Below are 56592 nucleotides of genomic sequence, written 5' to 3' on the forward strand. Positions count from 1 at the left end.
ATCGAAGGCCAGACGCTCGTGGCGATCACTTCGGGCGCGAACATGAACTTCGACCGCATGCGCTTCGTGGCCGAGCGCGCCGAGGTGGGCGAAGCACGCGAAGCCGTGTTCGCGGTGACGATTCCCGAGGAGCGCGGCAGCTTCAGGCGCTTCTGCGAACTGGTCGGCACGCGCAGCGTGACGGAGTTCAACTACCGCATCGACGACGCCGAGCGCGCGCACATCTTCGTGGGCGTGCAGATCCGTAACCGTGGCGAGTCGCAGCAGATCGCCAAAACGTTCGTCGATCACGGCTTTCCGACCGTCGATCTCACCGGCGATGAGCTCTCGAAGCAGCACATCCGCTACATGGTGGGCGGCCGCTCGCCGCTCGCGCACGACGAGCGCCTGTTCCGCTTCGAGTTTCCGGAGCGGCCGGGCGCGCTCATGCGCTTCCTCTCGTCGATGGCACCGAACTGGAATATCAGCCTCTTTCACTACCGCAACCAGGGCGCGGACTACAGCTCGATTCTGGTGGGTATCCAGGTGCCCGCAGCGGAAGACGCCGAGTTCCGCCGCTTCCTCGCCACGCTCGGTTATCCGTACTGGGAAGAGACGAGCAACCCGGCGTATCGGTTGTTCCTCGCGTAACGGGCGGCCATCTTGTCCGTGTCGCTCTCCGACAAGCTCGTCGTCGCCATTTCGTCGCGCGCCCTCTTCGACTTCGAAGAGGAAAACCGCATCTACGAAACCGGCGAGCTGCAAGCCTACGAAGCCCTTCAGCGCGACCGCCTGAACGTGCCCGCGCAACCGGGCGTGGCGTTCGCGCTGATCCGCAAGCTGCTTGCGCTCAACAACGGCGCGCATCACGTGGAAGTGGTGATCCTCTCGCGCAGCGATCCCATCAGCGGCCTGCGCGCGTTCAACTCGTGCCGCGAGCACGGGCTCGACATCCAGCGCGGCGTGTTCACGCGCGGGAGCGAGCCCTGGCATTACCTCAAGCCGCTCAACGCTTCGCTGTTCCTTTCCGCGAACCCGGCCGATGTGAAGAGCGCGCTCGACGCCGGTTTCCCCGCCGCGCGCGTCTTCCCGCGCCTTGACCAAAATTCGGCGACAATGGCGGAACGCAACGCGCACGAGATTCGTATCGCGTTCGACGGCGATGCGGTGCTGTTTTCCGACGAAGCCGAGCAGATCTTCCAGAGCGAAGGCCTTTCCGCCTTCGTGAGCCACGAGCGCGACAACCGCGAACTGCCGCTCGCGCACGGGCCGCTCCAACCGCTGCTCGCGGCGCTCAACCGTCTGCAAAAGCTCGCCGACGCGAACGCGCAAATGCACATTCGCACCGCCCTCGTCACCGCGCGCTCCGCGCCGGCGCACGAGCGCGCAATCCGTACGCTGATGGCCTGGAACATCGAAATCGACGAAGCGATGTTCCTTGGCGGACTCGACAAAGGCCCGTTCCTGCGCGAGTTCGAACCCGATTTTTTCTTCGACGACCAGATCCGCCACTGCGAATCCGCGCGCTCGGTCACGGCCACCGGGCATGTGGCCAGTGGCGTGACCAATCTCGCAACCGAAGCCAAAGCATCATGACTCCCGACCAATCCCCGCTCGGCAAGCCTGCCGCCTACACCGAACAGTACGACGCCTCGCTGCTGTTTCCGATTCCGCGCGCCGGCGCGCGCGAGCAGATCGGCATTGGCGCGCAACTGCCCTTCTTCGGCACCGATATCTGGAACGCCTACGAGCTCTCGTGGCTCAACGCGCGCGGCAAGCCGCAGATCGCGATCGCGACGTTCTTCATTCCCGCCGACTCGCCCAACATCATCGAATCGAAGTCGTTCAAGCTCTATCTGGGCTCGTTCGCGCAAACGCCGTTCGAATCCGCCGACGCGGTGCGCGACACCATCCGGCGCGATGTGACGGCCGCGTGCGGCGCATCGGTTTCGGTGCGGCTGGAGCAGCCGGGCGCGTTCGGCAAGATCCCGTTCGAGGAGTTCGACGGGCTTTCGCTCGATCGACTCGATCTCGACACGGAGATCTATCACCCCGAGCCGACGCTCCTGAAGGCGGCGCTGGACGAAGCGCCGGTGGAGGAAACGCTGGTCTCGAACCTGCTCAAGTCGAATTGCCCGGTCACGGGCCAGCCCGACTGGGGCAGCGTGCAGATCCATTACGTCGGGCCGCAGATCGATCAGGCGGGCCTCTTGCGCTACATCATTTCGTACCGCAATCACACGGGCTTTCACGAGCAGTGCGCCGAGCGCATCTTCATGGACATCCTGCGCGAGTGCAAACCGGACCGGCTCGCCGTCTACGCGCGCTACACGCGGCGCGGCGGCCTCGACATCAATCCGTTTCGCACCAACTTCAACATGCCGATGCCGGATAACGCGCGGCTTGCGCGCCAGTAAGCGTCACATCGCACGCCGTTGAAAGCAGAACGCGCCGCAAAAGCGGCGCGTTTTTCGTTGGCGCTCCAGTTGGCTTCAGTGCGCCTCAATGCGGCAGTTCGGCCGCCCCCATGCGCCGCGCGATGACGGCTGTGCGCTGCGCGAGATACGGCGAGTTGCGATGCTCGTCGAAATACTTGGGACGCGGCAGCATCACCGCGAGCCGCGCGGACTGCCAGGGCGTGAGCTTCGCGGCCGTGGTGCGGTAGTAATAGCGCGCGGCGGCCTGCGCGCCGTACACGCCGTTGCCCCACTCCACCGAATTCAGATAGATCTCAAAGATGCGCTCCTTGTCGAGCAGCGCCTCCAGCATCCACGTGATGATGAGCTCCTGGCCCTTGCGGATATAGCTCTGCTCGCGCGAGAGGAACAGATTGCGCGCGAGCTGCTGCGAGATGGTCGAGCCGCCGGCCACGATATGGCCGCGCTTCTTGTTCTTCTCCCACGCTTGCAGGATGGCGTCGGTTTCGTAGCCGTTGTTATTGGCGAAGTTCGCGTCCTCCGACGCGATGATCGCGCGCTTCAGGTTGCGCGAAATCTGGTCGTACGGCACCCACTGATGCTGGATCGAGAGATCGGGGCGGTCGGCGGAAAGGCGCGCGGCGTCGGTGCGCATGAACGCCGTGGTTTGCGGATCGACGAAATTCCAGAGCGCGATTTGCGCAGCGTAGAAGAGTTGCGTGGCGATCCACGCAACCGCGAACACCGCGACCACCCAGGCAAGCCAGCGCAGCGCGCCTGGCCGCTCGTCGCGAAGTGCGTGGCGGCTGCTGCTGCTCGCCGCCGCCACGGATTTCGCTCCAGGGGCCTCCCTGCGCATGGCGTCGTCTCCTCGGGATCGAGAGGCGCCGGTCGCTTACGCGGCCTGCGCGGCGAGCTGCTCGCGCAGCGCCGCCAGCACCGGCGCGCCCTCGGGACGCACGCCGCGCCACACGAAGAACGACTCGGCGGCCTGCTCGACCAGCATGCCGAGACCGTCGGCCGCGCGCGCGCCGAGTGCTTGCGCGTGGCGCATGAACACGGTGGGTTGCGCGCCGTACATCATGTCGTAGGCAAGCGTGCCCGCGCCGAACGCGCGCTCGTCGCACTCGGGCAACGCGGCGTCGAGGCTGCCCGCCGTCGCGTTGACGATCACGTCGTAGGGTTTGGCATCGACCGGGTCGAGATAGATTGCATGCGGACCGCCGCCGTTGAGCAAGCACCCGAACTCGCCCGCCGCGCCTTCGAACTGCGCGAGGAGCGCATGCGCCTTGGGCGCCGTGCGGTTCACGATGGTGATCTCGCGCGGACGGCGCTCGAGCATCGGCAGCACGACGCCGCGCGCCGCGCCACCCGCGCCGAGCAGCAGCACGCGCGCGCCTTCGAGCGAAACGCCCAGGTTCACCTCGATGTCACGCACGAGGCCGAAGCCGTCGGTGTTGTCGCCGTAGATGCCGTCTTCGTCGAAACGCAGCGTGTTCACCGCACCCGCCGCCGCCGCACGCGGCGACAGCTTGTGTGCAAGCGCATGCGCTTCCAGCTTGAACGGCACGGTCACGTTCAGGCCACGGCCGCCTGCGGCGCGAAACGCCTGCACGTGCTCGACGAAGCCGTCGAGCGGCGCGAGCAAGCGGTCGTATTCGACACGCTCGCCGGTTTGCGCCGCGAATTGCGTGTGGATGTACGGCGACTTGCTGTGCGCCACCGGGTTGCCGACCACGGCGTAGCGGTCGGCCTGCTGGCCGGTGCGTGTTTCGCTGGCGCTCATTCGCGCGGCTCCGTTGCGTGCTGTTCGCTCGATTGTTCTTCCGCGGCAGGCGCTTCGCCGGCTTCATCGTCTGCGGCTTCGTCCGCTTCGGCGACGGCTTCCGCTTCGCTTTGTGCGGACTCGTCGGCGGCTTCGATCAGCTCTTCGTCTTCACCCGCGTCTTCTTCGGCTTGCTCGCCGCTCGTCACGACCGGCGCGTCGAGCACGCGCAGCATGCGCACGGAGGCCTCGATGGTCAGCTCGTCGATCGACAGCACGTCCATCATCAGGCGCGTGCCACGCGCGTGCACGCCAAGCGCGGGCACGTGCATGAGCAGCGGCACTTCCTCGAAGCGCACGAGATCGTCCTTCACCACGCTCGCCGGGAATTCACGGCGCGGCTCGCGGCCGTCTTCACCGCGCATTTCCTGCTGGAGCCAGCGCAGGCACCAGAAGTACTCCATGCGGCGCTGGTGATCGGCGTAAGCGGTGTAGGTTTCGTCGAAGCCCTGCACGACGGCGAAGAGATCGGCGTCCTTGGGCTTGAACGGCGCGACGAGCTTGGCGGCCACGCCATGCTCCACGCACGCGAGCAGCTGCCACTGGTTCACGAGGTCCACGTAGCGGCGCAGCGGCGAGGTGCTCCACGCATATTGCGCGACGCCCAGCCCTTCGTGCGGCGCGGCGTTGGTCTGCATGCGCGTGCGCTTGGGGCCCGTGGGCGCGCCGAACGCGCGCTGCGAGCGATAGATGCCCGGCACGCCATGATCGTGCAGGAAGGCGCCCCACGTGGAGTTCGCGAGAATCGCCAGTTCCGCGACGATCAGGTCGAGCGGCGAGCCACGGCGGCGCGGCGAAATGGTGACATGCTCGCCTTCCACGTAGAAGTTGAAGTCGGTGTTGCGCTGGACTTCGCGGCGCAGGCCGTAGCCCGCGCGCGCCTGCTGGCGCTTCTCGAACAGCGCCTGCGCGAACGGCCACAGCACGGCGATGTCGTCCTTGTGCGCATACTCGCCGGTGCCCGCCGCGAGCGTCTCTTCGGTCACGACTTCGTCGAGCGTGTTGTGGCGCAGGTTGCTCTTCACGAACACGCGCTCGGCGCGCGTTTCGGTCGCGACGATCTCCTGCGTCTCGCGGTTCACGATGCAGTAGAGCGAGAGCGCCGGGCGCAGGCCGCCTTCCTTGAGCGTGAACGCGTCGACGAAATCGTCGGGCAGCATCGTGATCTTGTCGCCGGGCATGTAGACCGTCGAAAGGCGCGTGCGCGCGATCGTGTCGGCCGTGTCGCCGCGCTGGATGCCCAGCGCCGGCGCCGCGATGTGAACGCCGATGCGCACGCGGCCGTCGGCCAGGTGCTCGATCGAGAACGCATCGTCGATTTCGGTCGTGGTGACGTCGTCGATCGAGAACGCCTGCACGTGCTCGGCGGCGTCGGGCAGATCCTCGGGCAGCGTACCCACTTCAACGGGCGGGAAGCCCGTGCCGTGCGGGAAGAAGTCCGCGAGAAAGCGCGCTTCGTGCAGCGCGCGCGGCGAAGCGATGCCGCCGCATTCGAGCATGAGGCGCGGCATCGAAATGCCGCGCGCGGCCGCCGCCGCTTCGAGCGCCTTGTATTCGATCGAGTTCTTGTCGGGCTTCGTGAGCAGGCCAAGCGCCTTGCCCTTGAACGCCTCGGGCAGCTTGCCCGCCTTCAGCTCCTCTTCGTAGCCCGCCTGCACGAGCGCCTGCTGACGCTTGCGCTCGAGCGAGGCGAGCGCCATCTTGAGCTGCTCTTCGGGCGCGCGCTGATACTGGCCGCGGCCCTTGCGGCGGAAGTACACGGGCGAACCGTGCAGGCGCAGCACGAGCGCGGCGCGCTCGACGGGGCCGTAGGTTTCGCCGAAGTACTCGCTCGCGAGCGCGGTATAGGCGAACTCGTCGGCGGGCGCGCACTCCCACAGGAAATCGAGATCGATCTCCTGGGCGGCGGCGTCCGCCTGTTCCAGCAATTCGCTCGCAGCCGGCTTCTCGAACTCGATCAACACGTCCTTCGCGCGCACCTTCGCGCGCCGGCCGCCCGGCAGCTCGACCTGAAACGCATCGCCCTGGCGCGACAGCACGCTGCCGGCCTTGAAACTGCCCGATTCCTCAAAGAAAACGTTCACTCAATACTCTCGTTCAGACTTGCTTCGACCGCCGGCGCGGCGCGCAGGCGGTGCTGTATACATATAGGCGTTCGCACGCATCAAGGCGCGTCGCAGAAACGGATCACTTCGTCGACGTAATCTGCAAACTCGCTGATGCCATGATCGCTGCCTTCGATCAGGTGTGTGGACACACCCGGATAGTGCGCGAGCATCTCGCGGTAATCGAGCACTTCGTCGCCGGTCGCGGCGATCAGATAGTAGCGCGCGGGCTGCGTCACCGTCGTCACGGCCAGTGCGCGCAATTCTTCCAGATGACGCGGCTCGACGACGATGCTGCCGCCGCCGTGCCAGAGCGGCTGCTCGCCGAGATACTTCGACAGATCGCGCTCGGGCACCACGGCGGGGTTCAGCAGCGCCGCGCGCCAGCCGTGCTTTTGCGCGAGATGCGTGGCGAAGTAACCGCCGAGCGAGCTGCCGATGAGCGTCACGCGCTCGCCGGGCTTCAGGCGCTCGCCAATCTCGCGTTCGGTAAGCGCGATGGCTTCCTGCGGCGAGACCGGCAGTGTCGGGCAAAGCCATTCGCTGCCGCGGCCCAGTTCGGCGAGGCGCGCGGCCAGCAGGCGCGCCTTGAACGACTGCGGCGACGAGCGAAAACCGTGCAGATAGACGATCACGCTGCGCTCCGTGCCGAAAGGGCATCGAGCAGCTTTTGATGCACGCCGCCAAAGCCGCCGTTGCTCATCACGAGCACCTGGTCGCCGGGGCGCGCGGCCGCGACGACGGCCTTCACGAGCGCTTCGAGATCGTGAAACGCGCGCGCCTTGTCGCCGAGCGGCGCGAGCGCGCCCGCGAGATCCCAACCCAGCGCGTCCTTGCCGCTCGGTGCGCCGTAGCCGAACACGAGGTCGGCGCCGGCGAGACTGGCGGGCAGTTGGGCCTTCATCACGCCGAGCTTCATCGTGTTCGAGCGCGGCTCCAGCACGGCGAGGATGCGGGTGTTTTCGTGACCTACGCGCGTGCGCAATCCGGCGATGGTCGTTTCGATGGCCGTGGGATGGTGCGCAAAGTCGTCGTAGACGGTCACGCCGTCCACGCTGCCGCGCACTTCCATGCGGCGCTTCACGTTGCGGAAGCTGGCGAGCGACTGAGCGGCCTGCGCGGGCGGCACGCCCACGCTGCGCGCGGCGGCGATGGCCGCGAGCGCGTTCAGGCGGTTGTGCTCGCCCTGGATCTGCCAGTCCACCACGCCCACGCGCTCGCTGTTGTGATACACGGCGAAGCGCTCGTCGATCGCCACGCCCTCTTCGGCGGGCAGCGCCTGCCAGCCGCCATCCACGCCGAAGCGCTCGACCTCGCTCCACACGCCGCGCGTGAGCACACGCTCCAGCGCGTCCGAGCGGCCGTTCGTGACGACGCGGCCCACGCCCGGAATCGTGCGCACGAGGTGATGGAACTGCGTTTCGATCGCGGCGAGATCGGGGAAGATGTCGGCGTGATCGAATTCGAGATTGTTGAGCAGCGCCGTGCGCGGACGGTAATGGACGAACTTCGAGCGCTTGTCGAAGAACGCCGTGTCGTATTCGTCGGCTTCGATCACGAAGAAGCTCGAATCGGTGAGACGCGCCGAGATGCCGAAGTTCAGCGGCACGCCGCCGATCAGGAAGCCGGGGTTCAGGCCCGCGTCTTCGAGCAGCCACGCGAGCATCGAGCTCGTGGTGGTCTTGCCGTGCGTGCCCGCCACCGCGAGCACCCACTTGTCGTGCAGCACGTGCTCGCCGAGCCACTGCGGACCCGACGTATACGGCAGGCCGCGATTGAGGATCTCCTCCATCAGCGGATTGCCGCGCGTAACCACGTTGCCGATCACATAGAGGTCGGGATTGAGCTCGACCTGGCTTGCGTCGTAACCCTCGATGAGGCGAATGCCCTGCGCTTCGAGCTGGGTGCTCATCGGCGGATACACGCCCGCGTCGCAGCCGGTCACCGTGTGACCCGCGCTGCGCGCGAGCACGGCGAGTCCGCCCATGAACGTGCCGCAGATGCCGAGGATATGGATGTGCATGAGCCTGTCGCGCCGCGCGGGCGTCGTGAACGGGTTATCGGAATGGGGAAGCCGGGACGGCGGCCTTGTCGCGTGTTGCGAGCGTCCTGCGCCGTCGGAGCAAAGACCGGTATTGTACCCGAGGCCCCGGCCCGGATTGGCTCGCGCCAGGCCCGCCCGGCTCCCGACGCGCGCGAAGCGCGCAGCCGGCGACCGCCGGGTACCCAGGGCGATCTCTAGTATCATGGAAGGATGGTTCGCAGATCACATTTCGATCCTCAGCGCGTGCGCGAGGAAATCGCCATCGCCGCAGCAAGGATGATCGCCGAGGACGGCCTCGATTACGCCACCGCCAAACGCAAGGCAGCCCGGCAGGTGGTGGGGGAAACACGCATCGAAGGCACATGGTTGCCCGATAACGACCAGATCGAGGAAGAGATCCGCGAGTATCAGGCCCTCTTTCAGAGCGACAGCCAGCCCGCGGTGCTGCGCCGCCTGCGCGAAATCGCGCTCGAATGGATGCAGCGGCTCGAAGCGTTCAATCCGTTCCTGACCGGCGCGGTGCTCAACGGGACGGCGGGCGAGCACTCCGATATCCATCTGCAAATTTTTTGCGACAACTCGAAGGATGTCGCGATCTGGCTCCTGAATGCGAACGTGCAGTACGACGTATCGGAAACACGCCATTTCGCGGCGCGCGGCCTCGTGGAGACGCTCAGCTTCATGTGGCGGCCCTCGCGTGCCGAGGAGCCGGTGGGCATACACGTTGCGCTCTACAATACGGACGACTTGCGCGGCGCCGTGCGCGCCGACGGACGTGGGAGGCTCCCACGCGCCAATGCGCAGGCTCTCCAGGCGCTGATCGAGAAGACCGGCGCCACTTCTTCCACAACCTGAAAACGGCAGCGATGAATACGAAGCGGATTCTGGCCGGCGTGGCAGTGGCGGCGATCGCCGCGGGCGGCGGCATACTGGCCGGGCACTGGGCAACCAGCGGAAGCGCCGGCGTGGCCGACGCGGCCTCGGTGAGCGGCAAGCAGAACGCGGTCGGCCAGCTCTGGTCGGCGGCGGTCACGAACCCTGAGGGCAAGCCGCAATCGCTCGCCATCTACAAGGGCCGGCCGATCGTGGTCAACTTCTGGGCCTCCTGGTGCGGCCCGTGCGTGGAAGAAATGCCGGAGTTGTCCGCGCTTCAGCGCGAGTACGCCAAAAAGGGCATTCAGTTCGTCGGCGTGGGCGTCGACTCCACCACGAACATCAAGAATTTCCTGAAGAAAGTCCCCGTCGACTATCCGATCTATATCGCCGGTTTTGGCGGCGCGGACGTCGCGCGCGCGTTCGGCAACACCGCGGGCGGCTTGCCTTACACCGTCGTAATCGACGCGAACGGCGCCGTTCGTGCGACAAAATTAGGACAAATCAAGCCCGACGAGCTGCGACGCACGCTGGACGCGCTTTGACGCAGGGGAACCGCAGTGGAACTTTTGACCCGAGCTTAAGCGCCGTAAGGCACTTTTTGCCGTGAGAATTACGTCTTTTGACTGAAGATCGGACCAGACGCGCGCCGCGAGGCGTAGTCGGGGCCATATCACCTTATCGGAAAACTAGACAAATTTCTCTAATCGGCGCTAAAGTTCGCGCAACTCCACGGAAAAAGAAGCGACCATGACGCGACTGCTGGTTCTGCACGGCCCCAACCTCAATCTTCTCGGCACCCGGGAACCGGAGGTGTATGGGCGCGTGACGCTGCCGCAGATCGATCAGGCGCTCTCGGACCGTGCGGCGGACGCCGGCGTGGAGCTCGCAACGTTCCAGAGCAACCACGAAGGCGCGCTGGTCGACCGCATTCAGGCGGCCCGCACCGAGCAAACCGACTTCATTCTGATCAACCCGGCCGCGTACACGCACACGAGCGTCGCGATCCGGGACGCGCTGGCAGGCGTCGGCATTCCGTTCGTCGAGATTCACCTGTCGAACGTGCATCGCCGTGAGTCCTTCCGGCACCATTCGTATTTTTCCGACCAGGCCGAAGGCGTGATCTGCGGCCTCGGCTGGAAGGGTTATCTCTACGCGCTCGAATACGCGCTCGACCGGCTCGCTGCCCGGTCGGCCGCCTGATTCCGGCGCGGGATGACCGTCAACGCCTAGACAATACCCAACCCGTGCCGGGGACGCGTGCGTCCCGGCACCTCACGTATTCAAAGCATAAGGGGCTGCACCATGGATCTACGTAAGCTGAAGACTCTGATCGACCTCGTCTCCGAATCGGGCATCTCGGAGCTCGAAGTGACCGAGGGTGAAGGCAAGGTGCGCATCGTCAAGAACGCGCCGCCCGTTTACGTGCAGCCGGGCCCCGCGCAATATGCAGCGCCGATGGCCGGTGCCCCGCTCGCCGCGCCCGCCCATGTCGGCGAACCCGCCGCAGCGGCCCCTGCCGCGCCCGCCGCGCCGCAAGGCCACGTCGTGACCTCGCCGATGGTGGGCACGTTCTACCGCGCGCCGTCGCCGGGCGCCGACCCGTTCGTCCAGGTTGGCGACACGGTCAAGGAAGGCCAGACGCTGTGCATCATCGAAGCGATGAAGCTCCTGAACGAGATCGAGTCGGACGTCGCCGGCGTGGTCAAGGAAGTCCTCGTCGAGAACGGTCAGGCGGTCGAATACGGCCAGCCGCTCTACGTGATCGCCTAAGCTTTTCTGCGCGCGGCGGCGGCCTTTCTTTTACTGGCCGAGCCGCGTTTGTCGCGTTTGTAGCGTTTGGCGCCCCATGCTGGCGACGCACGCGACCGATCCTCTGAGGTGTCCGCACAAGCAACTAGCGGCGCCCTTTGATGAGTCGAATACCCACCATGTTTGAAAAAATCCTCATTGCCAATCGTGGCGAAATCGCGCTCCGCATCCAGCGCGCGTGCCGCGAACTCGGCGTCAAGACGGTCGTCGTCTATTCGGAAGCCGACAAGGAAGCCAAGTACGTGAAGCTCGCCGACGAGGCGGTCTGCATCGGCCCGGCGCCTTCGAACCTGAGCTATCTGAATATGCCGGCGCTCATCAGCGCGGCCGAAGTCACCGACGCCGAAGCGATCCACCCCGGCTACGGCTTCCTCTCCGAGAACGCCGACTTCGCCGAACGTGTCGAGCAGTCGGGCTTCACGTTCATTGGCCCGCGCCCGGAAACGATCCGCATGATGGGCGACAAGGTCACGGCGAAGCAGACCATGATCAAGACCGGCGTGCCCTGCGTGCCGGGCTCGGAAGGCGCACTGCCCGACGATCCGAAAGAAATCGTGAAGATCGCGCGCACGATCGGCTACCCCGTCATCATCAAGGCCTCGGGTGGCGGCGGCGGTCGCGGCATGCGCGTCGTGCACACGGAAGCGGCGCTCGTGAACGCGGTGAACATGACCAAGGAAGAAGCGGGCCGCGCGTTCGGCAACCCGCAGGTCTACATGGAGAAGTACCTCGAGAATCCGCGTCACATCGAGATTCAGGTGCTCTCCGACTCGTTCAAGAACGCCGTGTGGCTCGGCGAGCGCGACTGCTCCATGCAGCGCCGCCACCAGAAGGTGATCGAGGAAGCGCCGGCGCCGGGCATCGCGCGCCGCCTGCTCGATCGCATTGGCGACCGTTGTGCCGACGCGTGCAAGAAGATGGGCTACCTCGGCGCGGGCACGTTCGAGTTTCTGTACGAAAACGGCGAGTTCTACTTCATCGAAATGAACACGCGCGTGCAGGTCGAGCACCCGGTCACCGAACTGATCACGGGCATCGACATCGTGCAGGAGCAGATCCGCATCGCCGCGGGCGAAAAGCTCTCGTTCCGCCAGCGCGACATCCAGTTGAAGGGCCACGCGATCGAGTGCCGTATCAACGCGGAAGATCCGTTCAAGTTCACGCCGTCGCCGGGCCGCCTCACGTCGTGGCACATGCCGGGTGGTCCTGGCGTGCGCGTCGACTCGCATGCCTACAATGGCTATTTCGTGCCGCCGAACTATGATTCGATGATCGGCAAGCTGATCACCTACGGCGCCACGCGCGAGCAGGCCATTCAGCGCATGCGCATCGCGCTCTCGGAAATGGTGGTTGAAGGCATTTCGACCAACATCCCGCTGCACCGCGAGCTGATGCTCGACGCGAAGTTTGTCGAGGGCGGCACGAGCATTCACTACCTCGAAAGCCGCCTGGCCGAACGTCAGGCAGTGAAGAAGGACGAAGCGTAATTCATGAGCTACCGGGAACTGATCGTCGAGCTGGACCGCAATCGCGCCGAGGCGCTCTCCGACGCACTGATCGAGCTCGGCGCCCTTTCGGTGTCGGTGGAAGACGCCGACGCCGACACGCCCGACGAGCAACCGCTCTTCGGCGAACCGGGCCTCACGCCCGAGCGCACCGCGTGGCAGCATTCGCGCGTGATTGCGCTGATCGGCGCCGATCAGGATCCCGCCGTGCTGCTCGCGGCCGCTTCGAACGAACTGGCCCTGCCCGAGACGCCGAAGTATTCGCTGCGCGAAGTCGAGGAGCAGGACTGGGTACGCTTGACGCAATCGCAGTTCGACCCGATCCAGATCGGCGAGCGCATCTGGGTCGTGCCTTCGTGGCACGACGCCCCCGACCCGAGCGCGCTCGTGCTCGAACTCGACCCCGGTCTTGCATTCGGCACGGGCAGCCATCCCACCACGCGTTTGTGCATGGAGTGGCTCGAACAGCACGTCAAGCCGGGCAATTCGTTGCTCGACTACGGCTGCGGCTCGGGCATTCTCGCGATTCTTGCGAAGAAGTGCGGTGCGAATCCCGTGATCGGCATCGACATCGATCCGCAGGCCGTCGAATCGGCGCGTCACAACAGTGAGCGCAATCACGCGGAGGTCACCTATGGCCTGCCCGACGATTGCCCCGCCGGCGAGTTCGACATCGTCGTCGCCAACATTCTTTCGAATCCGCTCAAGCTGATGGCCTCGATGCTCTCCTCGCGCGTGAAGCCGGGCGGGCGCATCGCGCTCTCGGGCATCCTCGCGCGCCAGGCCGAGGAAGTGGCGCAGGTCTACGCAAGCTGGATCGATATCTCGGTCTGGCGCGAGCACGAAGGCTGGGTCTGCCTCGCAGGCACGCGCCGCGCGTGATGCCGGGCCGGGCCTGATCGTGCCCCAGCCGGGACGACCGAAGTCGTTGACCGCCGTGGATTGCCAGTAGAATGCGGATATCGCCAACCTACCGGTCTATCCAGATCCTCGGCCCACATGCATCTGGCAACGCGCTGTCCCTTCTGTGAAACCGTATTCCGCATCCAGCCCACGCAGCTTGCCGTGCGGCGCGGCCTCGTGCGTTGCGGACATTGCCAGGAAGCGTTCGATGCGTCGGGCAGTCTTTACGAGGTGCCCGAAGGCGCTGACTTCTCGACCGCCGTACCGGTCGCCGCGGAGATCGCGGCCAGCCTGACCGCGCCTGCGGCAGCGGACTTCGGTTCACAATTTGCAGCACAGCCGGACACGCCGCCCGCGGCTGCCGTACCGCCTCAGGAGCCGCCGCCGGAACTGCGCCCCACGCCCAATTTCGCGAATCGCGCGTGGGACCCGTGGGCACCGCCCGCGAACAGCCAGATCGATCCCCGCCTGAAGTACAGCGCCGACCAACTGCCGGGCGGCGGCCGAGCGCCGGCCGCCACGCCGGGCGTCACGCGCGGCGTCGAGTCGCAAATCATCTTCGACGACGAACCAGCGTTCGCGCGCACGCCGCATGAAGCACCGGGTGCGCCTGCGCTCGCCGTCGATGCAACCGCCACCGCAGCACCGCCGCCCACGCCACCCGCGCCACCCGTGACGCCGGCGGCCCCGCAGCAACCCCAGGCCGCCGAGCCCTTCCCGCCCGCCGAACGCTGGACGCGCGTGGAGCCGGATCTCGGCGCGCCCGCTCACACCGAGCCGCACTTTTCGGCCAACGAAGCAACGGCGGCCCGCGCCAGCGACCCGGAACCCACGTTCGGCCAGCCCGCTCGTGAAGCCGCGCCCGAGCCGGCCTTCAGCGCACTCTCGCCCAACGAAGGCGCCGCACCGTTCGCCGTCACGCGCGAAGCACCGGCCCGCCCGCGCGGCTCGCGCCGCCCTGGCTGGCGCATTCTCGGCACGCTCCTCGCCATCCTGCTGTTCGCACTGCTCATCGTGCAGCTTGCCTGGTGGCAACGCGAAACGGTGATGGTCTACTGGCCCGACTCGCAGTCGCTCTATCAGCAGGCGTGCGAGCAGATCGGCTGCCGCGTGACGCCGCCGCGCGACATCGACGGCCTGCTCGTCGAGCCATCCGACCTGCGCCAGGTCGACAACGAGCCGCATCATCTCGAACTGAAGGTGCCGCTGCGCAACCGCTTCAACGTGGCGCTCGCCTACCCCGCCATCGAGCTCACGCTGCTCGACCGGCAGAACAACATCGTCGTGCGGCGCGTGATGTGGCCGCAGGACTACGTCACACCCGGCACGCCCATCGAAGCCGGTCTGCCCGCACGCACCACGCAGACGATGATCGTGCGGCTCGACACCGGCGACGTCGTGGCATCGAATTTCCGCATCGAAATTTTCTACCCCTGATTCACCGTCTGTTCGCGGGCGCACCGGCGTGCCCCGCGTGTTTCCCGGCGTCCGGCACGGCCGGTCGCGCCATTCACCACAACATGCATTTCCGGAGAGCACATCATGAGTCAAGTCACGCTAGGCGGTAACCCGATCGACGTCGCCGGCACGTTCCCGAGCGTCGGCCAGAAGGCCCCGGCGTTCTCGCTCGTCGGCAAGGATCTCAAGCCGGTCTCGCTCGCCGACTTCGCCGGCAAGCGCAAGGTGCTGAACATCGTGCCGAGCCTCGACACGCCGGTTTGCGCCACGTCCACGCGCAAGTTCAACGAAGCCGCGGCCAAGCTCGACAACACGGCTGTCGTCGTGATCTCGGGCGACCTGCCGTTCGCCGCCGCGCGCTTTTGCACGACCGAAGGCATCGCGAACGTCACGACGGCCTCGACCTTCCGCGGTCATGACTTCGCCCAGGCCTATGGCGTGGACGTCACGAGCGGCCCGCTCACGGGCCTGACCGCACGCGCGGTCGTCGTGCTCGACGCGAACGACAACGTCGTCTACGCCGAGCGCGTCAGCGAGATCAAGAACGAACCGAACTACGACGCCGCACTCGCCGCGCTGAAGTAATCCGGCAGCGGCGCGCGCCCCGCACCTCCGGGGCCGGCGCGCCGCGCCCTCTCCTACCACGCCCTACAGGAATTTCCGCCTTGGCTACGCTGATCTGCGGCTCGCTCGCCTACGACAACATCATGACCTTCGAAGGTCGCTTCCGCGAGCACATCCTGCCCGAGCAGGTGCACATCCTGAACGTGAGCTTCCTCGTGCCGACGATGCGCCGCGAGTTCGGCGGCTGTGCCGGCAATATCGCGTACGCGCTGCACCTGCTCGGCGGCGACGCGCGCATCATGGCAACGCTCGGCGCGGCCGACGCGCAACCGTACATCGATCGTCTCGACACGCTCGGCCTCAACAAGGCGCACGTGCGCGTGCTGCCCGACACGTGGTCCGCGCAGGCGATGATCACGACCGATCTCGAAAACAACCAGATCACCGCGTTCCACCCGGGCGCGATGATGCAATCGCATTTGAACCGCGCCGACGAAGCGCCGGGCGTGAAGCTCGGCATCGTCGCGCCGGACGGCTTCGACGGCATGGTCCAGCACGTCGAGCAATTCGCGAAGGCCGGCATCCCGTTCGTCTTTGATCCGGGTCAGGGTCTGCCGCTCTTCGATGGTGCGTCGCTGCGCCGCGCGATTGAACTTGCGACCTACGTTGCGGTCAACGATTACGAAGCCAACCTTGTGAGCCATCGTACGGGCTGGTCGTTCGAAGAAATTGCCAGCCATGTCGACGCGCTGATCATCACGCGCGGCGAGCACGGCTCGCAGATCTTCCACGGCGGCAAGATCGAGGAGATTCCTCCGGTCAAGGCCGCTCAGGTGCTCGACCCGACCGGCTGCGGCGACGCGTTCCGCGGCGGCCTGCTCTACGGCATCGAGAACGGCCTCGACTGGGCGACCACGGGACGTCTCGCCAGCCTGATGGGCGCGCTCAAGATCGAACAGCAAGGACCGCAGAACTACGCGCCCACGCGGGCGCAGATCAACGAAAGGTTCAAGGAGGCATTCGGTTACGAATTGCCGGCCTGAACGCGGGAGCCGCACACGAGCGGCGCCCATTGGAGCTACGGGAATGAAAATAACAAGTCGTCTGATTGTTGCAGCCGCGATCGCGGGGTCGCTCGCCATGTCGGGCTGTGCCTATAACAGCAGTTCCGCCGATGTGTACACGGCCTCGCAGGCGCAGCGCGAGCAAACCGTGCGCATGGGCACCGTCGAAAGCGTGCGCGCGGTGAAGATCAGCTCGAACAACGGCCAGCCTAGCGGCCTGGGCGCCATCGGCGGCGGCGCGCTCGGCGCCGTGGCCGGCAGTTCGATCGGCGGCGGCACGGGCTCGATCGTCACCGGCATCATCGGCGGCATCGCGGGCGCCGTGGCGGGCAACGCGGTAGAAAACGGCGTGGCCATGCGCGACGGCCTCGAAGTCACCGTGCGCCTCGACAACGGCGACTATCGCGCCATCACTCAAACGGCGACCGGCGAAGTCTTCAACGCCGGCGACCGCGTGCGGCTGCTCTCCAGCGGCGGCGTCACGCGCGTCACGCACTAAAGCTTTCCCCTGTACCGCAGCGGCGCCTGGCGCCGGATGCGGAACCTCAGGCGCATGTGCTCCCCTGTGCATGCGCCTTTTTTCATGCCCGCGCGCTACGGCACACTCGTCGCGCCAACGCGTACGAAGTCCGGACGAAAAAAATCCCGTCGCGGGAAACCCGGCGACGGGATCGGGATCGAGCCTGGCACTCTATGCCGCCCGGCTCGGTCAACGAAGCTCGCCGGCAGACTGGCCGGCGCGCTTCGTCTCGCACTGCTTACGGACGGCTGCCGGTCGGGAACGGCCATGCTGCGGCCGGGTTCAGGGCAGTCTTGACCGTTGCTGCGGGCGCGGACGGTTGCGCAGCAGGGGCAGCAGGTGCGGCAGGGGCAGCCTTCGCAGGTGCCTTCTTGGCAGCCTTCTTCGCAGCAGCCTTCTTCGCAGGCGCAGCCTTCTTGGCAGCGGCCTTCTTCGCAGGCGCCTTCTTGGCAACCTTCTTCGCTGCGACCTTCTTCGCCGCTGCCTTCTTCGCCGGTGCTGCCTTCTTCGCAGCAACCTTCTTCACGGCGACTTTCTTGGCTGCAACCTTCTTCGCTGCGACCTTCTTCGCCGGTGCTGCCTTCTTCGCAGCAACCTTCTTCACAGCGACTTTCTTCGCTGCAACCTTCTTGGCGGCGACCTTCTTCGCTGCGACCTTCTTCGCCGGTGCTGCCTTCTTCGCAGCAACCTTCTTCACGGCGACTTTCTTGGCTGCAACCTTCTTGACCGCGACCTTCTTCGCTGCGACCTTCTTGGCCGGCGCTGCCTTCTTCGCTGCAACCTTCTTCACAGCAGCCTTCTTCGCCGCCGGTTTTTTCTTGGCAGTTACCATTTTTTTCTCCTTCAGGTTCAGATGAGAGTCAGTTCAAACTACACCCTTCGTCAAAACCCGCTTCCCGCGAGCGCTTCTCACGGCGCACACTGCGAAGCGGGCTATTCATCGGCGTACGCTGGTCCCGCGCGCTTACGCTAATGAATGCGGTAAGGCGCGCCGTGTCACGAGACACAGCGCGCCGAGTCATTCCGGCGTCGGCTACCGACACCGGGCAACGTTCGTTGAAGACGCTGGTCGCATCACTCGCGTAGCCAGCGCCCTTTTCCGGGGGGAAGTTTGCCCATCCCACTGAAGGGTTCGCAAAGTGCCTTGCACGTATGTGAGCCACCTGGGCTCCGGGCACGCTTTGCATCAGGCGTTCCTGCTCCTAATCATCATGCCGGTCGAGGCGGCTCGCGCGCCGCCTCCGGCAACCCCTAAAAGATGGCACCAAGGTGCGCCCGGGTTATTCCCAGGACAGCGCACCGCCCGTCTGATATTCGATCACGCGCGTCTCGAAGAAGTTGCGTTCCTTCTTCAAGTCGATCATCTCGCTCATCCACGGGAACGGATTCTCTTCGTTCGGGAACAGCTGGTCGAGACCGATCTGCTGGCAACGGCGGTTGCAGATGAAGCGCAGATAGCTCTTGAACATCGATGCGTTCAGACCCAGCACGCCGCGCGGCATGGTGTCTTCGGCATAGCGGTACTCGAGTTCGACCGCTTGCTTGAACAGATCGGTGATCTCCGCACGGAACGCCGGGGTCCACAATTGCGGGTTCTCGAGCTTGATCTGGTTGATGAGGTCGATGCCGAAGTTGCAGTGCATCGACTCGTCGCGCAGGATGTACTGATACTGCTCCGCGGCGCCGGTCATCTTGTTCTGGCGACCGAGCGCGAGAATTTGCGTGAAGCCCACATAGAAGAACAGGCCTTCCATGATGCAGGCGAACACGATGAGCGACCTGAGCAGCGTCTGGTCGGCTTCGAGCGTGCCGGTCTTGAACGACGGATCAGTCAGCGTCTGGATGAACGGGATCAGGAACTCGTCCTTGTCGCGGATCGACTTGACCTCGTGGTACGCGTTGAAGATCTCGCTTTCGTCCAGGCCCAGCGACTCGACGATGTACTGGTATGCGTGCGTGTGGATCGCCTCTTCGAACGCCTGGCGCAGCAGGAACTGGCGGCATTCGGGCGCCGTGATGTGCCGGTAGGTGCCGAGCACGATGTTGTTCGCGGCGAGCGAGTCGGCGGTCACGAAGAAGCCGAGGTTGCGCTTGACGATGCGGCGCTCGTCCTCGGTCAGACCGTTCGGGTCCTTCCACAGGGCGATGTCGCGGGACATGTTGACTTCCTGCGGCATCCAGTGGTTCGCGCAACCCGCGAGGTACTTCTCCCAGGCCCACTTGTACTTGAACGGCACCAACTGGTTCACGTCGGTCTGGCCGTTGATGATGCGCTTGTCGGCGACATTCACGCGCGCTTCGGTCGAGACCGGCGCTTGCGGCGGCGGTGCGACGGCGAAGTCGCTGGCGAAGATGTTGGTCGCCGATGAAGCCTGAGGAGCGGAACGCAGACCAAACTGCACCTCGGCAGCCTGGACAGCCTGACCCGCGGGGTTGCGCAACGCGTTTTGCTGCGCACCGCTCGACGGAGTTACGGCCGTGATCTCGTCATCCCAGTTGAGCATAAATGTCACCATCAATTTAGATCGGTTTGTACCATCTTTTCGTGAGCGATAAAAGGGTTCGCACACGAAAAATCCTGTTTTCGATTCGCGTTGCGACCTCGATACAACACTTTGTTATCGCATCGTGTCGATTGCATCGCGCAAGCACTGCGTAGAGAGCACTGATTCGTCGTGCTCACATCGCGCGTGCGATGCGCTTCGAAGGTCATCGCGACATCGAGAGCGTGTGTGAAAGACAGCGTGCGCCGCGCGCTTTTCGCTCGCGCCGCGAGTGCGTTTTCACTCGCCGCTCACTGCTTGCCGCGCGCTGCGCTTTTCGCTCGCGCGGCCTGAGTTGGGTCCCTGCGCGAAACTCCAGGGATTCCTTCCTGTTGTCTCTTTCGCGTCGTGCAACGCGCGTGCAGAGCGTTGCCGGGAGAGACGGCGCGCATTGCGCGCGCCTCATTCGTTGTTACATCTCTTCTACTGTTTACTACTGATGCGCTACCGATGCTTCGGTCCTCGCATGATGCGAGCGGCGTTGCACCGCACGCATCATGCGCAGCCCGCTTTACTGGCAAGCCTCGCACTCTTCGAAGCCGGCATCGCCCGGACGCATCATGCACACCGGACCTTCCGCTTCCGGTGCGGCTTCCACCTCGGCTTGCGCTGCGGCCTGCATCGTGGTCGAGCCTGCTGCACCGCCGAACGCGCCACCCGATGCACCACCGAATGCGCCGCCGGCATTGCCGCCGCCGTCACCACCCGTCGGCACAGCGTTGAGCGCGCCGTGCGCGACCGTCGACTTCTCGACGTGCGTGGCCGCCATCGTGCGCAGGTAGTACGTGGTCTTCAGGCCGCGCACCCATGCGAGCTTGTAGATCTCGTCGAGCTTCTTGCCCGATGCGCCCGCCATGAAGATGTTCAGCGACTGCGCCTGGTCGATCCACTTCTGGCGGCGCGACGCCGCTTCGACGAGCCACGTCGGGTCCACTTCGAACGCCGTTGCATACACAGCGCGCAGATCGGCCGGCACGCGGTCGATGCGCGAGAGCATGCCGTCGAAGTACTTGAGGTCGGCGACCATGACTTCGTCCCACAGGCCGCGTGCCTTCAGGTCACGCACGAGGTAGTCGTTCACCACCGTGAATTCGCCCGAGAGGTTCGACTTCACGTACAGGTTCTGGAACGTCGGCTCGATGCAAGGCGACACGCCGATGATGTTCGAAATGGTCGCGGTCGGTGCGATTGCGATGCAGTTCGAATTGCGCATGCCGTGTGCCGCGATGCGCTCGCGCAGCGACGTCCAGTCCATCGACTCGCTCGAGTCGACTTCGACGTAGCCGCCACGCGCTTCGGCGAGCAGCTTGAGCGTGTCCTGCGGGAGGATGCCGCGATCCCACAGCGAGCCGCGGTAGGTCGAGTAGCGGCCGCGCTCGGCTGCCAGCTCCATCGACGCCCAGTACGCGTAGTAGCAGACGGCTTCCATCGAGCGGTCGGCGAACTCCACGGCTTCTTGCGAAGCAAACGGCGTGCGCAGAACGTGCAGGCAGTCCTGGAAGCCCATGATGCCCATGCCCACCGGACGGTGCTTCAGGTTCGAGTTACGCGCCTTCGACACCGCGTAGTAGTTGATGTCGATGACGTTGTCGAGCATGCGCATCGCCACGCTGATGGTGCGCTTGAGCTTCTCGTGGTCGAGTGCGAACGTGCCGTCGGCCTGTTCGACCATGTGCGCGACCAGGTTCACCGAACCCAGGTTACACACGGCGATTTCGCTGTCGCTCGTGTTCAGCGTGATTTCCGTGCACAGGTTCGACGAGTGGACGACGCCCACGTGCTGCTGCGGCGAACGGATGTTGCACGGATCCTTGAACGTGATCCACGGATGGCCGGTCTCGAACAGCATGCCGAGCATCTTGCGCCACAGTTGCGCGGCCGGCAGCTTCTTGAACAGCTTGATCTCGCCGCGCGCGACTTTCTCTTCGTAAGCCGTGTAAGCCTGTTCGAACTCGGCGCCGAACTTGTCGTGCAGGTCCGGGCAGGTCGAGGGCGAGAAGAGCGTCCAGTCACCGCCTTCCATCACGCGCTTCATGAACAGGTCGGGAATCCAGTTCGCCGTGTTCATGTCGTGGGTGCGGCGACGGTCGTCGCCCGTGTTCTTGCGCAGCTCGAGGAATTCTTCGATGTCGAGGTGCCACGATTCCAGGTAGGCGCACACCGCGCCCTTGCGCTTGCCGCCCTGGTTCACGGCCACTGCCGTGTCGTTCACCACCTTCAGGAAGGGAACCACGCCTTGCGACTTGCCGTTGGTGCCCTTGATGTGCGAGCCGAGCGCGCGCACGCGCGTCCAGTCGTTGCCGAGACCACCGGCAAACTTCGAGAGCAGCGCGTTGTCCTTGAGCGCTTCGTAGATGCCGTCGAGGTCGTCAGCAACCGTCGTGAGGTAGCACGACGAGAGCTGCGAGCGGTGCGTGCCCGAGTTGAACAGCGTGGGCGTGGACGACATGAAGTCGAACGACGAGAGCACGTTGTAGAACTCGATCGCGCGCGCTTCACGGTCGATCTCGTTGAGCGAGAGGCCCATCGCGACGCGCATGAAGAATGCCTGCGGCATTTCGATGCGCGTGCCGTGCACGTGCAGGAAGTAGCGGTCGTACAGCGTTTGCAGGCCGAGGTAGCCGAATTGCAGATCGCGGTTCGAGTCGAGCGCGTTACCGAGGCGCTTCAGGTCGAACTGCTGGAGCTTGTCGTCGAGCAGGCCCGCTTCGACGCCGCGCTTGATGAACTGCGGGAAGTAGTCCGCATAACGCATGCCCATTTCGGCTTGCGTGACTTCATCTTCGAGAATTTCGCGACGGATCGTGTGCAGCAGGATGCGAGCCGTGACCTGGCTGTATGCCGGGTCCTTTTCGATCATCGTGCGAGCCGCGAGGATGGCCGAGTCGTAGACCTGGGTCATCGGCACGCCGTCGTACAGGTTCTTCACCGTTTCCGCGACGATCGGGTCGGCGTTGACCGCGTCGCCGAGACCGTCGCAAGCCGAGACGATCAGTGCGCGCAGCGCCTGCATGTCGAGCGGACGCGTCACGCCGTTGTCGGTGACGTTGATGCCGGGCGCGGCGGGCGCTGCCGATTCCGGTGCGTGCGCGCGCTCCTGGTTGCGCTTCTCGCGATACAGCACGTAGGCGCGCGCGACGTTGTGCTCGCCGCCGCGCATCAGCGCGAGTTCGACCTGATCCTGGATGTCTTCGATATGGAACGTGCCGCCGTTCGGACGGCTGCGCACGAGCGCGCGCACGACGTTCTGCGTGAGCTGCTCGACGAGCTCGCGCACGCGCGCCGAAGCCGCGCCCTGGCCGCCGTTCACGGCGAGAAATGCCTTCGTCATCGCGATCGCGACTTTCGAAGGTTCGAACGACACCACGCTACCGTTGCGGCGAATCACCTTGTGGTCGGCGAACTGCTGCGCGCTCGTCTGGCCGTCCTGCGGCTGGCCACCCAGCGTGTGCGCGCCAGGCGCGCCTTCATACCGGGTCGAGACGTTATCGGTCGTTTGCATGTGCAAAGCTCCTGTGGTCCTGGAAAGGTGCGAAGAGTTTTCGCGGATTAGTACGGACGCCGCGCCTGTCGTGCCCCCGTGTGCACGCACAAATCGACATATCAGCGGGCGGAGAGAAAAGACCAGCCTGGCGAGGCTGCCGGATGCGACAAGGCAGATGACACACGAACGGCTGCGGTCTTCATCGTGGATGTCGCGATCATTGGCTGTACCTTCTCTCTCGATTACAGCCGGTGCGCCGGACTTCCTGGCCGGGCGGCACCGTACAAAGTTTCTTTTTTTCCTATGCCGGTAACGCGCGCGGCGCCATGCTCGTGGAGCGGGGCGCCGCGGTACAACACAACATATGGTGTGAAGCCTTGTTTCGAGTACAAAGTATAGTGGAAGATGCGGGGCGGTCAAACGCCTTTTTTTACTGGTCCTATCTTGACAAGACGGTAAGCCAAGCGGCGCGGGCGTTGCCGCCGGATGGCGCTTCCAGTGGTCTGCGAGGCGCGCGTGAACACCCCGCTTGCGAGCGCGGGATGTGCTTGTTTCGTGGGCAGCCGGTGCGCGTTCAACGGCGAATCGAGCGCGTCACGACGCCGCGTCCTGCGCGTCGCGCCCCTGGATATAGGGGAAGCTCGCGTTCGCGAGCTGCGTGTCGTGTTGCAGACGCGCCCAGTCGAAATGCGGGCCGGGGTCGGTCTTGCGGCCAGGGGCGATGTCCGAATGGCCCGCCAGCGCCTCGATCGGATAGCGCGCGACGAGCGCCTTCACGAGCGCCGCGAGCGTGACGTACTGCGCCGCTTCGAAGGCCGTCGTGTCGCTGCCTTCCAGTTCGATGCCGATGGCGAAATCGTTGCAGCGCTCGCGCCCGAAGAAGCTCGACGCGCCCGCGTGCCACGCCCGCTCGTCGCATGAGACGAACTGCTCCAGCGCCCCGTCGCGATGAATCACGAAATGCGCCGAGACGCGCACGCCGCGCAGATGCGCATCGAAATACGGATGCGCGTCGCAGTCGAGTCGATTGAGGAAGAGATCGGCGATCTCGGGGCCGCCGAACACGTTGGGCGGCAGGCTGATGTTGTGCACGACGATGAGCGTCGGCACCGCGCCTTGCGGGCGCGCTTCGAAGTTCGGCGAAGGCAGATGACGTGCGCCGGGCACCCAGCCCCGCGCATCGACCTCACAGGCAGGCGATGCAGGTGCAGCAGCGCTCATCGTGCGGGGCGGTCCTGCGCCGTCGTGCGCGCGTCGTAAGCGCGTGCGTGCTCGGCGCTACAGAACGAGCGCGCGCCCACCGTCACCGACTCGCTGCGCGGCGCATGCACGCCGCACTCGGCGCAGCGCACCATCGGCTCGGGCAGCGCGCCCTTGCCTGCCGCGCTCGCGCCGCCGTTGGCGCCACGCGCGGCACCCTGCCCCGGCGCGCCCTGCCCCGGTTGAGCGCCGGGACGCGTTTGCGTCTGCGCACGGCGCAGCGCCTTGACGAACCACTGTCCGACGACGAACAGCAGCACGAGGAGAAGTATCTGTCTCATCGGAACACGCGACTCACACGACTCAAACCACGGGGCGGTGCAGCAGCACCTCGAAAACGAAACGGCTGCCCACATAGGCGAGCAGCAACGCGACGAACGACGCGATCACCCAGCGCAGCGCGGCGCGGCCGCGCCAGCCGGAGATCTTGCGCGCGGTGAGCAGCGCGCCGAACATGAGCCACGAAAGAATCGCGAACACGGTCTTGTGATCGAGCGAGAGCGGCCGGTCGATCAACTGCTCGCTAAAGAGGATGCCGGAGACGAGCGTGGCCGTGAGCAGCACGAAGCCCGCGCCGATCAGACGGAACAGCAGCTTTTCCATCGTGAGCAGCGGCGGCAGCGTCTCGATCCAGTTCGACAGCCAGCCGCCGCCGCGATGGTTCGCATTGCGCTGGAAGCCGGCGCCCTTGAGCGCATGCAGGCGGCGCTCGACGGCGAGCATGAGCACCGCGTGCAGCGCGGCGATCGCGAAGAGCCCGTAGGCGACGTTCGCGATGACGAAATGCAGCTTGAACATCGGCGCGGCCGCATACGGCAGCACGCGCACGCCGCCGAACACGAGCGGCAGGATCGACGCGAGCGCGGCCAGGGGCAGCAGCAACAGACGCAAGCCGTCGAGGGAGAAGAAAAAGCTCTCGATCCAGTAGATGCCCGCGCCGAGCCAGAACATGGCCGACAACGCGAACGCGAAGCCGAACACCATTTCGTTGGCCGGGAAAATCGTCATGTGCAGCAACACGCCGTGCGCGGCGAGCGCGACGAACAGCAGCGAGCGCGAAAGCGGGCCGAAGGTGCGCGTGCGCAGGGCGTCGTCGCCCGCGCCGACCGTCACCGGCACAGGCGGCACGCTGCCGAGCAGCGGCGCGGCGCCGGCGCGGCGCAGCGCGCGCCAGTCGGCGGCGCACAATCCGCCGTACAGGAGCACGGTGAGGGCATACAGTACAATATCCATGTTCGAAGTTTACTATAGGCCCCCTGGCCGCGCGGGATCGCGACGCAATGCTGCGCCTTCCTGTTTCGCGTGCGCGGGCCGGGCCGCACTGCTCACCGCCTCCCCATGCTCGATAATCTCACTCAACGGATGGCGCGCGTCGTCAAGACGCTGCGCGGCGAAGCCCGGCTGACCGAAGCCAATACCCAGGAAATGCTCCGAGAGGTGCGTCTCGCGCTGCTCGAAGCCGACGTGGCGCTGCCCGTCGTGCGCGAATTCATCGCCAAGGTGAAGGAAAAGGCGCTCGGCGAGGAAGTGATCGCCAGCCTCTCGCCCGGCCAGGCGCTCGTCGGCGTGGTGCAGCGCGAGCTGACCGCCGTGATCGGCGGCGACTACGAAGGCAAGGCCGCCGAGCTCGATCTCGCCGTCACGCCGCCCGCGGTCATCCTGATGGCGGGTCTGCAAGGCGCGGGTAAAACCACCACCACCGGCAAGCTCGCCAAGCTCCTGCGCGAGAAATACAAGAAGAAGGTCCTCACCGTTTCGTGTGACGTCTACCGCCCCGCCGCTATCGCGCAGCTGAAGACGGTGACGGAACAGGTCGGCGCCGACTTCTTCCCCTCGCAGCCCGACCAGAAGCCGGTCGAGATTGCCGCCGCGGCCGTGGACTGGGCCAAGCGCCACTACCACGACGTGCTGCTCGTCGACACGGCCGGCCGCCTCGGTATCGACGAGGCGATGATGAACGAGATCACCGCGCTGCACGCCACGCTCAAACCCGCCGAAACGCTGTTCGTGGTCGACGCGATGCTCGGCCAGGACGCGGTCAACACGGCCAAGGCGTTCAACGACGCCCTGCCGCTCACCGGCGTCGTGCTCACCAAGCTCGACGGCGATTCGCGCGGCGGCGCGGCGCTCTCCGTGCGCCACATCACGGGCAAGCCGATCAAGTTCGTCGGCGTCGCAGAAAAGCTCGACGGCCTCGAGGTGTTCTACCCCGAGCGCATGGCCAACCGTATTCTCGGCATGGGCGACATTCTCGCGCTCGTCGAGGAAGCGCAGCGCGGCGTGGACGTTCAGGCCGCGCAAAAGCTCGCCGACAAGGTCAAGAAAGGCGGCGACTTCGACCTCAACGATTTCCGCGCGCAACTGTCGCAGATGAAGAAAATGGGCGGCCTGTCGTCGCTCATGGACAAGCTGCCCGCGCAGTTCCAGCAAGCCGCCTCGGGCGCCGACATGGGCCAGGCCGAAAAGCAGATGCGCCGCATGGAAGGCATCATCAACTCGATGACGGCCCAGGAGCGCGCCAAGCCCGATCTCATCAAGGCCACGCGCAAGCGCCGCATCGCGGCGGGCGCGGGCGTGCAGGTGCAGGAGGTCAACCGCCTGCTGAACCAGTACGATCAGATGCGCACCATGATGAAGAAGCTGAAGGGCGGCAACCTGCAAAAGATGATGCGCGGCATGAAGGGCATGATGCCCGGCATGCGCTAACGCACCTTGCGGGCCGCGTGTCGCGTCATGCGCACCCGGCCCCACACGACGCGGCGCGTGATGGAACAAACGCGCGGGTATATGCTGTAGCGCGCGCCGCCGTTATTTTCCACACTTCAATAGCTACAGCCACCGCCCGCCAGAGTCATGAATCGCGAAGAAGCCCTGCACATTTTCCGCCACTCCGAAGAGATCGTTTCGGAGGGCGACGTCAATGCGTCGATCGGCAGCATGGCCGACGCCATCCGCGCCGAGATCAGCGAGGACTTCCCGCTCGTGCTGTCGGTGATGGGCGGCGCGGCGGTGTTCACCGGCATGCTGCTGCCGCACCTCGACTTCCCGCTGGAGTTCGATTACATCCACCTCACGCGCTACCGCAACGCCATCAAGGGCAGCGCGGAGATGCAATGGCGCGTCGCGCCGCGCGAGTCGGTGAAGGACCGCGTGGTGCTCGTGCTCGACGACATCCTCGATGAGGGTGAAACCATGGCCGCGATCCGCGACCGCATCATGGACATGGGCGCGAAGCGTTTCCTCTCGGCCGTGCTGTGCGAAAAGACGCTCACGAAGGCCAAGCCGCTGCATCCCGACTACTGCGGCTTTTCGGTGCCGGACCGCTATGTGTTCGGCTGCGGCATGGACGCGAAGGGTTACTGGCGCAATCTGCCGACCATCCGTGCGCTGACCGAAGGCGCTTGAATCGAGCATGCGGCGTGCTCGCGGGTCAACCGCGGCGCCATGAAAAAAAGCAGCCCTCGGGCTGCTTTTTTATTGCCTGCGACGCCTGCCGCGCGCGATGTCAGAGGTGATGCACGAAGTTGGCGATGCCCGCGAGGATCATCTCCACGGAAATCGCCACGAGCACGAGCCCCATCAGCCGCTCGAAGGCCGTCACCACGCGCTCGCCGAGCCATTGCTGAATGCGCTCGGCCATCACCAGCACGGCCGCGCAGATCACCATCGTGACGACGAGCGCCGCCACCCACTCATAGAGCTTGCCGGGCGCCTGCGAGGTGAGCAGCATGACCGTGGCGAGCGCCGAAGGCCCCGCCAGCGCGGGAATGGCGAGCGGCACGATGAGCGGCTCGCCGCCCTTGTCGCCCCCGCCAAACGGTCCGCCCGGATGCGGAAAGATCATGCGCAGCGCGATGAGGAACAGCACGATGCCGCCGCCGATGCGCAGCGACGTGTCGGTGAGCCCCATCATGCGCAGGAAGCTGTTGCCCGCCACCATGAAGATGAGCAGGATGAAAAACGCGATCGCGACCTCGCGCAGGATCACGATCGCGCGGCGTTGCTGGGCAACGCCGCGCAGGCAGCTAATGAAGAGCGGGATATTGCCGAGCGGGTCGGTAATGAGGAGCAGCAGAACCGTAGCGGACAGAAAACTGTACTCCACGCTAGCTGCGCTCCTTTAGCCGAGGTTGCCGCAATGGGCGATTGAACTGCGGGGCGATCGAACCGCGCTTACACCGCGAGCGCGGCGCGGATCTTCTGCGCCACTGCCTGCGCGGCCTCGTCGGCCGGGAGCAGCGTCGCTTCCGTCTCGCGGCGGCCCTGGTACTCGATCTTGCCTTCCTTCAGGCCACGATCGCCGATCACGAGACGATGCGGCACGCCGATCAGCTCCCAGTCGGCGAACATCACGCCCGGGCGCTCGCCGCGGTCGTCGAGAATCACGTCCACGCCCGCTTCGAGCAGTTCGTTGTACACACGCTCGGCGTGCTCGCGCACGAGCTCGCTGCGGTCCATGCCCATCGGGCACACGACGACCTGGAACGGCGCGATCGACTCAGGCCAGATAATGCCCTTCTCGTCGAAGTTCTGCTCGATGGCTGCACCGAGAATACGCGTGACGCCAATACCGTAGCAGCCCATCTGCATCGGCGCGGGCTTGCCGTTCTCGGCGAGGTACGTGGCGTTCATCGCTTCCGAGTACTTCGTGCCGAGCTGGAACACGTGGCCCACTTCGATGCCGCGGCAGATGTCGATCACACCCTTGCCGTCCGGCGAGGGGTCGCCCTTCTTCACGTTGCGGATGTCGGCGACGACCGGCTCCGGCAGGTCGCGGCCCCAGTTCACACCCGTGGTGTGGAAGTCCACTTCGTTCGAGCCCACCACGAAGTCGCTCATGTTCGCGACCGTGCGATCGGCGATCACCTTGACCGGCTTCTTCGTGTTGAGCGGACCGAGGTAGCCCGGCGGCGTGCCGAACCACTCGACGATTTCCGCTTCGGTCGCGAAGCGGAAGCCGCCCAGGCCTTCGAGCTTGCCGGCCTTGATCTCGTTCAGATCGTGGTCGCCGCGCAGCATGAGCAACCAGATGGTCGGCTCGGCGCCTTCGTTGTCGGTGGCGAGAATGATCGACTTGATCGTGCTTTCGAGCGCAATGCCGAGCAACTCCGCCACGGCCTCGCACTTGGCCGCGCCAGGCGTGGGCGTTTTCGTGAGCGCTTGCGTGGGCGCGCCGCGCTGCGCGATGAGCGGCAGCGCATCGGCGGCTTCGACGTTGGCCGCGAAGTCCGACGTCGGGCAGTAGGCGATATCGTCCTCGCCCGTTTCCGCGATCACGTGGAATTCGTGCGAACCGCTGCCGCCGATCGAGCCGTTGTCGGCCGCGACCGCGCGGAACTCGAGACCGAGACGCGTGAAGATGCGCGTGTAGGCGTCGTACATCTTCTGGTACGAGACCTTGAGACCTTCGACGTCCTTATCGAACGAGTACGCGTCCTTCATGATGAACTCGCGGCCGCGCATCACACCGAAACGGGGACGGATTTCATCGCGAAACTTCGTCTGCACCTGGTAGAAGTTCACCGGCAGCTGGCGATAGCTCTTGATCTGGCCGCGCGCGATGTCGGTGACGACTTCTTCGTGCGTCGGGCCCATCACGAAGTCGCTCTGCTTGCGATCCTTGAAGCGCAGCAGTTCCGGCCCGTATTGTTCCCAGCGTCCCGATTCCTGCCACAGCTCCGCCGGTTGCACGGCCGGCATCAGCAACTCGATGGCGCCGGCGCGGTTCATTTCCTCGCGCACGATCTGTTCGACCTTGCGGATCGAGCGCAGGCCGATCGGCAGATAGTTGTAGATGCCGCCGGCGACGCGACGGATCATGCCCGCGCGAACCATCAACTTGTGGCTGACGATTTCCGCGTCAGAGGGCGCTTCCTTCAGGGTGCCGATAAAGAAACGGGAGGCTTTCATTCAAATTATCCAAAAGCGGCGGCCCGGTGCAGACCGCCCGAAGAGATGACCAACGGAGGAGTTCACGAACCCGCCATTATGACAACACGCCGTGCGCTGCGCCGGAGACCGGCGATGACCGCGGTTGGCCTGAGCCAGGATGGCCGCCGGATGCGAAGCCGATCCCGCCCCGAGCGCGTTGTTGCGCGGCAGCGGTAAATCGTTCCAACTTTCCGGCCGCCGGGTGCGTGAGGTCCGTTATCTGTTTATAATCAAAGCAATTTTAAAGGATTCGAAGGTGGTTGTATGCTGGATCGTGAGGGGTTTCGCCCGAACGTCGGCATCATCCTCTTGAACGCGCGAAACGAGGTGTTTTGGGGCAAACGGGTTCGCGAACATTCCTGGCAGTTTCCGCAAGGGGGCATCAAGTACGGTGAGACCCCCATGCAGGCAATGTTTAGGGAGTTGCACGAAGAAACCGGTCTGCATCCGGAGCATGTCAAGATCGTCGGTCGCACGCGCGACTGGTTGCGTTATGAGGTGCCGGACAAGTTCATCAAGCGCGAAGTGCGCGGCCATTATCGCGGTCAGAAACAGATCTGGTTTCTGCTGCGCATGGTCGGGCGCGACTGCGATATCTGCCTGAGGGCAACGGAGCATCCCGAGTTCGATGCGTGGCGCTGGAACGAATACTGGGTGCCGCTCGAAGCGGTCATCGAGTTCAAGCGCGACGTCTATCAGCTTGCGCTCACCGAGCTCTCGCGTTTCCTGCGCCGGCCCGCGCCGCGCCAGGAGCGTTTGGGTGTGCAGGCTCACGAGGTGCGCTACCCGCGCATCGTGACGTCGGCGCATGCCGACGCCGTGCACGCCCTGCCGTACGCGAGCATGCCGGACGACGTGCCGCAGCTTGCGCCGATCGAGAGCGATTGCGCTTCGGCGCAGAGTATCATCGAGCCTGCGCAGGACGAGCACGACCAAGGGGCTTGAGCCAACGCAAAGAACGCCCGAACCGGCGAGACCGGCGCACCACGCGCCGGGCCTCGCGGTTCGCATTCGCGGCGCTGCACGTTCGTGAGCACGGCGCCGGTGCTTCGAGGAAAACCAATTTGAAACGATTTGCTCTTGCTGCGACTTGCGTCGCAGGCGGTGTGCTGCTTTTGACCGGGCTGGCCGGGTGTTCCAGTTCCGGTCCCACCAACAAGGACGACAGCGCGTTCACCTATTTGCTGGACCGCCAGGGCACCTGGCAGGAGAACAAGGTCGAAAGCCTGCCGGCGCTGCCGCAAGCGGGCGCGACGCTGCTGCCGTTCGACGTCTCGAATAATTCGCCGCTCAAGTTCGCCATCGACCCCGACTCGCTCACGGTCGGCACCGACGGCGTCGTGCGCTACACGGTCGTCATCACGAGCCCGACGGGCGCGCGCAACGTGAACTACGAAGGGATTCGCTGCGACACCTACGAGTGGCGCCTCTATGCGAGCCTCGACGCCGATCACAACGGCTGGGACCAGACCGTCGCGAACAACTGGTCGCGCATCGAGAACGGCACGCTCAACGCGTATCAGTCGCGGCTTTATCAAGACTACTTCTGCGCGAACAAGATGCCGCTCGCGAAAGCGCCGGCCATTGTCCAGAATCTGCGCTACGGGCGCACGCAGTCGATGCTGGTGCGCTAACGCGCCGTCATTGCCCGTTGTCACGGGCATGAAAAAAGCCGCTGCGGCCTTGGGGCCGCAGCGGCTTTTTTACGCGTTCGCGCTGATGCGCGCGCTCAAACGAGCACGAGATTGTCGCGGTGAATCAGCTCCGGCTCGAGCATGTAGCCGAGGATGCCTTCGATCTCGCCGCTCGCATGCCGCTGGATCAGTTTCGTCTCGGCGCTGCTGTAGTTGGTGAGCCCGCGCGCCACTTCCACGCCCGCGCCGTTCAGGCACGCGATCACCTCGCCGCGCGCGAAGGCGCCCTGCACGCCCGTCACGCCGATCGGCAGCAGGCTCTTGCCGTCGTCCGTCACCTTCTGCACGGCGCCGTCGTCGATCACCACATGGCCGCGCACCTGGAGATGGTCGGCCATCCACTGCTTGCGCGCGGCCATGCGTGCCGTGCGCGCGATGAGTTGCGTGCCGATCGCCTCGCCCGAAGCGAGCCGCACCAGCACCTCGGCCTCGCGGCCGCTCGCGATCACGGTGTTCGCGCCGCTGTGCGCGGCACGCTTGGCCGCGAGAATCTTGGTGAGCATGCCGCCGCGGCCGATGCTCGACCCCGCGCCGCCCGCCATCGCTTCCAGTTCCGGCTTGCCCGCGTCGGCTTCCTGCACGAGCGTCGCCGTGGGATCCTTGCGCGGATCGGCCGTGTAGAGCCCGCTCTGGTCGGTGAGGATGACGAGCGCGTCGCCTTCGATCAGGTTCGCGACGAGCGCGCCGAGCGTGTCGTTGTCGCCGAACTTGATTTCGTCGGTGACGACGGTATCGTTCTCGTTGATGATCGGCACGACGCCGAGGCGCAGCAGCGTGAGCAGCGTGGAGCGCGCATTGAGATAGCGTTCGCGATCGGCCAGGTCCGCGTGCGTGAGCAGGATTTGCGCCGTGCGAATGTCATGTTCGGCAAAGCGGCTCTCGTACACCTGCGCGAGGCCCATCTGCCCGACCGCTGCGGCGGCCTGAAGCTCGTCGATCTCGCGCGGCCGCTTCGTCCAGCCAAGGCGCTGCATGCCTTCGGCAATGGCGCCCGAACTCACGAGCACGACTTCCTTGCCCTGCGCGCGCAGCGCCGCGATCTGCGCGGCCCAGCGGCCGATTGCCGCATGATCGAGGCCGCGCCCGTCGTTGGTGACGAGGCTCGAACCGACTTTCACTACCAGACGCCGCGAATCGGCGATGACGGAACGCATGCTGCGCGGTCTCCCAAATGACTGATGACGCGTGACGTTTCCAAGGAGCGGCCGGCGCGGCTCGCGCGCCGGCATGCGCCGGATTACTCTTGCGGCTGCCCGGCGTTCCCGCCCTGTCCTTCACGGAAGCGCACGTCGGAGGCGAGGTCTTCGGCTTCCGCCGCGCGGCGCGCGTCCGAATGCGCCGAGACGTAGTCGTACACCGCGTAGCACAGGTTCTCGCAGCCCTGCCCCGTGAGCGCCGAAATCTCGAACACCGGGCCGTCCCACTCGAAGCGCTTCACGAAGTCGGCAATGCGCTCGACGCGCTCGTCTTCCGGCACCATGTCGAGCTTGTTGAGCACGAGCCAGCGCGGCTTCTCGAAGAGCGTCTCGTCGTACTTGCGCAGCTCGCCGACGATCGCCCTGGCTTCCGCCACGGGATCGACGCTTTCGTCGAACGGCGCGAGATCGACCAGATGCAGCAGCAGGTTCGTGCGCTGGAGGTGACGCAGGAACTGGTGACCGAGGCCCGCGCCTTCCGCTGCGCCTTCGATCAGGCCCGGAATGTCGGCGATCACGAAGCTCTTGCTCGGCCCCACGCGCACCACGCCCAGGTTCGGCGCGAGCGTCGTGAAGGGGTAGTCGGCGATCTTCGGCTTGGCGTTGGACACCGAGGAGATGAATGTGGACTTGCCCGCGTTCGGCATGCCGAGCAGGCCGACGTCGGCCAGCACCTTCAGCTCCAGCTTGAGCATGCGGCGCTCGCCGGGCTTGCCGTCGGTTTTCTGGCGCGGCGCGCGGTTCGTGGACGACTTGAAATGCAGGTTGCCGAGGCCGCCCGCCCCGCCCTGGGCGACCAGCACGCGCTGGTCGTGCTCGGTCAGGTCGGCGATCAGTTCGCCCGTGTCCTGGTCGGTGATGGCGGTGCCCACCGGCATGCGCAGCGTGATGTCGTCGCCGCCCTTGCCATAGCAGTCCGAGCCGCGGCCGTTTTCGCCGTTGCGCGCCTGGTGCTTCTTCGTGTAGCGGTAATCGATAAGGGTGTTGATGTTGCGGTCAGCCACAGCGTAGACGCTGCCGCCACGCCCGCCGTCGCCGCCGTCCGGCCCGCCGAACGGGACGAACTTCTCGCGTCGCATCGACGCGCTGCCATCGCCCCCATCGCCGGCGATGACTTCGATCTTCGCTTCGTCAATGAACTTCATGCGTTACTCCGTCCCGTGAATGTCGGTATTTTGCCCGCCGCGGCCGAAACTGGCCAATCTGGCCGAATGGCCAGCGACGCTGCGTTTATCCGCCGCTTCAATTCGATGCGACCCCGGAAGGTCGCGGATAAACAAAAAGGCCCCGCAAACTTCGCGGGGCCTTCTTTGCGTCGCGTGTAGCCCGCTCGCGAGCGGTCTAAAGCTTAGGCCGCTGCCGGGACGACGTTGACCAGTTGCTTGTTGGCTGCGCCCTTGATCGCGAACGAGACGTGGCCGTCGACCAGCGCGTAGAGCGTGTGGTCCTTGCCGATGCCGACGTTCAGGCCCGGGTGCATACGCGTACCGCGCTGGCGAACGATGATGCCGCCTGCGAGGATAGCCTGGCCGCCGAACACCTTCACGCCAAGTCGTTTCGACTCTGAGTCGCGGCCGTTACGTGACGACCCGCCTGCCTTTTTGTGTGCCATTTGTTTGCTCCTTTACCTGCGTGCGCTTACGCGTTGATCGCGTCGATGCGCAGTTCGGTGTAGTTCTGGCGGTGGCCGCCATGCTTCTGGTAGTGCTTCCGGCGACGCATCTTGAAGATGGTCACTTTGGCGTGTCGGCCTTGCGACACAACGGTGGCCTTGACGGAAGCCCCACTGACCAGCGGCGTACCGAACTTAATCGATTCGCCTTCGCCCACTGCGAGAACCTGGTCGAGCGTGATTTCTGCGTCAATGTCAGCCGGTATCTGTTCTACTTTAAGTTTTTCGCCAACGGCAACTTTGTACTGCTTGCCGCCGGTTTTTATGACCGCGTACATTGAGAACCTCACTCTAAAATATCTTTTCAGACGCACTGCGCGCCCGAAACCTTAGATTATACATAGAGTTAGCTACGCGGTCAAAGACAATGCGCGCCCGTCGCGCGAGCGCCTCAGGCCCCGCCGGGCGGCCCTGGCAGCCAGCCGCACGACGCAGCGCCAGCATCCAGGCACCATCTCGGGCAAGGCTGAAATAGAGGGAACCATCGGCCGGACGGCATGGGAGCGTCCGGCAGGAAGCCGATTCGCCTTATAATCCGCGGCACTACCCATATTTGCCATCATGTCGTCCACCGCCACCCCATCCCCCAGCGCAGCCACCCTGCTCGCCCCCATCGCCAGTGACATGGAGCAGGTGAATCGTGTCATCCGGCAGAGCCTGGCGTCCGAGGTGATGCTGATCAATCAGATCTCCGAGTACATCATCGGTGCGGGCGGCAAGCGGCTGCGCCCGGCGCTCCTGCTGCTCGTGGCCGGCGCGCTCGGCGACCGCGGCACGCATCGCCATGTGCTCGCAGCGGTCGTCGAATTCATTCACACGGCCACGCTGCTGCACGACGACGTCGTCGACGAGTCCGACCTGCGGCGCGGCCGCCAGACGGCCAACGCGCTGTTCGGCAACGCCGCCAGCGTGCTGGTTGGCGACTATCTGTACTCGCGCTCGTTCGAGATGATGGTGGGTGTGGGCAAGATGCGCGTGATGGAGATTCTTTCGGCGGCCACGACGATCATCTCCGAAGGCGAAGTCCTGCAACTCCTGAACATGCACGACGCCGACGTGGACACCGACCGCTACATGCAGGTGATCCGCTACAAGACCGCCAAGCTGTTCGAAGCCGCGGCGCAGCTCGGCGCGGTGCTTTCGGGTGCGGATGCGCGCGCCGAGGAAGCGGCGGCCGAGTACGGCCGGCGCATCGGCACGGCGTTCCAGATCATGGACGACTGGCTCGACTACACCGGCACGCCGGAATCGATGGGCAAGAACGCCGGCGACGACCTGCGCGAAGGCAAGCCCACGCTGCCGCTCATCTGGCTGATCGAGCACGGCACGGCGGCGGAAGCCGCACTGGCGCGCGAAGCGATCGAGCAAGGCGGCACGACGCGCTTCGACGAAATCTTCGCGGCGATCACGCGTTCGGGCGCGCTCGAACACACGCTGCAATGCGCGCGTGCCGAGGCCCAGGCCGCCGCCGATGCAATTTCAGCGTTCCCCCCTTCCATTTACAAAGATAGCCTGCTAGAATTATGTTCTTACTCGACGACGCGCCAGTCTTGAAACAGACGAAGCGGGTTGTGGAGTCCAGCAGTAAATTCGGGGTGTAGCTTAGCCTGGTAGAGCGCTACGTTCGGGACGTAGAGGCCGGAGGTTCGAATCCTCTCACCCCGACCAGAATTTCAAAAAAAACCGCGCATGCACTGCGCGGTTTTTTTTCGTCCGTACATTACGCCCTGTGTGCGCAGGCGGTGCACGTTGCGCGACGCCTTGTCCGTTCGGCCAATTGCCGAGGACTGGCCAGGACTGCGGCCCCGGAACCCCGGCACCCCTCTGTTATAGTTTCCCCATCCGCCCCCTCACTGTCTCGACGCGTGGACCACCTCCCCTTATGGGCGCAGATTTGCGCCGTCTTCGTCCTGCTCATCTGCTCCAGCTTCTTCTCCATCTCCGAAACGGCGATGATGGCGCTCAATCGCCATCGGCTCAAATATCTTGCGAACCACGGCGCGCTCGGTGCGAAAACCACGCAGAAGCTGCTCGCGCGCACCGACCTGCTGCTGTCGGTCATCCTGATCGGCAACAATCTCTTCAACACGATCATCCCGGTCCTCACGACCTCGATCGCGCTGCACACGTTCGGCCACGACAATCTCGTGCTTTCGGTCGCCACGGGCATCGTCGCGTTTCTCATCATCGTGTTCGCTGAAATCACGCCGAAGATTGTGGGCGCAACGTTTCCCGAGAAAATCGCGCTGCCGGCGAGCCTGCTGATCGCGCCGCTCATGCGCGTGACCAAGCCGCTGATCTGGTTCGTCAACATGTTCGCAAACGCGATCCTGCGCGTGCTGCACATCAACACGCACAAGGCGCGTGACCAGCGGCTCTCAACGGAAGAGCTGCGCACCATCGTGCTCGAGTCGGGCAGCTTCATGCCCACCAAGCACCGCAGCATTCTGCTGAACCTGTTCGATCTGGAGAACATCACGGTCGACGACGTGATGATCCCGCGCCGGCGCATCGAGGCGCTCGACTTCGAAGCGCCGCTCGAAGAGATCCTGCATCAGCTCGAAACCTGCTATCACAACAAGTTGATCGTCTATCAGGGCGACATCGACCGCGTGCTCGGCGTGCTCCACGTGCGCAAGACGCTCGCCGCCCTGCACAACCAGGATTTCGAGCGCGAAACGCTGCGCGAACTGCTCACCGAGCCGTATTTCGTGCCCACCGGCACGCCCGTGTTCCAGCAACTTCAGTACTTCCAGGAAAGCCGTCATCGCATCGCGCTTGTCGTCAACGAATACGGCGAGATGGAAGGGCTCGTCACGCCCGAAGACATCATCGAGGAACTGATCGGCGAATTCACGACGACGATGCCGCGCAGCGGCACCGGGCGCGGCGGCTGGAACGACGATGGCGAATGCATCGTGCCGGGCAGCATGCCCCTGCGCGAGCTCAATCGCTGGCTCCAGATCAAGCTGCCCACCGACGGCCCGAAAACGCTCAACGGTCTGATTCTCGAAGTGCTCGAAGAGATTCCCGAAGGCGACGTGTGCTTGCAGATCGGCGACGTGAAACTCGAAGTGCTGCGCAGCGACGATCAGGCGGTGCGCACCGTCAAGCTGTTCAAGCCCGGCGCGAAACAGCGCACGGGCACGCTGCAAAAAGCGAAGAAGTTGTTGCCGGGACGTTAGCCGTTCGGCCAGGTGCCGGTGTCACGCCCCACGCGCGATGATGAAGTCGTCATCTGTTCGAGGCGGCTTCGCGCCGGCATGCCATGCTTTCCACTCCTTATCGTCACGCGCGCCCCGCCTTCGCCGCGCTTTCCGAAGCCGGCATGAGCGGCGGCGGCGCGGCTCGCGCACCCGCCCCGGCTTCGCCACCACCGCTCGACGACGCCCCCGCCGTACGCCTGCTCGCCGAAACGCTGCGCGAAGCCGCGCGGCGCAATGCCTCCGACCTGCATGTCGAGCCGATGGAGCACGGCTGGCGCGTGCGTCTGCGCATCGACGGCGTGCTGCACGAAATGGCGCGGCCGCCCGTGCATTTGCGTGACGCGTTCGCCACGCGCATCAAGGTGCTCGCGCGCATGGACATCGCCGAGCGGCGCGTGCCGCAGGACGGCAGGCTGCGCCTCGCGCCTGTCGCTGCGTCGCAGGCCGCCGAGGACTACCGCGTGAATTCACTGCCCACGCTGCACGGCGAGAAGCTCGTGCTGCGCCGCCTCGAAGCGTTGCCCGCCGACCTGTCTCTTGCCGAACTCGGGCTCGATGAAGCACAACAACGCACGGTAGCCGCAGCCATTGGCGCGCCGCACGGTCTCGTGCTCGTCACCGGCCCCACCGGCAGCGGCAAGACGCTCTCGCTCTACTGCTTTCTGCAAATGCTCAACGGCGCCGCGCGCAATCTCTGTTCGGTGGAAGACCCGGCCGAAATCCAGCTCGCGGGCATCAACCAGGTCAACGTGCGCGAGAAGGCCGGGCTCACCTTCGCGGTGGCGTTGCGCGCCTTGCTGCGTCAGGATCCCGACGTCATCATGATCGGCGAAATCCGCGACGAGGAAACCGCGAGCGTCGCCGTGAAGGCCGCGCAAACCGGCCATCTCGTGCTCTCCACCGTGCACACGAACGACGCGAGCGCGGCGTGCGCGCGCCTGATCGACATCGGCGTCGAGCCCTACAACCTGGCGGGCGCGCTGCGGCTCGTGACCGCGCAACGGCTCGTGCGGCGCGTGTGTCCGCACTGTCGCGTGCGAGGTGATGAGTCGGAAGCGGCGCTGAGCGCAGCGGGCTTCGACCTAAGCGACGGCGAGATCCCACAGCCCTACATTGCGCGCGGCTGCGAGGCTTGCCACGGCATCGGCTATCGCGGGCGCGTGGGCATACACGAAGTGATGCCGGTATCGGCGGCCATTCGCGACCTGATCGTTAGCGGGCGCAGCGCGCTCGAGATTGCGCACGAAGCACGCAAGCAAGGAGTCGCGACCTTGCGCGACGCGGCGCTCGCGCGTGTGCGCGACGGCACCACCAGCCTCGCGGAAGCGCTCGCTGCAACGGAAGCGCCATGAACGCCGCGCACACCTACGACAACGCATCGGAGTGGCGCTACACGTGGCGCGGCCTCGACGCAACGGGCGCAACGAAACGCGGCACCCTGATTGCGTTCGACGCCGCCTCGGTGCGCATCGCGCTCAAGCGCGAGCGCATCACCGTTCTTTCGGTCGAGCGGCAAGGAAGCGCGCCATCGCCAAAGGCAAGCCACGCAGACGTCACGCGTTTCACACGCCAGCTTGCGAGCCTCCTGCGCGCGGGCCTGCCGCTCGCGGGCGCGCTCGATCTGCTCGCGCAATCGCCGGGGCCGCACGGCATGCCGCGCATCGCCGCCGCGCTTGCGCGCGAAATCACCGCCGGCCTGCGCTTTGCCGACTCGCTCGCGCGCCATCCGGCACGCTTCAACGCGCTCTATTGCCAGCTTGTTTCGGTGGGCGAAGCATCGGGTGCGCTCGCCGCCGTGCTCGCCCGCCTCGCCGACGACCGCGAACGCGCCGCCGCGCAACGCGCCAAGGTGCGCGCCGCGCTCACCTATCCCGTTGCGGTGTTGCTGCTCGCCTTCGTCATTACCGCGGCGCTGCTGGTGTGGGTCGTGCCCACGTTCAAACAGATCTTCGACGGATTCGGCGCCGCGCTGCCCGCGCCCACGCAGTTCGTGCTGATGCTCTCGGCGGCCGCGGCACGTTTGAGCGTTCCGGCCGCACTCGCTATCGCAGCCTGCACGCTGGCCGTTCGCGCCGGCTTGCGCCGTTCGGAAGCGGCGCGCATCGCATTCGGACGCCTGCTGCTGAAGCTCCCGCTATGCGGCGCGCTCCTCACCACGCTCTGCGCGGCGCGCTGGAGCCGCGCGCTCGGCACGCTGCTCGCCGCCGGCACGCCGCTCGCCGACGCCTTCGATTCACTCGCGCATGCGAGCGGCAATGCCTGCTTCGATCGCGCGAGCGCGGGCATCAGCGCGCGTCTGCGCCACGGCGAACGGCTTGCCGCCGCCATGCGCGCGGCGGGCTGCTTCCCGGCCGACGTGGTCCAGCCCGTGGCCGTTGCGGAGGAGTCGGGCGCGCTCGACGCCATGCTGCTCGATGTGGCCTCGCTCGCCGACCGTCAGGTCGACGAAAAGATCGCGCTCGTGTCGAGCCTTTGCGAACCGCTCGTGATCGTCGTGCTCGGCGCGCTGGTCGGCGGGCTCGTCGTCGCGATGTATCTTCCCATCATTCAACTGGGCAACGTGGTGTAGCATCGCTGCCAGATTACGGTTCCCACTCATGCCCGTTCATTTTCTGTCCGCGCCCGACCCGGCCGCCGCCGCAACACCGTTCGAAGCCGCTCTCGGCGCCCTGCCTTTCGGCGTGCTGATCGGCTTCGCCATCGTGCTCGGGCTCGTCATCGGCAGTTTTCTCAATGTCGTCGTGCATCGCCTGCCGGTCATGCTCGAGCGCGCCTGGCGCGCCGATGTGGCCGAAGCGGCGGGCACCTCCGGCCCGCTCTTCGAAGACGACGGGCTGCCCGCGCGCTACAACCTGTGGCTGCCGCGCAGCGCCTGCCCGCACTGCGGCCACGTGCTGCGCGCATGGGAGAACATCCCGGTGTTCAGCTGGATCGCGCTGCGCGGGCGCTGCTCGCATTGCCACGTGCGCGTGAGCGTGCGCTACCCGCTCATCGAACTGGCAAGCGCCGCCTGCGCCCTTGCCGCGCTGCTGGCATTCGGGCCATCGGGCAAGGCGCTTGCGGCCTTCGGGCTGTGCGCCGTGCTCATCGCCGCAAGCGCAATCGACCTCGAACACCAGATGCTGTACGACGAGATCACGCAGCCGCTGCTGTGGGCGGGTCTCATCATCAACTTCGCGGGCACGTTCGCCGGGCTGCGCGAAGCGGTGATCGGTGCGATCGCCGGCTACCTGGCGCTCTGGTCCGTCTACTGGGTCTTCAAGTTGCTGCGCGGCGTGGAGGGCATGGGCCACGGCGACTTCAAGCTGCTTGCGGCGCTCGGCGCGTGGCTCGGCTGGAGCGCGCTGCCGCAGATCGTCGTGATCGCCGCCGTGGCCGGTGCGCTCGTGGGCATCGCGGCGACCCTGAGCGGGCGCATGCGCTTCGAGGAGCCGTTGCCCTTCGGACCTTATCTCGCCGCGGGCGCGCTCATCACGCTGTTCGCGGGTACACCGCTTTATGGCGTTTTTGCGTGGGGGAACTGATCAATGTTCGTGATCGGATTGACGGGTGGCATCGGTAGCGGCAAATCCACCGTCGCAGATCTCTTCGCGGCGCGCGGCGTGCCGATCGTCGACACCGATCTCATCGCGCATCGCATCACCGCGCCGCACGGCGTCGCGATGGCGCAGATCGCCCAAGCGTTCGGCGCTGAATTCGTCGCGCCCGACGGCTCGATGGACCGCGCGCGCATGCGCACGCTCGTGTTCGGCGACGAGTCCGCGCGCAAGCGGCTCGAGGCCATCACTCATCCCCTGATCCGTTCGGAGACCGAACGCGAAACACGTGAGGCCAACGGCCCATACGTGATCGTGGTCGTACCCTTGCTCGTGGAGTCGGGCACGTGGAAAACGCGCGTCGATCGCGTGCTCACCGTCGATTGCAGCGTCGAGACGCAAATCGCGCGCGTCATGCGCCGCAACGCCTTCACGCGAGAGCAGGTGCTCGCCATCATCGCGCGTCAAGCCACACGTGAGGCGCGTCTCGCGGCCGCCGACGATGTAGTGGTCAACGACAACGGCGCGACGCTCGAAACGCTTGGGCATGACGTCGAGGCCTTGCATCAGACGTTTCTGACACTCGCCGCAAAAAGAGCCGACAAAGCCTAGAACACTCACAGAAAAGCGCACACACCCGGCCTTCACGCGAGAACTCGCAAGCGTCCTGCCAGTCGAAACGCATCGCAAGGCCACGGGTCCGGACTCGCAGGCGAAAATCGCGGGACACATCGGCAAAACGCCGTGCCGGCGCGATTGCGACCGTAGTCCCACGGCATTAGAATGTCCTGCAACCCGTCACCTACCACGCCCGAGGCGAGCGCGCTTGATTCTTTACGAGTATCCCTTCAACGAGCGAATCCGGACGCTGCTGCGCCTCGAGGACCTGTTCGAGCGCTTCACGTTTTTCCTGACCCAGGAGGATCCGAGGGAACATCACGTCGCGCTCACGACGCTCTTCGAAATCGCCGAAGTCGCAGGCCGTGCCGACTTGAAGTCGGACCTCATGAAGGAGCTCGAAAGGCAGCGGCAAACGCTCGCGCCGTTTCGCGGCAATCCCGGCATCGAGCAAAATGCGCTCGAAACCGTGCTGGGCGAAATCGAGCAGACGCTCACCGGCCTCACGCAGATGCAAGGCAAGACCGGCCAGCATCTGATGGACAACGAGTGGCTCACGAGCATTCGCAGCCGCGCGATCATTCCGGGCGGCACGTGCAAGTTCGACCTGCCGTCGTATTACGCCTGGCAGCAGCTGCATCCGGATCAACGCCGTCAGGACATCGCGAAGTGGGTCACGCCGCTCCTGCCGCTGCGCGACGCCGCCGCCATCGTGCTGCGCCTCGCGCGCGAATCGGGTCAGGCGTCCAAGGTGATGGCGATGCAGGGCAGCTATCAGCAAATGTTGTCGGGCCGCGCCTATCAGCTCATGCAGGTGCGTGTGGCGCCGGAAATGCACGTGATTCCGGAGGCGAGCGCCAACAAGTACATGTTGTGGGTGCGCTTCACCGTGCAGGACGGCGATCTGCGACCGCGCTCCGTCGATCAGGACGTGCCGTTCCAGCTCACGCTTTGCAGCCTGTGAAGCGGGCCGCATCGCTACACCAGACTCAACGCAACCCAAGTTCTATCGCATGACCACTGTCGTCAAATGCCCCACCTGCGGCAAGGATGTCAAATGGGTGCCGGAAAACCGCTTCCGCCCTTTCTGCTCCGAGCGCTGCAAGCAAATGGATCTCGGCGCGTGGGCGGCCGAAAAGTACCGCATCGGTGGCGCCGACGACGAGACGCCGCCTGAAGACGCACCGCCCACGGATACGCGTCAATAGCGCCAACCCATAAAAAAGGCCGCTGTGCATCGTGCACAGCGGCCTTTTTGCATCGCCTCGCTCCACTCGCAACCGTCACTCGGCGGCGAGCCACTCCAGCACGGGTATCGTCGCGGGCAGCAGCGGCTCGACGCTCGCGGGCAGCGACTGCCACACGAACGCCTGACCTTCGCGGCCATGCGGCTCACCGGTCCACTCGGTCACCTTGCAGAAGTAGAGCCGCACATAGGCGTGCGGGTAATCGTGCTCCAGCGTATGCCAGCGGTGGCATGCCTTCACGTCGATGCCCAGTTCCTCGTGCAACTCGCGCGCGAGCGCGGCCTCGACCGTCTCGCCCGCTTCCAGCTTGCCGCCCGGAAACTCCCAGTAGCCGGCGTACGGCTTGCCCTCGGGGCGCTGCGCGAGCAGATAGCGGCCATCGGGCTGCACCAGCACGCCCACGGCGACTTCCGTCACCGGGCGAACGCTGGCTGTCGCGTCCTTCGCCGCGCTCGTGTCGGCGCTCATGCCTCTTGCGCCTTCTTGCCCGACCAGTCGCGCGAGAACTGCCACGCCACGCGACCCGAGCGCGAACCACGCTCCAACGCCCAGACGAGTGCGTCGCCGCGCGCCGATTCGACTTCGGCGTCGTCACAGCCGAAGTGATGCAGCCAGTGGCCGACGATCGTCAGATAGTCGTCCTGCTTGAACGGATAGAAGCTCACCCAAAGGCCGAAGCGCTCGGACAGCGAGATCTTTTCTTCCACCACTTCGCCCGGATGAATCTCGCCGTCAGGCATGTGCTTGTACGTCTCGTTGTCGCTCATGTACTCGGGCAGCAGATGGCGGCGGTTCGAGGTCGCGTAGATCAGCACGTTGTCCGACTGCGCGGCGACCGACCCGTCCAGCGCCACCTTCAGCGCCTTGTAGCCCGACTCGCCTTCCTCGAACGAGAGGTCGTCGCAGAACACGATGAAGCGCTCGGGGCGCGTCGAGATGAGATCGACGATATCGCCGAGGTCATGCAGATCGTCCTTGTCGACTTCGATCAAACGCAGACCGTCCTTCGCGTACGCGTTCAGGCAGGCCTTGATGAGCGACGACTTGCCGGTGCCGCGCGCACCGGTGAGCAGCACGTTGTTCGCGGGCTTTTTCTGCACGAACTGGCGCGTGTTGCGGTCGATGAGATCTTTCTGGCGGTCGATGTTCTGCAAGTCGTCGAGCGAAATCAGCGAGATCGCAGGCACCGGTTGCAGGAAGCCGCGCCCCTGGCGCTTGCGCCAGCGAAACGCGACAGCCGCGTTCCAGTCGACATCGGGTGCCGACGGCGGCAGCACGGCTTCAAGACGGCCGAGCAGCGCTTCGGCACGGGTCAGAAACTGTTCGAGCTTATCCATGTGATGAAAGGTGCGAATCAGGAACGAGTCAGGAACAAATCAGGAACGGTAGTCGGCGTTGATGCTCACGTAGTCGTGCGAGAGATCGCAGGTCCAGATCGTGGCCTGCGCATCGCCACGGCCAAGCAGCACGCGAATCAGGATCTCGCTCTTCTTCATGACGCGCTGACCGTCTTCTTCGCGGTACGCCGGGTTGCGGCCGCCCGCCTTGGCGACGAGCACGTCGTCGAGATAGAGGTCGATCTTGTCGACGTCGAGGTCGGTCACGCCCGCATAGCCGATCGCGGCGAGGATACGGCCGAGGTTGGGGTCCGAGGCGTAGAACGCCGTCTTCACGAGCGGCGAGTGGCCGATCGCGTAGGCGATCTGGCGGCACTCGGCCACGTCCTTGCCGCCTTCCACCTGCACGGTCATGAACTTGGTCGCGCCTTCGCCATCGCGCACGATCAGTTGCGAGAGTTCCTGGGCGACGGCCGTCACCGCGTCGCGCAGCGCGGCATACGCGGGCGAGTCCGTCGAGGTGATCGCGGGCAGGCTGGCCTTGCCCGAGGCGATCATGATGAACGAGTCGTTGGTCGAGGTATCGCCGTCGATGGTCACGCAGTTGAACGAGCGATCGGCCACGTACTTCACGAGTTCGTCGAGCACGGGCTGCGCGACGTTCGCGTCGAAGGCGAGGAAGCCGAGCATGGTCGCCATGTTCGGCTTGATCATGCCCGCGCCCTTGCTGATGCCCGTGAACGTGATCGTGTGGCCGTCGACCGTCACCTGGCGCGACACGGCCTTCGGCAGCGTGTCGGTCGTCATGATGGCCTGCGCGGCGTCGTACCAGTTCGCGGCCTTGCGGTTTTCCAGCGCGGCGGGCAGGCCCGCCTTCAAACGGTCGATCGGCAGCGGCTCGAGAATCACGCCCGTCGAGAACGGCAGCACCTGCGAAGGCTCGAGGCCCGCGAGGCGCGCGAGTTCGTCGCAGGTCTCGCGTGCGTGCTTCATGCCCGGCTCGCCGGTGCCGGCATTCGCGTTGCCGGTATTCACCACCAACGCGCGGATACCCTTGCCACCCGCGCGCACCTTCGCGAGGTGCTCGCGGCACACCGTCACCGGCGCGGCGCAGAAGCGGTTCAGCGTGAATACGCCGGCCACGCTCGCGCCTTCGTCGACGGAAATCACCAGCACGTCCTTGCGATTGGGCTTGCGGATATTGGCTTCCGCCCAGCCGAGCGTCACGCCGGCGACCGGATGAAGTTGAGCGGGATCAATCGAGGGGAAATTGACAGCCATGGGGCGACCTGTCGAAAAGGCGATGCCGGCCAAGGCGCTCAAGGCCTGGCCGGCATCGGGATTCAAAACGCAAGGCCCGCCATGAAAAGCGGGCCACCGGAATCTACGTTCAAGCCTGCGTCACGCGATCTTGCCGTGGCACTGCTTGTACTTCTTGCCGCTGCCGCACGGGCACGGATCGTTGCGGCCGACCTTCGGCAGGTCGCTGCCCACCGGCGGCGTATGGCTCATGGCCGCGCCCACCATGGCAGCGGCTGCGTCGGCGGCCACGGGTGCGGCAGCCGCGGGAGCCGGCGCCGCGTCGGCTTCGGCGAACTCGGCATGGCGGAACTCGACGTTCTCGACATGATGGCCCTGCTCTTCGATCTGCTCGGCCGCCTGTTCGAGTTGCTCCGGCGACTGGATCTGCACGTTCATCACGATACGCGTGACTTCGAGCTTCACGGCTTCGAGCATCGCGGCGAACAGTTCGAACGCCTCGCGCTTGTACTCCTGCTTCGGGTTCTTCTGCGCATAGCCGCGCAGGTGAATGCCCTGACGCAGGTGGTCGAGCGCAGCCAGGTGTTCGCGCCAGCTACGGTCGAGCGTTTGCAGCATGACCGAGCGCTCGAACGCGCTGAACGATTCGCGACCCACCAGCGCGACCTTCTGGTCGTACGCTTCGTCGGCGGCGGCGAGCACGGCTTCGAGAATTTCATCGGAGTCGATCGACGACGACTCGTTGATCATCTCCTGGATCGCGAGGTCGAGCTGCCACTCGTTGCGCAGCACTTCTTCGAGCTCGGGCACGTCCCACTGCTCTTCGATACTGCCGTGCGGCACATATTGACGCACGATATCCGTGACCACACCATGACGCATCGCGCCGATGGTTTCGGTGATGTCATGCGCTTCGAGCAGTTCGTTGCGCTGCTGGTAGATCACCTTGCGCTGGTCGTTCGACACGTCGTCGTATTCGAGCAGCTGCTTGCGGATGTCGAAGTTGCGCGCTTCGACCTTGCGCTGCGCCGACTCGATCGAACGCGTGACGATGCCCGCCTCGATCGCCTCGCCTTCCGGCATCTTCAGGCGGTCCATGATCGCGCGCACGCGGTCGCCCGCGAAAATGCGCAGCAGCGGGTCTTCGAGCGAGAGATAGAAGCGCGACGAACCCGGGTCACCCTGACGGCCCGCACGGCCGCGCAGCTGGTTGTCGATCCGGCGCGATTCGTGACGCTCGGTGCCGATGATGTGCAGGCCGCCCGCAGCCTTCACGCGATCGTGCAGCGTCTGCCATTCGTCATGCAATTGCTGGATGCGGCGCGCCTTTTCGTCGGCGGGAATCGCATCGTCGGCTTCGATGAACGCGGCCTGCTTTTCCGCATTGCCGCCCAGCACGATGTCGGTACCGCGGCCCGCCATGTTGGTGGCGATGGTGACGCGTTGCGGACGGCCCGCTTCGGCGACGATCGCGGCTTCACGCGCGTGCTGCTTCGCGTTGAGCACTTCGTGCGGCAAACCGGCCTTCGTGAGCAGGTCCGAGAGCAGTTCCGAGTTCTCGATCGATGTCGTGCCGACCAGCACCGGCTGACCACGCTCGTAGCAGTCGCGGATGTCGCGAATCACGGCGTCGTAGCGTTCCTTCGCCGTCTTGTAGATCTGATCCTGCTTGTCGATCCGCTTGGGCGTGCGGTTCGTCGGGACCACCACCGTTTCGAGGCCGTAGATCTCGTTGAATTCGTACGCTTCGGTGTCGGCCGTACCCGTCATGCCCGAGAGCTTCGCGTACATGCGGAAGTAGTTCTGGAACGTGATCGAAGCGAGCGTCTGGTTCTCGCTCTGGATCTTCACGTGCTCCTTCGCTTCCACGGCCTGGTGCAGGCCGTCCGACCAGCGGCGGCCGGCCATCAGACGGCCGGTGAATTCATCGACGATGATGACTTCGCCGTTCTGCACCACGTAGTGCTGGTCCTTGTGGAACAGCGTGTGGGCGCGCAGCGCCGCGTACACGTGGTGCATCAGCGTGATGTTCTGCGGCGCGTAGAGGCTCTCGCCCTGGCCGATCAGGCCCCACTCGGCGAGCATGCGCTCGGCCTTCTCGTGGCCCGACTCCGTGAGGAACACCTGGCGCGCCTTTTCGTCGAGCGTGTAGTCGCCCGGCTTTTCCACGCCCGTGCCGTCGGCCTTCTCTTCGCCGATCTGCTGCTCGAGCAGCGGCGGCAGCGCGTTCATGCGCACGTAGAGTTCGGTGTGGTCTTCGGCCTGGCCCGAGATGATGAGCGGCGTACGCGCTTCGTCGATCAGGATCGAGTCCACCTCGTCGACCACGGCGAAGTTCAGCGCACGCTGCACGCGCGCCTCGGTCTCGTAGACCATGTTGTCGCGCAGGTAGTCGAAGCCGAACTCGTTGTTCGTGCCATAGGTGATGTCCGACGCGTAAGCCTGCTGCTTCGTCGCGTGATCCATCTGCGACAGGTTGATGCCGACGGACAGACCGAGGAAGTTGTACAGACGCGCCATCCACTCGGCGTCGCGCTGGGCGAGGTAGTCGTTCACCGTGACCACGTGCACGCCACGCCCCGAGAGCGCGTTCAGGTACACGGGCAACGTGGCGACGAGCGTCTTGCCTTCGCCGGTGCGCATTTCAGCGATCTTGCCGTAATGCAGCACCATGCCGCCGATCAGCTGCACGTCGAAGTGGCGCATCTTCAACACGCGCTTGCTCGCTTCGCGGCAAACGGCGAACGCCTCGGGCAGCAGGTCGTCGAGCGAAGTGCCGTTGGCCACGCGCTCGCGGAACTCGACCGTTTTCGCGCGCAGCTGCTCGTCGGTGTACTGCTCGATCTTCGGTTCGAGCGCGTTGATCGCCGCGACCGTCTTCTGATATTGCTTGATCAGGCGCTGATTGCGGCTGCCAAAGATTTTCTGTAAGAAACCGGTGGTCATCGGATCGGTGTCTGCGTCGCGGCTTCGGCCGGGATTCCTGGCGGGAGGGTTCAGCTGGTCGTGCGGCGCCTGCTACGGCACCCGCACACTGCGCACCCGGACCGGAAGGACCTCGGCGGCTTAAGCCCCAAAATGGTGGATTCGAATCGGGCATTTTAGCACGCGCCCTCACACCCGCCCGTGTCAGCGGAAAGACGGCGCAGGCTTGCGCGATGCCCGCACGGACGGCCTTCCCGCCGTGCGGCGAAGGGCCGCGATGCGGACTTGGCCGAATGGCGCGAAGGCGCGGTAAAAGCTCGCAAAAGCGAGATGGGGTGCGCCGCGCGGGCTACAATGGCCGCATCGATGCATCCACGGCGGCGCCGCTTGCGCGCTTGCCCCTCTCTTCGCCACATGAGCCGTTTCTCGCCGTTTTCAAGGTCCAGGGGACCACGCGCCCCGCAGCCGCTCGCCGAAGTGCTGAGCCGCACGGACGCGTTCGCGCCGCTGCGCGCCGGCGTCGAGCAGATCGCGGCGATCCAGCGCGACCTCAATGCGCTGCTGCCCGACTATCTCGCCGCGAGCGTGGAGCCGGGCTTCATCAAGGACGGCACGCTGGCCCTCTTTGCCGCGCACAACGCGCTCGCGGCGCGGCTGCGGCATCTGGAGCCGCGGCTCGTGGCCGACTTGCAGGCGCGCGGCTGGCCGCTGAACAGCGTGCGCATCCGTGTGCGTCCCCAAACCGTGAAAGACCCCGCGCCGCCCAAGCAGGCCCGCATGACGCCCACCGGCGCCGCCGCGCTCATGGCGCTCAGCGAGTCGCTGGAGCCCTCGCCCTTGCAGGCCGCGCTCGCGAAAATGGCGGCGCGCCACATCAAGTCGCGCTGAACCCCGGCGCAACGCTTGCGAATCGTGCAAAAGTAAAAAGGGCGGCATAAAGCCGCCCTTTTTTACTGGCCAATTCCGCAAGACTCAGGCAAACGCGGTCTGCGCCTCGTAGCCGAAACCGCGCGGCGCCTTCTGCGGATCGTCGAACGTGACGATCTCGTAGGCGTCTTCGTTCGCGAGCAGCTCGCGCAGCAACTGGTTGTTCAGGCCGTGGCCCGACTTGTACGCGTCGTAAGCCGCCAGCAGCGGATGGCCGACCACGTAAAGGTCGCCGATCGCGTCCAGCATCTTGTGCTTCACGAACTCGTCGTCGTAGCGCAGGCCGTCGTTGTTCAGGATGCGGTACTCGTCCAGCACGATCGCGTTGTCCATGCTGCCGCCGCGCGCGAGACCGAGCTCGCGCATCATTTCGACTTCGTGTGCGAAGCCGAACGTGCGCGCGCGCGCGATTTCACGCACGTACGAGGTATTCGCGAAGTCCACTTCGAGCGCCTGGCCCGTTTTATCGACGGCCGGGTGACGGAAGTCGATCGTGAACTTGAGCTTGAAGCCGAAATAGGGATCGAGGCGTGCGAACTTGTCGCCGTCACGGATCTCGACCGGCTTCTTGACCTTGATGAACTTCTTCGGTGCGTTCTGTTCTTCAATGCCCGCCGACTGGATCAGGAACACGAACGAAGCCGCGCTGCCGTCCATGATCGGGATTTCCTCGGCGGTGACGTCCACATAGAGGTTGTCGATGCCGAGACCCGCGCAGGCCGACATGAGGTGCTCGATCGTCGAGACACGTGCGCCGTCCTTCTGCAACACCGAGGCGAGGCGCGTGTCGCCAATCGCCTTCGCCGATGCGGGGATATCCACCGGCGTCGGCAAATCCACGCGCGAAAACACGATGCCCGTGTTCGGCGCAGCCGGACGGAGCGTCAGGTCGACTTTGCGGCCCGAGTGCAGGCCGATGCCGACTGTCTTCACGATCGATTTGATGGTTCGCTGCTTCAACATGGTTTTCTGCTCATTGAAAATCCCAATCGGGACTTTTTAACTCATAGCTCGAATTATACTCCAGTTGCGGCAAGTCCGTCGTCCTCACGGGCGTGACAAACTGTTTCCCCTTGTTACCCAGTCGGGATGAAGGGCGGGCCGATGCCCGGAACGGAGGCGTTCCCGGGGTAATCGGCCCGCTGGGCGCACGTAATCGCCTGTCACATTTGCGTCGCATTTCACGTTGCAACGGGGCAACGCAAAGCCGCGAACGCGTTCATGCGCGGGTCAACGTGGCAAGTATGCTCGCGGCATCGCTCACTTCGAACTTGCCGGGTGCCTCGACGTGCAGCGTCTTGACCACGCCGTCGTCGATCACCATCGCATAGCGCTGGGAGCGGATTCCCATGCCACGCGCCGACAAATCCTGCTCCAGTCCGAGTGCACGAGTCAACGCCGCGCTGCCGTCGGCCATCATGCGTACCTTGCCCGAGGTACGCTGATCGCGCCCCCACGCGCCCATCACGAACGCGTCGTTGACGGACACGCACCAGATTTCGTCGACACCGGCCGCGCGCAGCGCGTCGTAGTGCTCGACGTAACCCGGCACGTGCTTCGCGGAGCACGTGGGCGTGAACGCGCCCGGCAATCCGAAGATCACCACGCGCTTGCCTGCTGCTTCCTTTCGCACGTCGAAGCTGTTGGGCCCCAGCGTGCAGCCCTCGCGTGCGTCTTCGATGAACTCGAAGAGGGTCGCTTCGGGCAGCGTTTCACCCTGTTTGATCATGACTCGTCCTTTGCAGCGATGCGCAAGCGTGTCGCGCCGGCGTCCCGCAATGTTGGGCAACGATGTACTCCAAGGTTACACAGAAACGACTGGCGACACCGCGCCTGTCCCCCACGCTCAACGCGTGGCGGGCAACCGTCCCTGCCGCGCATCCTCGCGGATGCGGCCTCGCTGGTCTTGCTCGCCTTCATTGCGACGCCGCGCGTCATCTGTCTGCGGGCGAGGGCGATGCGTGCTTTCGCGCCCTGCCGCAGTCAGATCGGCTCGCGTGTCAGTCCGCCTGCTTGCGCAGGAACGCCGGAATGTCGTACGTGTCGACGCCCTTTTCCTGAAGCGCCTGCACGTGCGAAGCCGCGGTGTCGCGCGACGTGCGCCACACAGCCGGCGTGTCGAGCGCGCCGTAGTCGGCCGTGTTGCCGTGGCCGCTGTGCTGAGGTGCGTACGAACCTGCCGGAGCCGGGATCGGATGGTTGTCCGTGCCCGTGCGCAGCAGTTGCATCGGCGCGGCTTGCTGCTTCTTCGCAGCGCGGCCAAGGCCCGTTGCCACCACCGTCACGCGCAGCGCGTCGCCCATCGCGTCGTCGTACACCGCACCGAAGATCACCGTCGCATCTTCCGCAGCGTAGCTCTTGATGGTGTTCATCACTTCGCGCGTTTCCGACAGGCGCAGCGAACGGCTCGACGTGATGTTGACCAGCACGCCACGCGCGCCCGACAGATCGACGCCTTCGAGCAGCGGGCTCGCCACGGCCTGTTCCGCCGCGAGGCGCGCGCGATCGACACCGGCCACCGTCGCCGTGCCCATCATCGCCTTGCCCTGCTCGCCCATCACCGTCTTCACGTCTTCAAAGTCGACGTTCACGAGGCCGTCGACATTGATGATTTCGGCGATGCCGGCCACTGCGTTGTTCAGAACGTCGTCCGCGCACTGGAAGCACTTGTCCATCTCGGCGTCATCGCCCATCACGTCGAACAGCTTGTCGTTCAGAACGACGATCAGCGAGTCGACGTGATCCTCCAGTTGCTGCGAGCCGGCTTCCGCCACGCGCATGCGCTTGCCGCCTTCGAACTCGAACGGCTTGCTCACCACGCCAACGGTGAGAATGCCCATTTCCTTGGCGATCTGCGCGACCACGGGTGCCGCACCCGTACCCGTGCCGCCGCCCATGCCGGCGGTGATGAACACCATGTGCGCGCCGCGCAGCGAATCGGCGATACGCTCACGGGCTTCTTCCGCTGCCGCGCGACCCATCTCCGGCTTGGCTCCTGCACCCAGGCCCGTGTTGCCGAGCTGGATCACGGCCGATGCACGCGAGCGCGAAAGCGCCTGTGCGTCCGTGTTCATCACGATGAAATCGACGCCTTGCACGCCGCGGTTGATCATGTGCTGCACGGCATTGCCGCCAGCACCACCAACGCCTACCACCTTGATGATGGTGCCGTTGGTTTCCGTTTCCAGCATCTGGAATTCCATGTTGCCTCCGTCAAGAAAAAGATTCCGCTCCTCGGCCGTTATCCAGTGGAAGATCGGGCAACCCTCCACTGCGCGCCAGCCGCCGTCACCGGCGCGGTTTTCGAAGCTTGTACTTCGCCTTCTGTCCTGCGACTTCTGCTCTTAGAAGTTGCCGAGGAACCAGTCCTTCATGCGAGTGAAGACCTGACCCATCGACCCCGACTGCACTGCAACCTTGCGCCCGCGCATGCGCTGCGAGCGGCCTTCGACGAGCAGGCCCATCGCCGTCGAGTAGCGCGGATTGCGCACCACGTCGGCAAGCCCGCCCGCGTATTCCGGCACGCCAATGCGCACCGGCTTGAGGAAAATGTCCTCGCCCAGCTCGACCATGCCCGGCATCATCGCGGCGCCGCCCGTGAGCACGACGCCCGAGCTCAGCAATTCTTCGTAGCCCGACTCGCGCACCACCTGCTGCACGAGCGAGAAAAGCTCTTCCACGCGCGGCTCGATCACGGCCGCGAGCGCCTGGCGCGACAGCGTGCGCGGACCGCGCTCGCCCAGACCCGGCACTTCGATCATCTCGTCCGGGTCGGCCAAGGCCTGCTTCGCGATGCCGTAGCTCACCTTGATGTCTTCCGCGTCGGGCGTCGGCGTGCGCAGCGCCATGGCGATGTCGCTCGTCACCTGGTCGCCCGCGATCGGAATCACTGCGGTATGGCGAATCGCGCCTTCGCTGAAGATCGCGATATCGGTCGTGCCGCCGCCTACGTCGACGAGCACCACGCCCAGCTCCTTCTCGTCCTCGGTCAGCACCGCCAGCGACGAAGCGAGCGGTTGCAGGATGAGGTCGTTCACTTCGAGGCCGCAGCGGCGCACGCACTTCACGATGTTCTGCGCGGCGCTCACCGCACCCGTCACGATATGCACCTTCACTTCGAGGCGAATGCCGCTCATGCCGATCGGCTCGCGCACATCTTCCTGACCGTCGATGATGAATTCCTGCGTGAGGATATGCAGCACCTGTTGATCGGTCGGGATGTTGATCGCCTTCGCCGTTTCGATCACGCGCGCGACGTCCGCCTGCGTGACTTCCTTCTCCTTGATGGCGACCATGCCGCTCGAGTTGAAGCTGCGAATGTGGCTGCCCGCAATGCCGGTGAATACGTTAGTGATCTTGCAGTCGGCCATGAGTTCCGCTTCTTCGAGCGCTCGCTGGATAGACTGCACCGTGGCCTCGATGTTCACCACCACGCCCTTCTTGAGACCTTTCGATTCGCTCTGGCCGAGGCCGATCACTTCGTAGTGGCCATCGCCCTTCATTTCGGCGACGACGGCCACCACCTTCGACGTCCCGATGTCGAGGCTGACCAGCAGATCCTTATAGTCTTTACTCATATCGTGCTCGTTGCGTGTGATGTCCTGTTACTTCTTGCCCGGAGCGGGCGTGTCGCTGATGAAGCGCATGCCGGCCGCCCTTATCGCAAACCCGTTCGGATAACGCAGGTCCGCATATTCGATCTCTTTGCCCCAACGCTGCGTGACCGCCGTCCACGCCGCGATGAGCCGATGCGAGCGCTCGCCCAGCGTGTCGGCGTTGCGCTCGCGGCCCAGCTCCACCTGCGTGCCGTTCGAGAGCTTCACCGTCCACGCGTAGCGCGGCGAGAGCGTCACTTCGTCGGGCGTGAGCCCGAGCGGCGCGAACCACTTCTCGAAGTCGTGATAACGCGCGACCACTTCGGGCGCGGTGCCGTCCGGGCCGTCGAACGCGGGCAGGTCCTCGTCGAGTTCGCCCTGGTTCGCGGTGAACAGCTCGCCATCGGTGCTCACGAGCTGATCGCTGCCCCACGTGCCCAACGGTTTGTACTCTTCGAGCGTGACAGCCAGCGCATTGGGCCACACGCGGCGCACGCTCGCGTGGCGCACCCACGGCATCTGCTCGAACGCGGTGCGCGCCGTGTCGAGATCGACGGTGAAGAAGTTGCCCTTCAGGCGGCCGACCACGCTCGCGCGCACCGTGGGCGAGTTGATGTGCTCGGTGTCGCCTTCGATGCGGATTTCGCGCAGCGCGAAGTTGGGCCGCTGCACGAGCCAGTAGCAGCCGGCCGCCAGCAGCGCGAGCGCGAGCATCGCGTGCAACGCGTTGGCGGCAAGGTTGAGCTGGCGTACGTTATTCCACATGTCGAGATTGTCGGTTCAGTGCAGGTTCGGCAATTCGTCGGTCAGAGATTAATCAGGGCCTCAATTGTTCAACGTAAGCGCGAGCACGCGCACCACGAGGTCGCGATACTCGATGCCCACCGCGCGCGCGGCCTTCGGCGGCAGCGAGTGATCGGTCATGCCGGGCGCCGTGTTCACTTCGAGGAAATACGCGTTGCCCGCGCCGTCCATCATGAAGTCGGCGCGGCCCCAGTCGGTGCAACCAAGCACGTCGAACGCGCGGCGCGCGAGCTTCTTCAGTTCCGCTTCCTTCTCGGGCGCGACGCCGCAGGGAATCAGATACTGCGTCGTGTCGAGGATGTACTTCGCGTCGTAGTCGTAGAACTCGCCCGCCGGCACGATCTTGATGATCGGCAGATCGAGGTCGCCCGCGATGCACGCGGTGTACTCGCCGCCGCCTTCGATGCTCTTTTCCACCAGCACGATCTTGTCGAACTTCGCAGCTTCCACGAGCGCCGGCACGAGTTCGGCTTCGGCCTTCACCTTGATGACCGCGACGCTCGACCCTTCGCTCGCCGGCTTCACGAACAGCGGCAGGCCGAGCTTCGCGACGATCTGCGGCGCGCGCGCCGCGTAGTCGTCGCCGCGCAGCACGGTTTCGAACGGCGGCGTCGGAATGCCGAGCTGTTGCCACACGAGCTTGCTGCGGAACTTGTCGAGCCCGAGCGCCGAGCCGAGCACGCCCGTGCCCGTATAGCGGATGCCGTAGAAGTCGAGCGCGCCCTGGATCTGGCCGTTCTCGCCATAACCGCCATGCAGCGCGTTGAACGCGCGCACGAAGCCTTCGTCCTTCAACGCCGAAAGCGGACGCTCCGAGGGGTCGAACGCATGCGCGTCGATACCGGCGCTTTGCAGCGCCTGAAGCACCAGCGAGCCCGACTTGAGCGACACCTCGCGCTCGGCGGACACGCCGCCGAGCAATACCGCCACCTTGCCAAATTGTTTCGCGTCGATACTGCTCATGTCACTCACGCCTTTTGTTCCTGTGCGGCGATCCGGCCCGGCACACCGCCGATCGAACCCGCGCCCATCGTAATCACCACATCGCCGTCGCGCACCACCGCGGCCAGCGCGTCCGGCATCTCATCCACCGTTTCGATAAACACCGGCTCGACCTTGCCCGCCACGCGAATCGCGCGGGCGAGCGCACGGCCGTCGGCCGCGACGATCGGCGCTTCGCCGGCCGCGTAGACATCGGTTAGCACGAGCGCGTCGACGGTCGAGAGCACGCGCACGAAATCTTCGAAGCAGTCGCGCGTGCGCGTATAGCGGTGCGGCTGGAACGCCA

Annotated in this window: 55 protein-coding genes and 1 tRNA gene (1 of these 56 only partly in view); 27 read left to right on the top strand and 29 right to left on the bottom strand. The window is 65.2% G+C overall.

The window, feature by feature from the left end:
• The 3 genes from C7401_RS39465 to queF all read left to right on the top strand — a co-directional run.
• Positions 1–630, top strand: a 630-nt coding sequence (locus C7401_RS39465; RefSeq protein WP_507763445.1) for a threonine ammonia-lyase, incomplete at its 5' end; no start/stop codon positions are given.
• A 12-nt stretch (positions 631–642) separates the two neighbouring features.
• The gene (locus C7401_RS39470; protein ID WP_112177479.1) at positions 643–1575 is read left to right on the top strand and encodes a 5'-nucleotidase; all 933 of its coding nucleotides are present in this window, start codon (positions 643–645) and stop codon (positions 1573–1575) included.
• Entirely contained in the window at positions 1572–2396 is an 825-nt protein-coding gene (gene queF / locus C7401_RS39475; RefSeq protein ID WP_112177480.1) for an NADPH-dependent 7-cyano-7-deazaguanine reductase QueF, read from the top strand. Before C7401_RS39470 ends, queF begins: the two co-directional genes overlap by 4 nt.
• Positions 2397–2481: 85 nt before the next feature.
• On the opposite strand, the gene mtgA is transcribed toward queF, so the two are convergent.
• The 5 genes from mtgA to mpl all read right to left on the bottom strand — a co-directional run bounded on the left by mtgA (position 2482) and on the right by mpl (position 8499).
• A complete protein-coding gene (gene mtgA, locus C7401_RS39480) occupies positions 2482–3225 on the bottom strand; it encodes a monofunctional biosynthetic peptidoglycan transglycosylase (protein WP_373864484.1) in 744 nt (247 codons plus the stop codon).
• 66 nt (positions 3226–3291) lie between these two features.
• Positions 3292–4182: a shikimate dehydrogenase gene (gene aroE, locus C7401_RS39485; protein WP_112177482.1), complete on the bottom strand. Its 891-nt coding sequence runs from the start codon at positions 4180–4182 to the stop codon at positions 3292–3294.
• The gene (locus C7401_RS39490) at positions 4179–6305 is read right to left on the bottom strand and encodes a ribonuclease catalytic domain-containing protein (protein WP_112177483.1); all 2127 of its coding nucleotides are present in this window, start codon (positions 6303–6305) and stop codon (positions 4179–4181) included. Before C7401_RS39490 ends, aroE begins: the two co-directional genes overlap by 4 nt.
• 80 nt (positions 6306–6385) lie before the next feature.
• The gene (locus C7401_RS39495; RefSeq protein WP_112177484.1) at positions 6386–6961 is read right to left on the bottom strand and encodes a YqiA/YcfP family alpha/beta fold hydrolase; all 576 of its coding nucleotides are present in this window, start codon (positions 6959–6961) and stop codon (positions 6386–6388) included.
• A complete protein-coding gene (mpl, locus tag C7401_RS39500; protein ID WP_373864485.1) occupies positions 6958–8499 on the bottom strand; it encodes a UDP-N-acetylmuramate:L-alanyl-gamma-D-glutamyl-meso-diaminopimelate ligase in 1542 nt (513 codons plus the stop codon). The genes C7401_RS39495 and mpl overlap by 4 nt, the downstream gene beginning before the upstream one ends.
• A gap of 81 nt (positions 8500–8580) precedes the next feature.
• On the opposite strand from mpl, the gene C7401_RS39505 reads away from it, so the two are divergent.
• The 10 genes from C7401_RS39505 to C7401_RS39550 all read left to right on the top strand — a co-directional run bounded on the left by C7401_RS39505 (position 8581) and on the right by C7401_RS39550 (position 17048).
• Positions 8581–9225: a UDP-N-acetylmuramate--alanine ligase gene (locus C7401_RS39505; RefSeq protein ID WP_112177486.1), complete on the top strand. Its 645-nt coding sequence runs from the start codon at positions 8581–8583 to the stop codon at positions 9223–9225.
• A gap of 11 nt (positions 9226–9236) precedes the next feature.
• On the top strand, positions 9237–9788 hold the full coding sequence (locus tag C7401_RS39510) for a TlpA family protein disulfide reductase (RefSeq protein ID WP_112177487.1): 552 nt from the start codon (positions 9237–9239) through the stop codon (positions 9786–9788).
• 205 nt (positions 9789–9993) lie between these two features.
• Positions 9994–10446, top strand: coding sequence for a type II 3-dehydroquinate dehydratase (gene aroQ, locus C7401_RS39515; protein ID WP_112177488.1), 453 nt, complete (start codon positions 9994–9996; stop codon positions 10444–10446).
• Between the two features lie 102 nt (positions 10447–10548).
• Positions 10549–11016: an acetyl-CoA carboxylase biotin carboxyl carrier protein gene (accB, locus tag C7401_RS39520; protein ID WP_112177489.1), complete on the top strand. Its 468-nt coding sequence runs from the start codon at positions 10549–10551 to the stop codon at positions 11014–11016.
• Positions 11017–11174: 158 nt separating this feature from the next.
• Positions 11175–12542 carry an acetyl-CoA carboxylase biotin carboxylase subunit gene (accC, locus tag C7401_RS39525; protein WP_027794362.1) on the top strand — a complete coding sequence of 456 codons (1368 nt, stop codon included), beginning with the start codon at positions 11175–11177 and terminating at the stop codon, positions 12540–12542.
• Between the two features lie 3 nt (positions 12543–12545).
• Positions 12546–13442, top strand: coding sequence for a 50S ribosomal protein L11 methyltransferase (prmA, locus tag C7401_RS39530; RefSeq protein WP_112177490.1), 897 nt, complete (start codon positions 12546–12548; stop codon positions 13440–13442).
• 117 nt (positions 13443–13559) lie between these two features.
• A complete protein-coding gene (locus C7401_RS39535; RefSeq protein WP_112177491.1) occupies positions 13560–14900 on the top strand; it encodes a zinc-ribbon and DUF3426 domain-containing protein in 1341 nt (446 codons plus the stop codon).
• 105 nt (positions 14901–15005) lie between these two features.
• Positions 15006–15506 carry a thiol peroxidase gene (gene tpx / locus C7401_RS39540; protein ID WP_112177492.1) on the top strand — a complete coding sequence of 167 codons (501 nt, stop codon included), beginning with the start codon at positions 15006–15008 and terminating at the stop codon, positions 15504–15506.
• An 80-nt stretch (positions 15507–15586) separates the two neighbouring features.
• Positions 15587–16528 carry a carbohydrate kinase family protein gene (locus C7401_RS39545; protein WP_112177493.1) on the top strand — a complete coding sequence of 314 codons (942 nt, stop codon included), beginning with the start codon at positions 15587–15589 and terminating at the stop codon, positions 16526–16528.
• Between the two features lie 43 nt (positions 16529–16571).
• Positions 16572–17048: an outer membrane lipoprotein gene (locus C7401_RS39550; protein ID WP_112177494.1), complete on the top strand. Its 477-nt coding sequence runs from the start codon at positions 16572–16574 to the stop codon at positions 17046–17048.
• A 259-nt stretch (positions 17049–17307) separates the two neighbouring features.
• Here C7401_RS39550 and C7401_RS39555 read toward each other — a convergent pair whose 3' ends face one another.
• The 7 genes from C7401_RS39555 to C7401_RS39585 form a co-directional block, all read right to left on the bottom strand.
• On the bottom strand, positions 17308–17901 hold the full coding sequence (locus C7401_RS39555; protein WP_112177495.1) for a histone H1-like DNA-binding protein: 594 nt from the start codon (positions 17899–17901) through the stop codon (positions 17308–17310).
• A gap of 28 nt (positions 17902–17929) precedes the next feature.
• A complete protein-coding gene (locus C7401_RS45835; RefSeq protein ID WP_112177496.1) occupies positions 17930–18256 on the bottom strand; it encodes a hypothetical protein in 327 nt (108 codons plus the stop codon).
• 93 nt (positions 18257–18349) lie between these two features.
• Entirely contained in the window at positions 18350–19573 is a 1224-nt protein-coding gene (locus C7401_RS39565; RefSeq protein ID WP_112177544.1) for a ribonucleotide-diphosphate reductase subunit beta, read from the bottom strand.
• A 550-nt stretch (positions 19574–20123) separates the two neighbouring features.
• On the bottom strand, positions 20124–23114 hold the full coding sequence (locus C7401_RS39570) for a ribonucleoside-diphosphate reductase subunit alpha (protein ID WP_112177497.1): 2991 nt from the start codon (positions 23112–23114) through the stop codon (positions 20124–20126).
• Between the two features lie 576 nt (positions 23115–23690).
• Positions 23691–24317, bottom strand: coding sequence for a 1,6-anhydro-N-acetylmuramyl-L-alanine amidase AmpD (gene ampD, locus C7401_RS39575; RefSeq protein WP_112177498.1), 627 nt, complete (start codon positions 24315–24317; stop codon positions 23691–23693).
• Positions 24314–24637, bottom strand: a complete 324-nt coding sequence (locus C7401_RS39580) for a PP0621 family protein (protein ID WP_112177499.1) — start codon at positions 24635–24637, stop codon at positions 24314–24316. Before C7401_RS39580 ends, ampD begins: the two co-directional genes overlap by 4 nt.
• A 22-nt stretch (positions 24638–24659) precedes the next feature.
• The gene (locus C7401_RS39585) at positions 24660–25589 is read right to left on the bottom strand and encodes a cytochrome C assembly family protein (RefSeq protein ID WP_112177500.1); all 930 of its coding nucleotides are present in this window, start codon (positions 25587–25589) and stop codon (positions 24660–24662) included.
• Between the two features lie 105 nt (positions 25590–25694).
• Between C7401_RS39585 and ffh the strand changes: the two genes are divergently transcribed.
• Together ffh and C7401_RS39595 are read left to right on the top strand one after the other, a co-directional pair.
• Positions 25695–27062 carry a signal recognition particle protein gene (gene ffh, locus C7401_RS39590; RefSeq protein ID WP_112177501.1) on the top strand — a complete coding sequence of 456 codons (1368 nt, stop codon included), beginning with the start codon at positions 25695–25697 and terminating at the stop codon, positions 27060–27062.
• Positions 27063–27209: 147 nt separating this feature from the next.
• Positions 27210–27761, top strand: coding sequence for a hypoxanthine-guanine phosphoribosyltransferase (locus C7401_RS39595; protein WP_112177502.1), 552 nt, complete (start codon positions 27210–27212; stop codon positions 27759–27761).
• Between the two features lie 100 nt (positions 27762–27861).
• On the opposite strand, the gene C7401_RS39600 is transcribed toward C7401_RS39595, so the two are convergent.
• On the bottom strand, positions 27862–28461 hold the full coding sequence (locus C7401_RS39600) for a MarC family protein (RefSeq protein WP_112177503.1): 600 nt from the start codon (positions 28459–28461) through the stop codon (positions 27862–27864).
• Positions 28462–28529: 68 nt separating this feature from the next.
• Complete coding sequence (locus C7401_RS39605; protein ID WP_112177504.1) at positions 28530–30266, bottom strand: proline--tRNA ligase; 1737 nt, start codon at positions 30264–30266, stop codon at positions 28530–28532.
• A 285-nt stretch (positions 30267–30551) separates the two neighbouring features.
• On the opposite strand from C7401_RS39605, the gene C7401_RS39615 reads away from it, so the two are divergent.
• Both C7401_RS39615 and C7401_RS39620 read left to right on the top strand, forming a co-directional pair.
• Positions 30552–31232, top strand: a complete 681-nt coding sequence (locus C7401_RS39615) for an RNA pyrophosphohydrolase (protein ID WP_112177506.1) — start codon at positions 30552–30554, stop codon at positions 31230–31232.
• Between the two features lie 119 nt (positions 31233–31351).
• Positions 31352–31921 carry a CNP1-like family protein gene (locus C7401_RS39620; RefSeq protein ID WP_112177507.1) on the top strand — a complete coding sequence of 190 codons (570 nt, stop codon included), beginning with the start codon at positions 31352–31354 and terminating at the stop codon, positions 31919–31921.
• A 95-nt stretch (positions 31922–32016) separates the two neighbouring features.
• Here C7401_RS39620 and proB read toward each other — a convergent pair whose 3' ends face one another.
• From proB to rplU, 4 genes are all read right to left on the bottom strand, one after another.
• A complete protein-coding gene (proB, locus tag C7401_RS39625; protein WP_112177508.1) occupies positions 32017–33135 on the bottom strand; it encodes a glutamate 5-kinase in 1119 nt (372 codons plus the stop codon).
• 83 nt (positions 33136–33218) lie between these two features.
• The gene (gene cgtA / locus C7401_RS39630; RefSeq protein WP_112177509.1) at positions 33219–34322 is read right to left on the bottom strand and encodes an Obg family GTPase CgtA; all 1104 of its coding nucleotides are present in this window, start codon (positions 34320–34322) and stop codon (positions 33219–33221) included.
• 203 nt (positions 34323–34525) lie between these two features.
• A complete protein-coding gene (gene rpmA / locus C7401_RS39635; RefSeq protein WP_112177510.1) occupies positions 34526–34789 on the bottom strand; it encodes a 50S ribosomal protein L27 in 264 nt (87 codons plus the stop codon).
• 26 nt (positions 34790–34815) lie between these two features.
• The gene (gene rplU, locus C7401_RS39640) at positions 34816–35127 is read right to left on the bottom strand and encodes a 50S ribosomal protein L21 (RefSeq protein ID WP_007180329.1); all 312 of its coding nucleotides are present in this window, start codon (positions 35125–35127) and stop codon (positions 34816–34818) included.
• Between the two features lie 283 nt (positions 35128–35410).
• Here rplU and C7401_RS39645 point away from each other — a divergent pair, with 283 nt between their 5' ends.
• The 9 genes from C7401_RS39645 to C7401_RS39685 all read left to right on the top strand — a co-directional run bounded on the left by C7401_RS39645 (position 35411) and on the right by C7401_RS39685 (position 43417).
• Entirely contained in the window at positions 35411–36403 is a 993-nt protein-coding gene (locus C7401_RS39645) for a polyprenyl synthetase family protein (protein ID WP_112177511.1), read from the top strand.
• 37 nt (positions 36404–36440) lie between these two features.
• Positions 36441–36517, top strand: a tRNA-Pro gene (locus C7401_RS39650).
• A 197-nt stretch (positions 36518–36714) separates the two neighbouring features.
• Complete coding sequence (locus C7401_RS39655; protein WP_112177512.1) at positions 36715–38034, top strand: HlyC/CorC family transporter; 1320 nt, start codon at positions 36715–36717, stop codon at positions 38032–38034.
• A gap of 143 nt (positions 38035–38177) precedes the next feature.
• The gene (locus C7401_RS39660) at positions 38178–39407 is read left to right on the top strand and encodes a GspE/PulE family protein (RefSeq protein ID WP_258397405.1); all 1230 of its coding nucleotides are present in this window, start codon (positions 38178–38180) and stop codon (positions 39405–39407) included.
• The gene (locus C7401_RS39665; RefSeq protein ID WP_112177514.1) at positions 39404–40624 is read left to right on the top strand and encodes a type II secretion system F family protein; all 1221 of its coding nucleotides are present in this window, start codon (positions 39404–39406) and stop codon (positions 40622–40624) included. The genes C7401_RS39660 and C7401_RS39665 overlap by 4 nt, the downstream gene beginning before the upstream one ends.
• 28 nt (positions 40625–40652) lie before the next feature.
• Positions 40653–41579, top strand: coding sequence for a prepilin peptidase (locus tag C7401_RS39670; protein WP_112177515.1), 927 nt, complete (start codon positions 40653–40655; stop codon positions 41577–41579).
• A gap of 3 nt (positions 41580–41582) precedes the next feature.
• On the top strand, positions 41583–42203 hold the full coding sequence (gene coaE, locus C7401_RS39675) for a dephospho-CoA kinase (RefSeq protein WP_112177516.1): 621 nt from the start codon (positions 41583–41585) through the stop codon (positions 42201–42203).
• Positions 42204–42417: 214 nt separating this feature from the next.
• Positions 42418–43173 carry a cell division protein ZapD gene (gene zapD, locus C7401_RS39680; RefSeq protein ID WP_112177517.1) on the top strand — a complete coding sequence of 252 codons (756 nt, stop codon included), beginning with the start codon at positions 42418–42420 and terminating at the stop codon, positions 43171–43173.
• A gap of 49 nt (positions 43174–43222) precedes the next feature.
• The gene (locus C7401_RS39685; RefSeq protein ID WP_112177518.1) at positions 43223–43417 is read left to right on the top strand and encodes a DNA gyrase inhibitor YacG; all 195 of its coding nucleotides are present in this window, start codon (positions 43223–43225) and stop codon (positions 43415–43417) included.
• 75 nt (positions 43418–43492) lie between these two features.
• Here C7401_RS39685 and mutT read toward each other — a convergent pair whose 3' ends face one another.
• From mutT to secA, 4 genes are all read right to left on the bottom strand, one after another.
• Complete coding sequence (gene mutT, locus C7401_RS39690; RefSeq protein ID WP_112177519.1) at positions 43493–43924, bottom strand: 8-oxo-dGTP diphosphatase MutT; 432 nt, start codon at positions 43922–43924, stop codon at positions 43493–43495.
• The gene (locus C7401_RS39695; RefSeq protein ID WP_112177520.1) at positions 43921–44793 is read right to left on the bottom strand and encodes an ATP-binding protein; all 873 of its coding nucleotides are present in this window, start codon (positions 44791–44793) and stop codon (positions 43921–43923) included. Before C7401_RS39695 ends, mutT begins: the two co-directional genes overlap by 4 nt.
• Before the next feature lie 39 nt (positions 44794–44832).
• Complete coding sequence (gene argJ / locus C7401_RS39700) at positions 44833–46074, bottom strand: bifunctional glutamate N-acetyltransferase/amino-acid acetyltransferase ArgJ (protein WP_112177545.1); 1242 nt, start codon at positions 46072–46074, stop codon at positions 44833–44835.
• A 120-nt stretch (positions 46075–46194) separates the two neighbouring features.
• On the bottom strand, positions 46195–48999 hold the full coding sequence (gene secA / locus C7401_RS39705; protein WP_112177521.1) for a preprotein translocase subunit SecA: 2805 nt from the start codon (positions 48997–48999) through the stop codon (positions 46195–46197).
• Positions 49000–49392: 393 nt separating this feature from the next.
• Here secA and C7401_RS39710 point away from each other — a divergent pair, with 393 nt between their 5' ends.
• Complete coding sequence (locus tag C7401_RS39710; RefSeq protein WP_112177522.1) at positions 49393–49866, top strand: DciA family protein; 474 nt, start codon at positions 49393–49395, stop codon at positions 49864–49866.
• 84 nt (positions 49867–49950) lie between these two features.
• On the opposite strand, the gene lpxC is transcribed toward C7401_RS39710, so the two are convergent.
• From lpxC to murC, 7 genes are all read right to left on the bottom strand, one after another.
• The gene (gene lpxC / locus C7401_RS39715; RefSeq protein WP_112177523.1) at positions 49951–50868 is read right to left on the bottom strand and encodes a UDP-3-O-acyl-N-acetylglucosamine deacetylase; all 918 of its coding nucleotides are present in this window, start codon (positions 50866–50868) and stop codon (positions 49951–49953) included.
• Between the two features lie 256 nt (positions 50869–51124).
• Complete coding sequence (locus C7401_RS39720) at positions 51125–51634, bottom strand: peroxiredoxin (protein WP_112177524.1); 510 nt, start codon at positions 51632–51634, stop codon at positions 51125–51127.
• Positions 51635–51905: 271 nt separating this feature from the next.
• A complete protein-coding gene (ftsZ, locus tag C7401_RS39725; protein WP_112177525.1) occupies positions 51906–53108 on the bottom strand; it encodes a cell division protein FtsZ in 1203 nt (400 codons plus the stop codon).
• A 141-nt stretch (positions 53109–53249) separates the two neighbouring features.
• Positions 53250–54482, bottom strand: coding sequence for a cell division protein FtsA (gene ftsA / locus C7401_RS39735; protein ID WP_112177526.1), 1233 nt, complete (start codon positions 54480–54482; stop codon positions 53250–53252).
• Positions 54483–54509: 27 nt separating this feature from the next.
• A complete protein-coding gene (locus C7401_RS39740; RefSeq protein ID WP_112177527.1) occupies positions 54510–55265 on the bottom strand; it encodes a cell division protein FtsQ/DivIB in 756 nt (251 codons plus the stop codon).
• Positions 55266–55325: 60 nt separating this feature from the next.
• On the bottom strand, positions 55326–56267 hold the full coding sequence (locus C7401_RS39745) for a D-alanine--D-alanine ligase (RefSeq protein WP_112177528.1): 942 nt from the start codon (positions 56265–56267) through the stop codon (positions 55326–55328).
• Positions 56268–56272: 5 nt separating this feature from the next.
• Positions 56273–56592, bottom strand: partial view of a UDP-N-acetylmuramate--L-alanine ligase gene (gene murC, locus C7401_RS39750; protein ID WP_112177529.1) — the 3' end only. 1075 nt of this gene lie beyond the right edge of the window; the window shows 320 of its 1395 coding nt (coding positions 1076–1395); the start codon falls outside the window, past its right edge — the gene reads right to left on this strand; the stop codon is at positions 56273–56275.

This window comes from Paraburkholderia unamae (assembly GCF_003268775.1).
Taxonomy (GTDB): domain Bacteria; phylum Pseudomonadota; class Gammaproteobacteria; order Burkholderiales; family Burkholderiaceae; genus Paraburkholderia; species Paraburkholderia unamae.

Excerpts from the sequence above, each read along its gene's own strand:
- queF (WP_112177480.1), top strand. The coding sequence starts at position 1,572 with ATGACTCCCGACCAATCCCCGCTCGGCAAGCCTGCCGCCTACACCGAA.
- aroE (WP_112177482.1), bottom strand. The coding sequence starts at position 4,182 with ATGAGCGCCAGCGAAACACGCACCGGCCAGCAGGCCGACCGCTACGCC.
- C7401_RS39505 (WP_112177486.1), top strand. The coding sequence starts at position 8,581 with ATGGTTCGCAGATCACATTTCGATCCTCAGCGCGTGCGCGAGGAAATC.
- C7401_RS39510 (WP_112177487.1), top strand. The coding sequence starts at position 9,237 with ATGAATACGAAGCGGATTCTGGCCGGCGTGGCAGTGGCGGCGATCGCC.
- aroQ (WP_112177488.1), top strand. The coding sequence starts at position 9,994 with ATGACGCGACTGCTGGTTCTGCACGGCCCCAACCTCAATCTTCTCGGC.
- accB (WP_112177489.1), top strand. The coding sequence starts at position 10,549 with ATGGATCTACGTAAGCTGAAGACTCTGATCGACCTCGTCTCCGAATCG.
- accC (WP_027794362.1), top strand. The coding sequence starts at position 11,175 with ATGTTTGAAAAAATCCTCATTGCCAATCGTGGCGAAATCGCGCTCCGC.
- prmA (WP_112177490.1), top strand. The coding sequence starts at position 12,546 with ATGAGCTACCGGGAACTGATCGTCGAGCTGGACCGCAATCGCGCCGAG.
- C7401_RS39535 (WP_112177491.1), top strand. The coding sequence starts at position 13,560 with ATGCATCTGGCAACGCGCTGTCCCTTCTGTGAAACCGTATTCCGCATC.
- tpx (WP_112177492.1), top strand. The coding sequence starts at position 15,006 with ATGAGTCAAGTCACGCTAGGCGGTAACCCGATCGACGTCGCCGGCACG.
- C7401_RS39550 (WP_112177494.1), top strand. The coding sequence starts at position 16,572 with ATGAAAATAACAAGTCGTCTGATTGTTGCAGCCGCGATCGCGGGGTCG.
- C7401_RS39555 (WP_112177495.1), bottom strand. The coding sequence starts at position 17,901 with ATGGTAACTGCCAAGAAAAAACCGGCGGCGAAGAAGGCTGCTGTGAAG.
- C7401_RS45835 (WP_112177496.1), bottom strand. The coding sequence starts at position 18,256 with ATGCAAAGCGTGCCCGGAGCCCAGGTGGCTCACATACGTGCAAGGCAC.
- C7401_RS39565 (WP_112177544.1), bottom strand. The coding sequence starts at position 19,573 with ATGCTCAACTGGGATGACGAGATCACGGCCGTAACTCCGTCGAGCGGT.
- C7401_RS39570 (WP_112177497.1), bottom strand. The coding sequence starts at position 23,114 with ATGCAAACGACCGATAACGTCTCGACCCGGTATGAAGGCGCGCCTGGC.
- ampD (WP_112177498.1), bottom strand. The coding sequence starts at position 24,317 with ATGAGCGCTGCTGCACCTGCATCGCCTGCCTGTGAGGTCGATGCGCGG.
- C7401_RS39580 (WP_112177499.1), bottom strand. The coding sequence starts at position 24,637 with ATGAGACAGATACTTCTCCTCGTGCTGCTGTTCGTCGTCGGACAGTGG.
- C7401_RS39585 (WP_112177500.1), bottom strand. The coding sequence starts at position 25,589 with ATGGATATTGTACTGTATGCCCTCACCGTGCTCCTGTACGGCGGATTG.
- ffh (WP_112177501.1), top strand. The coding sequence starts at position 25,695 with ATGCTCGATAATCTCACTCAACGGATGGCGCGCGTCGTCAAGACGCTG.
- C7401_RS39595 (WP_112177502.1), top strand. The coding sequence starts at position 27,210 with ATGAATCGCGAAGAAGCCCTGCACATTTTCCGCCACTCCGAAGAGATC.
- C7401_RS39605 (WP_112177504.1), bottom strand. The coding sequence starts at position 30,266 with ATGAAAGCCTCCCGTTTCTTTATCGGCACCCTGAAGGAAGCGCCCTCT.
- C7401_RS39615 (WP_112177506.1), top strand. The coding sequence starts at position 30,552 with ATGCTGGATCGTGAGGGGTTTCGCCCGAACGTCGGCATCATCCTCTTG.
- proB (WP_112177508.1), bottom strand. The coding sequence starts at position 33,135 with ATGCGTTCCGTCATCGCCGATTCGCGGCGTCTGGTAGTGAAAGTCGGT.
- cgtA (WP_112177509.1), bottom strand. The coding sequence starts at position 34,322 with ATGAAGTTCATTGACGAAGCGAAGATCGAAGTCATCGCCGGCGATGGG.
- rpmA (WP_112177510.1), bottom strand. The coding sequence starts at position 34,789 with ATGGCACACAAAAAGGCAGGCGGGTCGTCACGTAACGGCCGCGACTCA.
- rplU (WP_007180329.1), bottom strand. The coding sequence starts at position 35,127 with ATGTACGCGGTCATAAAAACCGGCGGCAAGCAGTACAAAGTTGCCGTT.
- C7401_RS39645 (WP_112177511.1), top strand. The coding sequence starts at position 35,411 with ATGTCGTCCACCGCCACCCCATCCCCCAGCGCAGCCACCCTGCTCGCC.
- C7401_RS39660 (WP_258397405.1), top strand. The coding sequence starts at position 38,178 with ATGAGCGGCGGCGGCGCGGCTCGCGCACCCGCCCCGGCTTCGCCACCA.
- C7401_RS39665 (WP_112177514.1), top strand. The coding sequence starts at position 39,404 with ATGAACGCCGCGCACACCTACGACAACGCATCGGAGTGGCGCTACACG.
- C7401_RS39670 (WP_112177515.1), top strand. The coding sequence starts at position 40,653 with ATGCCCGTTCATTTTCTGTCCGCGCCCGACCCGGCCGCCGCCGCAACA.
- coaE (WP_112177516.1), top strand. The coding sequence starts at position 41,583 with ATGTTCGTGATCGGATTGACGGGTGGCATCGGTAGCGGCAAATCCACC.
- C7401_RS39685 (WP_112177518.1), top strand. The coding sequence starts at position 43,223 with ATGACCACTGTCGTCAAATGCCCCACCTGCGGCAAGGATGTCAAATGG.
- mutT (WP_112177519.1), bottom strand. The coding sequence starts at position 43,924 with ATGAGCGCCGACACGAGCGCGGCGAAGGACGCGACAGCCAGCGTTCGC.
- C7401_RS39695 (WP_112177520.1), bottom strand. The coding sequence starts at position 44,793 with ATGGATAAGCTCGAACAGTTTCTGACCCGTGCCGAAGCGCTGCTCGGC.
- argJ (WP_112177545.1), bottom strand. The coding sequence starts at position 46,074 with ATGGCTGTCAATTTCCCCTCGATTGATCCCGCTCAACTTCATCCGGTC.
- secA (WP_112177521.1), bottom strand. The coding sequence starts at position 48,999 with ATGACCACCGGTTTCTTACAGAAAATCTTTGGCAGCCGCAATCAGCGC.
- C7401_RS39710 (WP_112177522.1), top strand. The coding sequence starts at position 49,393 with ATGAGCCGTTTCTCGCCGTTTTCAAGGTCCAGGGGACCACGCGCCCCG.
- lpxC (WP_112177523.1), bottom strand. The coding sequence starts at position 50,868 with ATGTTGAAGCAGCGAACCATCAAATCGATCGTGAAGACAGTCGGCATC.
- C7401_RS39720 (WP_112177524.1), bottom strand. The coding sequence starts at position 51,634 with ATGATCAAACAGGGTGAAACGCTGCCCGAAGCGACCCTCTTCGAGTTC.
- ftsZ (WP_112177525.1), bottom strand. The coding sequence starts at position 53,108 with ATGGAATTCCAGATGCTGGAAACGGAAACCAACGGCACCATCATCAAG.
- ftsA (WP_112177526.1), bottom strand. The coding sequence starts at position 54,482 with ATGAGTAAAGACTATAAGGATCTGCTGGTCAGCCTCGACATCGGGACG.
- C7401_RS39740 (WP_112177527.1), bottom strand. The coding sequence starts at position 55,265 with ATGTGGAATAACGTACGCCAGCTCAACCTTGCCGCCAACGCGTTGCAC.
- C7401_RS39745 (WP_112177528.1), bottom strand. The coding sequence starts at position 56,267 with ATGAGCAGTATCGACGCGAAACAATTTGGCAAGGTGGCGGTATTGCTC.